The 50,630-nt window shown below is 36.7% G+C and carries 49 protein-coding genes and 2 other annotated features (1 of these 51 cut by a window edge); of the genes, 35 read left to right on the top strand and 14 right to left on the bottom strand.

Annotated elements, in window-relative coordinates; translation table 11 throughout:
- From spoIIID to NSQ89_RS24930, 7 genes are all read left to right on the top strand, one after another.
- Positions 1 to 68 carry the final stretch of a sporulation transcriptional regulator SpoIIID gene (gene spoIIID, locus NSQ89_RS24900; protein ID WP_016204804.1) on the top strand. It extends 205 nt beyond the left edge of the window, so 68 of the gene's 273 nt are visible here — the last part of the coding sequence; the start codon falls outside the window, past its left edge; it ends in the stop codon at positions 66 to 68.
- A gap of 678 nt (positions 69 to 746) precedes the next feature.
- Complete coding sequence (locus NSQ89_RS24905) at positions 747 to 1,748, top strand: rod shape-determining protein (protein WP_061800827.1); 1,002 nt, start codon at positions 747 to 749, stop codon at positions 1,746 to 1,748.
- A 355-nt stretch (positions 1,749 to 2,103) separates the two neighbouring features.
- Positions 2,104 to 2,916, top strand: coding sequence for a flagellar hook-basal body complex protein (locus NSQ89_RS24910; protein WP_144579646.1), 813 nt, complete (start codon positions 2,104 to 2,106; stop codon positions 2,914 to 2,916).
- 35 nt (positions 2,917 to 2,951) lie between these two features.
- Entirely contained in the window at positions 2,952 to 3,779 is an 828-nt protein-coding gene (locus tag NSQ89_RS24915; protein WP_047942700.1) for a flagellar hook-basal body protein, read from the top strand.
- A gap of 15 nt (positions 3,780 to 3,794) precedes the next feature.
- The gene (locus NSQ89_RS24920) at positions 3,795 to 4,079 is read left to right on the top strand and encodes a DNA-directed RNA polymerase subunit beta (protein ID WP_061800824.1); all 285 of its coding nucleotides are present in this window, start codon (positions 3,795 to 3,797) and stop codon (positions 4,077 to 4,079) included.
- Positions 4,080 to 4,284: 205 nt separating this feature from the next.
- Positions 4,285 to 4,722: a 3-hydroxyacyl-ACP dehydratase FabZ gene (fabZ, locus tag NSQ89_RS24925; protein WP_047942697.1), complete on the top strand. Its 438-nt coding sequence runs from the start codon at positions 4,285 to 4,287 to the stop codon at positions 4,720 to 4,722.
- A 177-nt stretch (positions 4,723 to 4,899) separates the two neighbouring features.
- Positions 4,900 to 5,205, top strand: a complete 306-nt coding sequence (locus tag NSQ89_RS24930; RefSeq protein ID WP_047942696.1) for a hypothetical protein — start codon at positions 4,900 to 4,902, stop codon at positions 5,203 to 5,205.
- Between the two features lie 73 nt (positions 5,206 to 5,278).
- Here NSQ89_RS24930 and NSQ89_RS24935 read toward each other — a convergent pair whose 3' ends face one another.
- Positions 5,279 to 5,713, bottom strand: a complete 435-nt coding sequence (locus NSQ89_RS24935) for a YwpF family protein (RefSeq protein ID WP_047942694.1) — start codon at positions 5,711 to 5,713, stop codon at positions 5,279 to 5,281.
- Between the two features lie 517 nt (positions 5,714 to 6,230).
- Here NSQ89_RS24935 and NSQ89_RS24940 point away from each other — a divergent pair.
- Positions 6,231 to 10,025, top strand: a complete 3,795-nt coding sequence (locus NSQ89_RS24940; RefSeq protein WP_341133416.1) for a S8 family serine peptidase — start codon at positions 6,231 to 6,233, stop codon at positions 10,023 to 10,025.
- 158 nt (positions 10,026 to 10,183) lie between these two features.
- Here NSQ89_RS24940 and NSQ89_RS24945 read toward each other — a convergent pair whose 3' ends face one another.
- Both NSQ89_RS24945 and NSQ89_RS24950 read right to left on the bottom strand, forming a co-directional pair.
- Entirely contained in the window at positions 10,184 to 13,030 is a 2,847-nt protein-coding gene (locus NSQ89_RS24945) for a DEAD/DEAH box helicase (protein ID WP_341133417.1), read from the bottom strand.
- Positions 13,017 to 14,630, bottom strand: coding sequence for an SWIM zinc finger family protein (locus NSQ89_RS24950; RefSeq protein ID WP_047942690.1), 1,614 nt, complete (start codon positions 14,628 to 14,630; stop codon positions 13,017 to 13,019). The genes NSQ89_RS24945 and NSQ89_RS24950 overlap by 14 nt, the downstream gene beginning before the upstream one ends.
- A 290-nt stretch (positions 14,631 to 14,920) precedes the next feature.
- Between NSQ89_RS24950 and NSQ89_RS24955 the strand changes: the two genes are divergently transcribed.
- Positions 14,921 to 15,127: a hypothetical protein gene (locus NSQ89_RS24955; RefSeq protein ID WP_095322034.1), complete on the top strand. Its 207-nt coding sequence runs from the start codon at positions 14,921 to 14,923 to the stop codon at positions 15,125 to 15,127.
- 27 nt (positions 15,128 to 15,154) lie between these two features.
- On the opposite strand, the gene NSQ89_RS24960 is transcribed toward NSQ89_RS24955, so the two are convergent.
- From NSQ89_RS24960 to NSQ89_RS24970, 3 genes are all read right to left on the bottom strand, one after another.
- A complete protein-coding gene (locus NSQ89_RS24960) occupies positions 15,155 to 16,234 on the bottom strand; it encodes a C40 family peptidase (RefSeq protein ID WP_341133418.1) in 1,080 nt (359 codons plus the stop codon).
- A 321-nt stretch (positions 16,235 to 16,555) separates the two neighbouring features.
- The gene (locus NSQ89_RS24965) at positions 16,556 to 17,437 is read right to left on the bottom strand and encodes a helix-turn-helix domain-containing protein (RefSeq protein WP_235850438.1); all 882 of its coding nucleotides are present in this window, start codon (positions 17,435 to 17,437) and stop codon (positions 16,556 to 16,558) included.
- 378 nt (positions 17,438 to 17,815) lie between these two features.
- Complete coding sequence (locus tag NSQ89_RS24970; RefSeq protein ID WP_061800821.1) at positions 17,816 to 18,196, bottom strand: thiol-disulfide oxidoreductase DCC family protein; 381 nt, start codon at positions 18,194 to 18,196, stop codon at positions 17,816 to 17,818.
- Between the two features lie 235 nt (positions 18,197 to 18,431).
- Between NSQ89_RS24970 and NSQ89_RS24975 the strand changes: the two genes are divergently transcribed.
- Positions 18,432 to 20,432: a penicillin-binding transpeptidase domain-containing protein gene (locus NSQ89_RS24975; RefSeq protein WP_341133419.1), complete on the top strand. Its 2,001-nt coding sequence runs from the start codon at positions 18,432 to 18,434 to the stop codon at positions 20,430 to 20,432.
- 314 nt (positions 20,433 to 20,746) lie between these two features.
- Positions 20,747 to 22,162, top strand: coding sequence for a SpoVR family protein (locus NSQ89_RS24980; RefSeq protein WP_047942681.1), 1,416 nt, complete (start codon positions 20,747 to 20,749; stop codon positions 22,160 to 22,162).
- A gap of 46 nt (positions 22,163 to 22,208) precedes the next feature.
- On the opposite strand, the gene NSQ89_RS24985 is transcribed toward NSQ89_RS24980, so the two are convergent.
- Positions 22,209 to 23,351: an anti-sigma factor gene (locus tag NSQ89_RS24985; RefSeq protein ID WP_341133420.1), complete on the bottom strand. Its 1,143-nt coding sequence runs from the start codon at positions 23,349 to 23,351 to the stop codon at positions 22,209 to 22,211.
- Positions 23,344 to 23,841 carry a sigma-70 family RNA polymerase sigma factor gene (locus NSQ89_RS24990; RefSeq protein ID WP_341133421.1) on the bottom strand — a complete coding sequence of 166 codons (498 nt, stop codon included), beginning with the start codon at positions 23,839 to 23,841 and terminating at the stop codon, positions 23,344 to 23,346. Before NSQ89_RS24990 ends, NSQ89_RS24985 begins: the two co-directional genes overlap by 8 nt.
- Before the next feature lie 136 nt (positions 23,842 to 23,977).
- Between NSQ89_RS24990 and NSQ89_RS24995 the strand changes: the two genes are divergently transcribed.
- On the top strand, positions 23,978 to 25,000 hold the full coding sequence (locus NSQ89_RS24995) for a homoserine dehydrogenase (RefSeq protein ID WP_047942677.1): 1,023 nt from the start codon (positions 23,978 to 23,980) through the stop codon (positions 24,998 to 25,000).
- A 39-nt stretch (positions 25,001 to 25,039) separates the two neighbouring features.
- On the opposite strand, the gene NSQ89_RS25000 is transcribed toward NSQ89_RS24995, so the two are convergent.
- Positions 25,040 to 25,228 carry an aspartyl-phosphate phosphatase Spo0E family protein gene (locus NSQ89_RS25000; protein ID WP_047942675.1) on the bottom strand — a complete coding sequence of 63 codons (189 nt, stop codon included), beginning with the start codon at positions 25,226 to 25,228 and terminating at the stop codon, positions 25,040 to 25,042.
- 686 nt (positions 25,229 to 25,914) lie between these two features.
- On the opposite strand from NSQ89_RS25000, the gene NSQ89_RS25005 reads away from it, so the two are divergent.
- Positions 25,915 to 26,199, top strand: coding sequence for a TMEM164-related integral membrane acyltransferase (locus NSQ89_RS25005; RefSeq protein ID WP_235844543.1), 285 nt, complete (start codon positions 25,915 to 25,917; stop codon positions 26,197 to 26,199).
- 204 nt (positions 26,200 to 26,403) lie between these two features.
- Here NSQ89_RS25005 and NSQ89_RS25010 read toward each other — a convergent pair whose 3' ends face one another.
- Positions 26,404 to 27,375, bottom strand: coding sequence for an exonuclease domain-containing protein (locus NSQ89_RS25010; RefSeq protein WP_095258202.1), 972 nt, complete (start codon positions 27,373 to 27,375; stop codon positions 26,404 to 26,406).
- 238 nt (positions 27,376 to 27,613) lie between these two features.
- Between NSQ89_RS25010 and NSQ89_RS25015 the strand changes: the two genes are divergently transcribed.
- Complete coding sequence (locus tag NSQ89_RS25015) at positions 27,614 to 28,057, top strand: C40 family peptidase (RefSeq protein WP_341133422.1); 444 nt, start codon at positions 27,614 to 27,616, stop codon at positions 28,055 to 28,057.
- Between the two features lie 198 nt (positions 28,058 to 28,255).
- Positions 28,256 to 29,122, top strand: a complete 867-nt coding sequence (locus NSQ89_RS25020) for a DMT family transporter (RefSeq protein WP_047942669.1) — start codon at positions 28,256 to 28,258, stop codon at positions 29,120 to 29,122.
- 42 nt (positions 29,123 to 29,164) lie between these two features.
- Here the strand turns inward: NSQ89_RS25020 and NSQ89_RS25025 are convergent, their stop codons facing one another.
- Positions 29,165 to 29,329: a hypothetical protein gene (locus NSQ89_RS25025; protein ID WP_162837582.1), complete on the bottom strand. Its 165-nt coding sequence runs from the start codon at positions 29,327 to 29,329 to the stop codon at positions 29,165 to 29,167.
- Positions 29,330 to 29,559: 230 nt separating this feature from the next.
- On the opposite strand from NSQ89_RS25025, the gene NSQ89_RS25030 reads away from it, so the two are divergent.
- Positions 29,560 to 30,510, top strand: a complete 951-nt coding sequence (locus tag NSQ89_RS25030) for an SDR family oxidoreductase (protein ID WP_341133444.1) — start codon at positions 29,560 to 29,562, stop codon at positions 30,508 to 30,510.
- Positions 30,511 to 30,555: 45 nt separating this feature from the next.
- Here the strand turns inward: NSQ89_RS25030 and tyrS are convergent, their stop codons facing one another.
- Positions 30,556 to 31,803: a tyrosine--tRNA ligase gene (gene tyrS, locus NSQ89_RS25035; RefSeq protein WP_095322827.1), complete on the bottom strand. Its 1,248-nt coding sequence runs from the start codon at positions 31,801 to 31,803 to the stop codon at positions 30,556 to 30,558.
- Positions 31,804 to 31,859: 56 nt separating this feature from the next.
- Positions 31,860 to 32,097, bottom strand: a binding site (T-box leader).
- A gap of 167 nt (positions 32,098 to 32,264) precedes the next feature.
- Positions 32,265 to 32,512: a binding site (T-box leader), on the top strand.
- A 136-nt stretch (positions 32,513 to 32,648) separates the two neighbouring features.
- Here tyrS and NSQ89_RS25040 point away from each other — a divergent pair.
- The 10 genes from NSQ89_RS25040 (at position 32,649) to NSQ89_RS25085 (ending at position 40,956) form a co-directional block, all read left to right on the top strand.
- Complete coding sequence (locus NSQ89_RS25040) at positions 32,649 to 33,647, top strand: tryptophan--tRNA ligase (RefSeq protein ID WP_341133423.1); 999 nt, start codon at positions 32,649 to 32,651, stop codon at positions 33,645 to 33,647.
- Positions 33,648 to 33,863: 216 nt separating this feature from the next.
- On the top strand, positions 33,864 to 34,412 hold the full coding sequence (locus NSQ89_RS25045; RefSeq protein WP_047942665.1) for a DUF3231 family protein: 549 nt from the start codon (positions 33,864 to 33,866) through the stop codon (positions 34,410 to 34,412).
- Between the two features lie 202 nt (positions 34,413 to 34,614).
- Complete coding sequence (locus tag NSQ89_RS25050; protein ID WP_047942663.1) at positions 34,615 to 34,989, top strand: DUF2500 domain-containing protein; 375 nt, start codon at positions 34,615 to 34,617, stop codon at positions 34,987 to 34,989.
- Positions 34,986 to 35,471: a GNAT family N-acetyltransferase gene (locus NSQ89_RS25055; protein ID WP_047942662.1), complete on the top strand. Its 486-nt coding sequence runs from the start codon at positions 34,986 to 34,988 to the stop codon at positions 35,469 to 35,471. Before NSQ89_RS25050 ends, NSQ89_RS25055 begins: the two co-directional genes overlap by 4 nt.
- A 119-nt stretch (positions 35,472 to 35,590) precedes the next feature.
- Positions 35,591 to 36,520: an ABC transporter ATP-binding protein gene (locus tag NSQ89_RS25060; protein ID WP_341133424.1), complete on the top strand. Its 930-nt coding sequence runs from the start codon at positions 35,591 to 35,593 to the stop codon at positions 36,518 to 36,520.
- Positions 36,495 to 37,232: an ABC transporter permease gene (locus NSQ89_RS25065; protein ID WP_047942659.1), complete on the top strand. Its 738-nt coding sequence runs from the start codon at positions 36,495 to 36,497 to the stop codon at positions 37,230 to 37,232. The genes NSQ89_RS25060 and NSQ89_RS25065 overlap by 26 nt, the downstream gene beginning before the upstream one ends.
- An 8-nt stretch (positions 37,233 to 37,240) precedes the next feature.
- Complete coding sequence (locus NSQ89_RS25070; protein WP_095322821.1) at positions 37,241 to 38,374, top strand: sensor histidine kinase; 1,134 nt, start codon at positions 37,241 to 37,243, stop codon at positions 38,372 to 38,374.
- Positions 38,371 to 38,973 (top strand): response regulator transcription factor, encoded by a 603-nt coding sequence (locus tag NSQ89_RS25075; RefSeq protein WP_047942657.1) that lies wholly within the window; start codon positions 38,371 to 38,373, stop codon positions 38,971 to 38,973. The genes NSQ89_RS25070 and NSQ89_RS25075 overlap by 4 nt, the downstream gene beginning before the upstream one ends.
- Before the next feature lie 430 nt (positions 38,974 to 39,403).
- The gene (locus NSQ89_RS25080; protein WP_047942655.1) at positions 39,404 to 40,147 is read left to right on the top strand and encodes a Yip1 family protein; all 744 of its coding nucleotides are present in this window, start codon (positions 39,404 to 39,406) and stop codon (positions 40,145 to 40,147) included.
- A 17-nt stretch (positions 40,148 to 40,164) separates the two neighbouring features.
- Positions 40,165 to 40,956, top strand: coding sequence for a metallophosphoesterase (locus NSQ89_RS25085; RefSeq protein WP_341133445.1), 792 nt, complete (start codon positions 40,165 to 40,167; stop codon positions 40,954 to 40,956).
- A gap of 45 nt (positions 40,957 to 41,001) precedes the next feature.
- On the opposite strand, the gene NSQ89_RS25090 is transcribed toward NSQ89_RS25085, so the two are convergent.
- Positions 41,002 to 41,571, bottom strand: coding sequence for an HAD hydrolase-like protein (locus tag NSQ89_RS25090; protein ID WP_341133425.1), 570 nt, complete (start codon positions 41,569 to 41,571; stop codon positions 41,002 to 41,004).
- 89 nt (positions 41,572 to 41,660) lie between these two features.
- On the opposite strand from NSQ89_RS25090, the gene NSQ89_RS25095 reads away from it, so the two are divergent.
- On the top strand, positions 41,661 to 41,801 hold the full coding sequence (locus tag NSQ89_RS25095; RefSeq protein WP_186325636.1) for a hypothetical protein: 141 nt from the start codon (positions 41,661 to 41,663) through the stop codon (positions 41,799 to 41,801).
- A 150-nt stretch (positions 41,802 to 41,951) separates the two neighbouring features.
- Here NSQ89_RS25095 and NSQ89_RS25100 read toward each other — a convergent pair whose 3' ends face one another.
- A complete protein-coding gene (locus NSQ89_RS25100; protein WP_144544803.1) occupies positions 41,952 to 42,176 on the bottom strand; it encodes a hypothetical protein in 225 nt (74 codons plus the stop codon).
- A 112-nt stretch (positions 42,177 to 42,288) separates the two neighbouring features.
- Between NSQ89_RS25100 and NSQ89_RS25105 the strand changes: the two genes are divergently transcribed.
- From NSQ89_RS25105 to galU, 8 genes are all read left to right on the top strand, one after another.
- Positions 42,289 to 43,035: a DUF2087 domain-containing protein gene (locus tag NSQ89_RS25105; RefSeq protein ID WP_061800811.1), complete on the top strand. Its 747-nt coding sequence runs from the start codon at positions 42,289 to 42,291 to the stop codon at positions 43,033 to 43,035.
- A gap of 17 nt (positions 43,036 to 43,052) precedes the next feature.
- The gene (locus NSQ89_RS25110; RefSeq protein ID WP_047942650.1) at positions 43,053 to 43,409 is read left to right on the top strand and encodes a GIY-YIG nuclease family protein; all 357 of its coding nucleotides are present in this window, start codon (positions 43,053 to 43,055) and stop codon (positions 43,407 to 43,409) included.
- Positions 43,410 to 43,550: 141 nt separating this feature from the next.
- A complete protein-coding gene (locus tag NSQ89_RS25115; RefSeq protein WP_047942647.1) occupies positions 43,551 to 44,063 on the top strand; it encodes a GNAT family N-acetyltransferase in 513 nt (170 codons plus the stop codon).
- A gap of 12 nt (positions 44,064 to 44,075) precedes the next feature.
- Positions 44,076 to 44,585: a DinB family protein gene (locus NSQ89_RS25120; protein WP_341133426.1), complete on the top strand. Its 510-nt coding sequence runs from the start codon at positions 44,076 to 44,078 to the stop codon at positions 44,583 to 44,585.
- 105 nt (positions 44,586 to 44,690) lie between these two features.
- Positions 44,691 to 46,721, top strand: a complete 2,031-nt coding sequence (locus NSQ89_RS25125; protein ID WP_341133427.1) for a Na+/H+ antiporter — start codon at positions 44,691 to 44,693, stop codon at positions 46,719 to 46,721.
- Between the two features lie 140 nt (positions 46,722 to 46,861).
- A complete protein-coding gene (locus NSQ89_RS25130) occupies positions 46,862 to 48,553 on the top strand; it encodes an ATP-binding protein (RefSeq protein ID WP_341133428.1) in 1,692 nt (563 codons plus the stop codon).
- 60 nt (positions 48,554 to 48,613) lie between these two features.
- Positions 48,614 to 49,168, top strand: coding sequence for a YdhK family protein (locus NSQ89_RS25135; RefSeq protein ID WP_047942644.1), 555 nt, complete (start codon positions 48,614 to 48,616; stop codon positions 49,166 to 49,168).
- 342 nt (positions 49,169 to 49,510) lie between these two features.
- Complete coding sequence (gene galU / locus NSQ89_RS25140) at positions 49,511 to 50,407, top strand: UTP--glucose-1-phosphate uridylyltransferase GalU (RefSeq protein ID WP_144544805.1); 897 nt, start codon at positions 49,511 to 49,513, stop codon at positions 50,405 to 50,407.
- Positions 50,408 to 50,630: the final 223 nt, after the last annotated feature.

The following is a 50,630-nucleotide window of genomic DNA, read 5'->3' on the forward strand; positions in this document are numbered from 1 at the left end:
TACGCGGTGGGGAAGCAACAAAAATGAAATATAAAAAGGAAGAGCTTGAAGGGGAAACTGTACAGTAAGAAATTCCAGGGTAATGCTTTATCATGAATGCATTAATCAAATAGAAAAAGTATGCAATATTAAGTTACCCTGGAAATATTTAAAACAGAAAGGGAAGTTTAGAAAAATGGAGTTACAACAGTCTATCGGTGGAGGTGTCTCCATCGATAGAGAAAAAGAATGAGTATAAAAAGCAACTCATTTTGGAATGCTAATAAAGGGTACATAATAGCTAAAAGGACCTTGGAAGCAATGTCCTTTTTCTTGTTTGAGAAAAAAGAAAATTATTTTGTGAAAAAAAACTCATTTTTTTTACAAAAAGTTACTTATTTCGTGATCTTATGATAAAATAAAAAATTAGAGTGGTTTAAATAGATAGAGAAAAAAACATACAAATTTTAACCTGAAAAATACATAATTCACTTTACAAAAGAATGAAAATGGTTGATTTAATATAGAGCGATAAGAAAGACATATTTAAGCGAGGTAAATATTTAGTGGCATTTAAAAAGGCGCTATAACTGTGTGAATGGAAGGAATTCTTAGGAATGTTTTTTCGTTTAACTACATTTAATGAAACTTAAATATGAGGATGTCGTTACATATAGTGTGGAAGCCAGCTCTTTGTCTCTATAAGGAAAATGAAATTATAAAATGAAAAAAATGGAAAAGCTAAAGGCGAAGGAGGAGCATATATAATGTTTGCTAGAGATATTGGTATCGATTTAGGAACAGCAAATGTACTCATTCATGTAAAAGGAAAAGGGATTGTATTAAATGAGCCTTCTGTTGTGGCATTAGATCGCAATACAGGCAGAGTGTTAGCGGTAGGAGAAGAAGCTCGTAGTATGGTCGGACGTACGCCTGGAAATATTGTTGCTATTCGCCCACTAAAGGATGGCGTTATCGCTGATTTTGATGTAACAGAAGCAATGCTAAAGCATTTCATTAATAAATTGAACGTAAAAGGATTTCTTTCAAAGCCAAGAATTCTTATTTGTTGTCCAACAAATATTACTAGTGTGGAACAAAAAGCAATTAAAGAAGCAGCCGAAAAAAGTGGTGGAAAGAAAATCTATTTAGAAGAAGAACCAAAGGTTGCAGCGATTGGTGCAGGAATGGATATTTTCCAACCAAGTGGAAATATGGTTGTTGATATTGGCGGCGGTACTACAGATGTAGCAGTGCTATCAATGGGGGATATCGTTACTTCTTCTAGTATTAAAATGGCTGGAGATAAATTTGATAATGAAATTCTCCAATATATTAAACGAAAATATAAGCTCTTAATTGGAGAACGTACGGCAGAGAATATAAAAATTAATATTGGAACTGTTTTTCCAGGTTCTAGAAAAGAAGAAATGGATATTCGCGGTCGTGACATGGTTTCTGGTCTTCCAAGAACTATTACGGTACATTCAGAGGAAATTGAGCAAGCATTAAGAGAGTCCGTATCTGTTATTGTACAAGCTGCTAAAAGTGTCTTAGAAAGAACACCACCTGAGCTTTCTGCTGATATCATTGATCGTGGAGTTATCTTAACTGGTGGTGGAGCATTGCTGCACGGGATTGACTTACTATTAGCGGATGAATTGAAGGTTCCTGTATTAGTAGCTGAAAATCCAATGGATTCTGTAGCAATCGGTACAGGAATAATGTTAGATAATATTGATCGTCTTCCAAAAAGAAAATTAAGCTAAAAAATGGGGGGTGCATAAACAAGTGAAAAAACTTGTTTATGCATAGGAAAATGAAATCTATTTATTTCATACCCGTTTGTATAAGTCTTAAACCTAAAAAATCGGAATGGAAAAATTTCTTTTTCTTATTCCGATTTTTTATTTAGCTGTTTCTGTTTTTTTAGTAACCATAAGGTTCTTCTTCCTCCTTTATCTTCCAGTAGATTGTTCCTATGAATAGCCGATATAATAAATGATTAATATAACGAACATTTTTAGACTTTTTTCAACAAAATTTAATGTAATCTTTTGATATTTTTTTTATAATAGAATATATATGCTTGAATCGAAATTTTTGTATAGATAGGAGACAGTTATGTTTAAAGGGTTCTATACAGCAGCTTCTGGTATGCTTGCTCAGCAGCGCAAAACCGAAATGCTTTCTAATAATATGGCCAACAGTACGACACCGGGTTTTAAAGCAGATCAATCATCCATGAGAGCTTTTCCTGAATTATTACAGCAAAGCGTTAGGAAAAATGCAGCTGGTACTATAGAAAAGCAGCAAGTAGGCTATTTAGCAACAGGAGTCTATATGCAAGAAATAATCCCGAAGTTTACTCAAGGTGATCTTAATCAAACAGGATTAAAGACAGATTTAGCAATCTTAAACGCGAATATTCCAGGGAATGGAACGAATGCTGGCGGCGGATTATTTTTTACAGTGCAAAATGATAATGGAGTTGCTTATTCGAGAAACGGAAATTTCACCTTAGATGGCCAAGGGTATTTAACTACTTCTAGTGGTGCTTACGTTTTAGATGAAAATAATGAACGAATTCAACTTACAAGTGCGGATTTCTCTGTTACATCTGATGGAGTGCTTACAAGCAGTAATGGAGAAGTGTATCGTCTTGGAATAAGTTATACAGATTCACCGGAACAGCTCGTAAAAGAGGGGGATGGTTTGTATCGAGCACAAGATGGAGCCGCTCTACAAAGTGCTTATGCAAATAACCAAGTTACCTTTCAAATTAATCAAGGTTTTTTAGAGAATTCTAATGTTGATACAGCGCAGACAATGACAGATATGATGACTGCTTATCGAGCATTTGAAGCTAATCAGAAAATATTGCAGGCTTATGATAAGAGCATGGATCAAGCCGCAAATGAAATTGGTAAGATATAAGAATCATTTAGATAGTAGTAAAGGGGGGAATCGCTATGAATAGAACGATGATAACGGCTAGTAATACTTTAACACAGCTGCAAAAGCAAATGGATCTTATTAGTAATAATATGGCTAATGTTGATACTACAGGCTATAAAAGGCAAAATGGGACGTTTACAGATATGCTTTATCAGCAATTTAATAATCAAAAGGATGAAACGCAGGAAGTCAATCGTCAGACGCCAAACGGCATCAGGCAAGGAGTGGGCGCTAAAATGGCTCAAACGCAATTAGTGATGACACAAGGAATGATTAAATCATCTGATCGCGTTTTGGATACTGCATTGACGAAAGAAGGACAATTATACAGAGTATTGGTGCAAGACGGAGGAACTTCCGAAATGCGTTATACGAGAGATGGAGCGATGTATTTATCACCTGTATCTAATAATGAGAATATGCTGGTTACGAAAGAAGGCCATGCTATCCTTGACGAGAATAATAACCCAATTTTATTAAATAATAATGTTAAAGAATATGCTTTTTCATCAACAGGAACTTTAACAGTTCAATTGAATAATGGCGGGCAGGAAACCTTTAATCTCGGCATATCGTATGCTAATAATCCGCAAAGCCTTGAAAAAACAGGGGAGAACTTATATCGACTCTCTGACACTGCTGATGAAAATCAAGTAATGGTCGATTTGAATGGCGGCAGAAGAAATGAAATTGCAATGAAACAAAATGCATTAGAACAATCTAATGTGGATATAAGCAAAGAAATGGTCAATCTGATTGCTACACAGCGCTCCTACCAATTTCAGTCCAGATCCATCTCTTTAGCAGATCAGATGATGGGATTAGTGAATGGAATACGTTAAAAAAGGAGAAAAGTGATGGCATTAAATAGCAGTAGTCAAGAAATGGTTAAGACAAGAGAACAGGTTAAAAAAGATCAAAAAGAGAAGAATAATCCAGAAGAGAAAGCTTCTCCTAAACAGAAGATTAGAGTTCGTCTGTTTCCTATATGGCTACGTATTGTTGTCATTATTTTAGTAATGGCTGTAAGTGTTCTAGCTGGAGCCGTTGTCGGTTATAGTGTAATGGGAAACGGAAAAGCAACGGATACCTTTAAAAAAGATACCTGGATGCATATTGTTAATTTGATAAATGAAGAGTAAAGAAGATGGGAATTTGTAAAAATAATTACAGATTCCTTTTTTGCTGGTGTGCTGGAATGATCAAATTAACGAAATAGCTGTTCAGGATGATAGCTAGAACAACTATTTTAAAAAACATCTTAAAAAAGGAGGGGATATCCCTTCCTTTTTCATAGCTTTTTTTAGTACAATATAATATAACCACATATTAGTAGGAGGTCACAAAATGTTAGATATTAATCAAATTAAAGAAATAATTCCTCATCGATATCCATTTTTATTAGTAGATAGAATTTTAGAAGTGGAAGAAGGTAAAAAAGCTGTAGGTATTAAAAATGTATCGGCAAATGAAGAATATTTTAATGGGCATTTCCCTGAATACCCAGTTATGCCAGGTGTATTAATTGTAGAAGCATTGGCGCAAGTAGGAGCGGTTGCCATGTTGATTAAGGAAGAGAATAAAGGAAGATTAGCTTTCTTTGCTGGAGTAGATAACTGCCGCTTTAAAAAGCAAGTGTTTCCAGGAGATCAGCTGCGACTAGAAGTAGAAATGACAAGACTACGTGGCAACTTTGGAAAGGGAAAATGTGTAGCTACTGTTGATGGTGAAATTGCCTGTGAAGCAGAAATTATGTTTGCCCTTGGAGATAAGAAAGAAGCATAAAAAGGCAGAAAGAAGAGGTGTCTGTTTAAACGAGCAGCTTCTTCTTTTTTTCTTTACAACATTGTTTATTATTGGAATTGAATAATAAGGCGTAATAATTTTCTTTTCTTGGATAACCTAATAACTGACCAAATGAATGGTCATGAATGATACTTATCAAGAAAAGGGGTATAACGAATGACTAAATGGATGAAGTTATTAGGAGTTTCAGCGTTATCTGCTATGCTGTTAACTGCTTGTGGTAATGATGATGATAATCAAAGTCCTCCACCGGATGATGATACCACAATCGAAGATAAAGACTTAGATACGAATGACGTTGTTCCAGACAGAGGTACTGATCTGGATAATGACAACGAACCAGATGTACCAGATGAAAATAAAGATGATGATCTAGATCCAACAAAGGATGATAATGATCCTGGTGAAGATATGATCGAAGATAAAGATGATATGAAAGACAAAGACGATATAGATCGATAAAGAGCCTATATGTTCAGAATCTCAAGGTTATTCCAGGCCTTGAGATTCGTCTATTCAATAGTTCTCCTGCAACCTACAGCTTCTTCTCCAAAAATGTCTGTGGCTTGCTTTGCATCAGCTCAGTAAATTTATTCGATAATTTTTTCCCTTCATAGCCTTCTTCGATTAGATATTGGAGCAATAGCTCTGCATAGTCTTTTCTGTCTCTTTTTAATGTTCCTTCTAAAAGAATGCTTGCTTTATCACCAAAATTTTGGATAGACAGAATCGTTACTTCAAAAGGAGCGGGATCATTTTCTTTTTTTGAGATAACAGCTTGAACAAGCAACTCCTCCTTCTTCTGAAATGCTTCATCAAGAAAAGCGATAGCAGCTAATTCTGTATAAACCTCAATTAGCCAATGATTAAAATCATCTTCTTTATTTATAATCAATCCATCAATCAATTTAATCGGCACTAGCTTTTCCTTCGTGAGAATCTGTAAAGAAATTAATTTAAAAGTTTTCACGATAATCCCTCCCCAGGCAAATTCTCCTTTTCTTTTATTATACCTTACCTTGATGAATTATCTAAGCTCTCGAATGATCCGATTGGAAAATAAGTGAATATAATTCTATTTCGTATAGTACAAAAATATTCTCCCTGCCTCCATCTGAAAACAATCTCTTTAAAAATTATATTAATAAAAGTTTGTTTTATATTGTTCACTATTTTTTTTATCTATTCTTTCTAAAAGGAGAATGTTTTATAATTTTTGCTAACATTTGCTTCTAAAAACTAGCTTTCATCACAGCCATTCATCAATAATTCCCCAAGGTGATTATATCCTGATATTGGCAGAAAAGCAGAATAACGTCAGCTCTTGGCGAAAAAGGAATAAAAATGCGATATTTACTGACTAAATTACTAGTATATACAAGAGAGAGACAGTACTTTCGTCCCTTAATAAATATAAGAATATTGTGATATTTTTATATAGTTCGATATATTCCGAAAATAAAAAAGGGGTAGAGGGGAGTTTTAACATGAAACTTAGAAAAGTATTTTTTCTAGTTATTATGCTCTGTATGCTATTTTCCAATAGTGTATTGGCAGCAACTGTACCAGATAAGGAAATTCGTAAAAAAGGAGAAGAAAACAAGCAAAATATCCAAACCATAAAGGTGGACGAGCTAGAGACCACTTATAATAAAAACGATACGGTTCGGGTAGTGGTAGAGATGAACACGGAGCCGACGGTGCAATATGCTCAAGCACAAGCAAAGCAAGTAAAAGAATTGCCTAAATCAACAAAAGAAAAATTAAAGAGCGAAAAGTTAGCAGAGCAGAAAAAAGTAAAAGAAAAAGTAAAAGCAAGAAAAGTAAAATTTAAGGAATTAGAGAATTTCACCACCATTTTTAATGGTTTTAGTGGAGAAATGAAGTACGGAGATATTGAAAAAATCGAGGAACTTCCAGAGGTAGCAAAAGTACATATTGCCACAGCTTATGAAAGACCAGAAGAAGAAGCAGACATGATATATAGTAAAGAACTTGTACAAGCTCAAGATGCTTGGCGGGATTATGGTTTTAAAGGCGAAGGAATGATTGTTGGTGTAATTGATACCGGCATTGACCCAAATCATAAGGACATGGTACTTTCTGATGAAACAGAAGAGGAATTGAGCAAGGAAGAAATTGCCCAATTTAAAAAGGAAAATGGGCTTAAAGGTAAATTTTATAGCGAAAAGGTACCATACGGATATAACTATATGGATGAAAATGACATTATTCAAGATATCGCTGAAGGGGCAAGCATGCATGGGATGCACGTCGCAGGTACTGTTGGAGCAAATGGCGATGAAGACAATAATGGGATTAAAGGAGTTGCGCCAGAGGCACAGCTTTTAGCGTTAAAGGTTTTCGGAAATGATCCAACTGTTTCGACTACTTGGGGCGATATATATATTAAAGCTATTGATGATGCGATCGTATTAGGTGCAGATGTCCTTAACATGAGTTTAGGATCTCCAGCAGGTTTTGTTGCGGCCGATGCACCAGAGCAGCAAGCTGTAGAGCGTGCTGTGGAAAATGGAATTATGATGTCTATTTCAGCTGGAAACTCTGCCCATTTTGGAAATGGCTTTGCCAATCCATCTAGCTCTAACCCTGATATTGGAGTATCTGGTTCACCAGGTGTTGCCTATGATAGTTTACAAGTTGCATCTATTGAAAATAGTTTTATAGATATTGATGCACTTTCCTATCAATATGATGGTCAGATGGAACAAGCTGGATTCCTGTCAGCAGGCAGTGTTCACCCAAATTCAGTTGCGGAAAAAACATTTAAAATTGTTTATGCTGGATTAGGGAAACCAGAAGAATTAGCCGCAGTTGATGTGAAGGATAACTATGCGCTCATCCAAAGAGGCGAAATCGGCTTCGTGGATAAAGCAATCAATGCACAGCAGGCAGGGGCAGCTGGTGTTATTATTTATAATAATACAGATGGCTTTGTTAGCATGGCAACAGATGCAAGCATTAAGATTCCTCAACTATTCTTATTAAAAACAGATGGGGATAAATTAGCAGCAGCTCTTCAAAGTGGTGAAACTATCTCGATTACATTTGATGGCAAAAAAATAACTTCCGCTAATCCAGAAGCCGGAAAAATGAGTAGCTTTTCCTCATGGGGCCTAACGAATAACTTAGACTTTAAACCAGAAATCACAGCACCAGGTGGACAAATCTATTCTACTTTAGAAAATAATCAATATGGGATGAAGAGTGGAACGTCGATGGCAGCTCCGCATGTTTCAGGGGGATCTGCCCTTGTATTAGAACGTGTAGATAATGAATTCGATGTGTCAGGCTTTGATCGAGTAAACATTACGAAAAATCTCTTAATGAACACCGCTAAACCGGTGACAGATATTGGAACAGTAAACAGTGCATTTGACTGGGAGGTACCATATTCTCCACGTCGTCAAGGTGCTGGATTAATGCAGCTGCATGCAGCATTACAATCACCTGTTATAGTAACGGAGAAGAAGACGAAAGAAGGGAAAGTAGCCTTAAAAGAAGTAGGAAACACCTTTACTTTTACTCTAGAAGCGAAAAACTATAGTGATAAGAAGGTTAAGTATGATGTGGCTGCAAATATACAAACAGACTTTGCGGCTTACGGAGAGTTAGGTTATACTGCTAATCTATTAGAAGCACAGAAGATTTTGGATGCAAAGATAAAAGTAAATGATAAGAATGAAACAACGATAAGCATTCCTGCCAACAAAAGCAAAAAAATTAAAGTATCTGTTGATTTAACAAATGCAAAAGTAATTGATCCTTCTCAAACAGGCAGTTGGGAAACACCTGTAGCGATTGATCGCGTATTTGAAAATGGCTATTTTGTGGAAGGGTATGTAACATTAACAGATCCTCAGGAAACAAATGCAACATTAACCGTGCCGTATGTTGGATTTAAAGGTGACTGGAACAAAGCACCCATTTTAGATGGGATGAAATATGATGAGACATCTTTCTATGGCATGGCTGGAGCGGTGACAAAAGAAGGAGAAGACTTCCTATACCTTGGATATGATCCGATTACAAGTAAGTTTACAAAAGAAGGAATTGCCATTTCTCCAAATAATGATGGAGTCCAAGAAGAAATAATTCCGGTTCTATCGTTTTTAAGAAATGCAAAGAAAGTTCAATTCTCTATTGTTGATAGTAAGGGGAAAACCGTAAGGACATTACGTACACAAGAAGAAATTAGAAAGAATTACTATGATGGCGGCAAAGGAACAAAATATGTTCTTGATTCCAATTGGGCATGGGATGGAAAAGTGAATGGAAAGCTAGTGGAAGGGCAATATTTCTACCGCGTTAGTGCAACCCTTGACTATAAAGGTGCAAAACCACAGATAGTAGATATTCCGGTTATTGTTGATACAGTAAGTCCAACTGTTGAAGTGGACTTAGCAGAAGATAATAAAGTATTGGAAATTGCTGCGTCTGATGATGAAAATGGCTCTGGGATTTCTTATTTAGATATTTTAGTAGATGGGAAATCAGTTGTAACTACTCCAGTCAGCGGTGAAACAACTGAATTTACTTTGCCGAATGAAGTAAAACCAGGTACATCTGTAACAGTTGTTGCGTATGATTATGCTGGCAATAAAGAGGAAGCAAGTGTGGTTGCCGAAGAAGAGAAGAAGGATACAACTATTCCCGTAATCTCTTTAGCGACCCCAGAAGCTTTAGAGGTGTATGGAGAAAAAGAAGTGGTATTTAGTGGAACAATCAAGGATGAATCGGACCTTAAAGAATTTACGATTGGCGGTCAAAAAGTAGACACTGTTTATAATGAGGAGAAAGAAGAATATACCTTTAATACAGTCATTCCTTATGAAAATGGCGTTCATTCTGTTGAAATCAAAGCAATAGACAGTGCTGATAATACAGCAGTCTTTAAACGAAGCTTTATCGTTGATGCTGAAGCACCCGTCATCTCCTTCAAAGGGCTTTCTGGCAATCGAATCGTAAATAGCAATGGCAAAAATCCAACTGTACATGTAACAGTAAAGGATAATTTTGATGATATTCAATTAGCTCTAAATGGAAGTGAGCTTTATTATCAGACATTTAAAGAGCCATATGCTATGAGAAGTTTAGAAAAAACAATCAAGAAAGTGGAATTAGACTTAGAAAATGGCTTAAATGAATTTGAATTCACAGCAACCGATTTAGCTGGCCATAAAACAACGAAAACTGTTTATTTCTATAAGATGACTAAACAAGAAAATCGAAAAGATATTAAAGTCCCAGAGGATAAATAAACAAACCGATCTAAAAAAGAAGACGAGAAACAGGTTGAGACATAAGTATTTCAATCAAAGATAAACCCCAGCAAGGATACCGAGTAATTCATATCCTTGCTGGGGTTTTTATTCATGTCTTCTGTATTATCCATTTGGTTCTGTTCTCTGCTAGCACCCTATAAGGCTGCTGGGTTTTCATTCAATGACACCAAATCCCTTAATTCATCTGTTGTTAACTCGGTCATCCAATTTTCGTTTTGGATAATTTGGTCATTTAGTGATTGTTTCTTTTCCAGCATCGCATCAATTTTTTCCTCTAATGTTCCTGTACAAATCAGCTTATGAACATGAACAAAACGAGTCTGGCCAATGCGGTATGCACGGTCTGTCGCCTGATTTTCTACAGCAGGATTCCACCAGCGATCATAATGAATAACATGGTTGGCAGCTGTTAAATTTAATCCTGTTCCTCCAGCCTTTAAGGAAAGGAGGAAAATCGGAAATTCTCCAGCTTGGAATTGCTCAATTAAGCGATCACGTTGTTGCTTGGACATACTGCCATTTAAGAATGGAACGTCGATGCTGAACTTTTTCTTCATCATTTCCTGAATCATATGTCCCATTTCAATATATTGTGTGAAAATAAGGCAGCTTTCACCTCTCTCTAAAATCGTATCGGTCAGTTCTGCCAACTTCTCCATTTTTACTGATCGATCAATTAAGCTAGTAGGTGCTTGCTCTTTTAAGTAAAGGGCAGGATGATTGCATAACTGCTTTAATTTACTTAACATCTGTAGGACAAGACCTTTCCGCTCGAATCCAGAGAGCTGCTCAATTTGGGCAAATGTATCGGTAACTAATTGTTCATATAAGGCAGCCTGCTCCGTTGTTAAAGGACAATATTCCTTTTGCTCCAGTTTATCAGGGAGATTCAAGGCAACCTCTTCATCCTTTTTCGTTCTTCTTAATAAGAATGGACGAATCAGTGTCTGCAATTGCTGGATTTGTTCCGGTTTATTTTCCCTTTCAATCGGAATAACAAAGCGCTTTTGAAATTGTCCGAGGCTACCTAAATAACCGTGATTAGTAAAATCAAAAATAGACCAAAGCTCATTGAGACGATTTTCCATCGGTGTTCCAGAGAGCGCAATATAATGTGCTCCCTTTAATTTTCTCACAGCTCTTGATTGCTTTGTCTGCGCATTTTTGATATTTTGGGCTTCATCGATTGCAATGGTACTCCATGTGAGTTCTTCGAAGCTTTGCTTATCGATATGTGTTAATCCATAAGAGGTTAAGACTACATCTGCTTCGTGTACTCTATTTAAAAAGGCCTCATCTTTTAAGCGATTAGCTCCATAATGGAGATATACATTTAAATCAGGTGCGAATCGCTCTAACTCCTTTTGCCAGTTGCCGAGGACAGAAGTAGGACAAATGATAAGAGCTGGTGTTGTTAGTTCTGCTTCTGTTTCTTTCACTTTTAATAAATAAGAAATAAGCTGAACTGTTTTTCCTAGTCCCATATCGTCTGCTAAAATGGCTCCAAATCCAAACTTTCTTAAGAAGAGAAGCCAGCTCATCCCAAGCACTTGATAAGCACGTAAATCGCCTAAAAAGCTGTGTGGAACTTCTTCTAATGGCAGATTTTTTACTTCTTTTAATTGATGAATCATCGTTCTCCATTGTCTATTTAGGTCGATTTGGATTCTTGCAAATGTTTTCGGATTCTCTAGCTCATCATTTTGTTGTTCTTCCGCTTGCATTAACTCTTGCTCAATAATATCGCGGACATGCAAACCTTCTTTTTCAGCTTTTTTCATTAAATCCTGTATTTGCCGAATAAAAGCGGGATCTAATTTAATCCAACGACCTTTAATAAAGACAAGACGGCGTTTTTCCTCCACTAATTTATTGAATTCATCTTCAGAGAGGGTGACGCCATTCATAGAAAAGCGCCAATTATAATCCAGCATTGCCTGTAGCCCTACAAAGGATGGACGATGACTTGTACTCGAAACCTTTGCTTTCACTTTCAAGTTGGCTGACTTCATTGCTTGCCACCAAGAAGGAAGAAGAATATCCACTCCAAGGGCAAGGAATGTTTCACTAGCTTCTGATAAAAAAAGCCAAGCTTCTTCTTCTGTTAATTGATTGGTTATCCCGCTTTTTCCTTTTAGCCATGGGAAAAGCAGGAGCCAGCGCTGTTGTTCTTCCTCAATATAGGAGGTAAAGTTTAACCACTTCTTCGGCATATTACTTTCATCATGTATATCCACAACGAGATCAGGATTTTCCTTTGATCGTAAAAATATATCCAAATCCCAAGTTGTATCGATTTCAGTTGGTTCTTCCAGACGGATTCCTAGCGTGAATGGATAGTCTGTTTCTTTTAACCCCATCCATTCCTGCCATTTATCTTCAGTGAAATAAGCAGCCAGCTGCTCGGAAGGAATATTTGCATTCTTTAATGTTTGGATTCTTGCATGGAAATTTTGTTTTGTCTCTTGATGATCTTCCAAATAATGATTGAGCGAATGCTGGAACCATTGCTGGATAAAATCGTTATTTGTTTGACCTGCCAACTCATCGTGAAGTTCCATTTCCCAAAAGCTCGGATCAAATTCATCCATGATACGATTGGGCAGGGACCATTGGAAATTGCCAACCTCCCATTGGCTGAAATCCGGTATCCATTCTTTATGTTTAATAGCTTCCAAAATACTTGGGGCAGCAGCAAGACAAACCTGTGCAGTATCATTCCAATCCCAATCTACATAACGATTAAACCCTTCAGTAGCAAGCAAAGTCACCAACTGCCAGCCACTTAATAATACGCCTTCTATTTCATCAATTGTTACAGTATCTAGGATAGTTCCATAATAGCTCTCTTGATGCTGCTGAAAAAGAAGTTTTTTCCAATAATTAGGATATAGATAGCGATTCTCTATTTCTCCTGTTAAAAAAAATCCTCTATTCTCATAGTAATGAACATTTATTTTTAGATAGTTAGTTTTCAGCATGGATTAACTTTCCCTTTCTACATTCTTCATGAAAGGCTCTTAATCGTTTCGTACGTTCTAAGATAACCAATAAGAATTGCTCGAATTCGGTTTGTTTTTTCAGCTTTTTATAAAGGGTACGCAGTTTTTTTAACTGACGGACAGCGATTCGATAATGCTCTCTATTTTTCCCTTCGATATGTTCTTGAATCGAACGATGATATAAGGAAAGCAATAATGATTGATCATATTCCTGCAGCGTTTTTATTTGTTCTTTGTGAAGATGATCTAGTCCATATCCCATCATGGTAAACAGATCCATCCATTTATCAAATTGTTTCTTCTCATACAGAAAATCCTCATATTTGCGGTAGCTATATGGAAGTGTATGAATATATGCTTTTTCAAGTAAGTCTTCTTTATTCATAGCTAGGCAATAAGGGAGAATCGCTCGGATTGCCATCTGTGTAAATTCGTAGCAATAATCGTCATCATCATCTGTACATATATAATTTTTCAGCTCTTGAATAAATGCTGGTATATATAAATCCATTCTTTTCCAAGCTTTGCGACTCGATAAATAATCAATCCAATAAAGCATATACGAAGTAACTTGTGTATCAAGTGATTGAATGATTTTAAGGGCATTCTCATCTTTTTGAAGAAGGATTTCTAGATGAATCATGGCAATTTTTTCGGAAAAGCTTGGGTCGCTGTTCGCTGACAATTGTGTCAATTCATCCTGTCTCCATTTTTTCGTGGCGAAAAGATCCGTCCACATTAAGCGATAAAGCTGAATACACTCAAATGCTAATATTGGCTGGATGGTAAGAATTGCTCGTATATCATCCTTTAGACTAATTAAAAAATCGTCAAACGCAAATGGAAAGGTAAAGTTTGATAATTTATAGAGGTTATCCTCGATGCTATTCATTAAATCATGAAAAAGATGTCGATAATAGCGATTGATTGTTTGTGTATTATGATCTAGTTTTTTACTAACTATTAATAATTGTTTAAAAGTAAATACATGGGCGATAACTAAATAAAGGAGCTTCCACTCTGTTTGGAGAGGAGTAGCTGCTTTTATTTTTCGTATATAAATATAATACGTTTCCGCAATCAGATATGGTTTGTTATGATTTGTCTCCATAAGGGATTGAAAACTCTTTTCCAATGTTTCAATCCAATCTGTATAATTTGGCTCTTTGTCTTCTTTTTCCTTCAGTAAGTCACTTGCTCGCATAATACCGAGATTTTTTAACATTTCCGCATTCTCAATTGGTTTACGCCAATTTTCCAACCAAGTGGACACTTTCCCAACTTGTGCAAGTAAATAGAAAAATAGAGCGAGCTGATGGCGACAAAATCCTTCTGCGTGACAAGTACAAGAGCTCTGTTGAACATAATCCAAATCTAAAGTGGCCCTTACAGGCGTTACATCTTGGATCATTCCCGTCACCAATTCATTGGAGAACTTGACCTGATAGACAAAGCTTTGTCTGTATAGAAGCAGTCCCTTTTCCACAACCTTTTTCATTTGGGGATCATTTGCATCCAATAAATTCATTAAGTTTTCTGCGCAAAAATTCACTGGCTCCAAATACTTTTCTAGAAGCATAATGTATCCCTCCCATATTGGTAAATCGATTAATTTTGCTTAAAGATGTGCTCTAAGAAGTAGAGGCACCAAAAAAGTCCATTCTTTAATTATAACGCTTTTTGAATAGAGATGGTAGAGGACAGAAGAAGTGAAGTAAAAGAGCGTAATTGGATACTAGTTTTGAAGTAACGAATATAGGGAATGAAGAGAATAGACAATGAAAGTAGGAAAAAATATACGCAGTTTGGTAAAAGCTCGGCGCTGAATGGTGCGAGATTGGAAGATATATTAGCAAAATGGAGGAATATTTGTGCCATGGTAAGGGTATATCAGCCAAAGTAGTGGAGATATCAGCCAAAACGAGGAGTAAATCAGCCAAAGTAGTGGGTATATCAGCCAAAACAAGGAGTAAATCAGCCAAAGTAGTGGGTATATCAGCCAAAACGGGGAGTAAATCAGCCAAAGTAGGGATATATCAGCCAACCCCAAAGCATACAAAAAAGACTGCCCGCTAAATAGACAGCCCTTTCTATTATTATCTGTTAATATAAACGTTTAAAACTATCAAAATGCTCTTTATAGTATGAGTTATCTAAACTTGTAACACGAACGCCGCTTGAGTCAGCGTGAATAAATTCATTGTTGCCAATATAAATACCTAAATGAGAGATACCTTGTTTGTAGGTATTTTTAAAATAGACAATATCTCCAACAGCTGGAACATCTATATAATAGCTGCGGTCATAGTAGCCTTCAGCAGAATAACGTCCAATTGATTTACCGCTTTGATTTAACACATAGTAAACAAATCCGCTGCAATCAAACCCTGCAGTAGTTGAGCCTGCCCAAACATGTGGAATGCCAACTAGACTTTTAGAGACCGAAACGACTTTGGAAGCATAGGATTGTCCATTGTTTCCATTAGAAATAAGAGTCGGTTTATTAGAAGAGGGATTAGTATTTCCAGTGTTAGTTATCTTTTCAGAAGCAGTAACCTTCAATTTTTGTCCTGGGAAAATCAAATCAGAATTTAGATTATTTAATTGCTTTAGTTGGCTTACAGACATTTTATACGTAGAAGCAATTTTACTTAAAGTATCTCCGCTTTTAATCGTATAAGTTCCTGTAGAAGCAGTTGTAGTTTCCTTTACAGCTGTATTGCTGTTACTTCCAGAGTTACTAGACGGGTTGGAATTAGCATTTCCAGGTTTGGAAACATATAAAATATCACCAGGATAGATAAGCGAAGAGGATAGATTGTTCCATTGCTGTAACTCTCCTAAAGAAATAGAATGCTGATTTGCTATTTTAATAAGGGAATCTCCTGAAACAACTTTATATGTCTTGGCACTTGAGCTTGTCTTCGTAGAAGTTTTACTAGCGTTAGTTGTATTGCTGCTAGATTTTGAATCATCGCCAATAGATAATTCTTGATTGATTAAAATAAGGTCTGAGGAAAGATTATTTTGCGACTTTATGTCATTAACAGTCGTATTGAATTTCTTCGCAATCTGTCCTAAAGTATCCCCTTTTTTCACTACATAAGTACTAGCAGAGGCATTCGCTGCGAAAGTGGTTGACAGAATAGCCGTAGTTGCCAATACTGTGACTTTCTTCTTCATTTTTTATCACTCACTCCTAATGATTAAACTATAGTATATCTATCTTACCATAACCTATCAGACTATTGACCTTTTATTTTAATAAAATTGATAACGTTTTACGAAAATAGGTAATTATTCATAGAATCTTATCATTAGGACATTAGTTGCTGGAGATGAAACTGATTGTATAAACAGGGAATAACTAACTAGGTATATATGCGGATAGCATAGAGGTGATGGAAAGTGATCGTTATCCCCGCTTAAGAAAAAAGATGCCCCCAACTATTTCACGATTCGTAGGGGAGAATAGTTGGAGGACATCTTTATATAATACATATATTATGTTTGCCAGCTACGGATTTTTCCTTCGATATAATCCGTATATCGATGATCTTTTACTAATTGGAAAATCATTAGTGCATCTTGCATATAAGGAATAGCTAGGTCAAAATTCTTTTGTAATTCATAGTTATATCCGATATGATAGTGAAAGTGAGCCAGCAAATAAAGGTTATCCTGTTGTATCGCCCAATCAATCCCTTCCTTACAATAAGTAATGGATGCATCAAACATGGATTGATCTGTTAAGGATTTCGCGATATTAAAATATAATCTGCTTTTAATCGTATCATCCTTTAAATAGGGAAGCTGGTTGATCGCTTTAAATGCTTGTTCATAAATGGTCAAGGAATCATCAATAAATCCTTCTTCATAGTGAAAGATTCCTTTACTAATAAAGATTTCTATTTCTCTTTCTGTGAAGACAGTGTCAAAGGTAAGTTCAATTGCTTCATTAATAAGCTTTACTGCTCGATTAAAATCACGGTCGATTTCAAATACATAAATTGCCTTATGCCAAAGCAGCAATTGATAGTTTTTTTTATGGTGCGTAAATAAAGGATTTTTTTCTTCTGCTTTTACAATTTGTTTTATTGTATGATAATCAGTATTCCTTCTAGCTGCTTTTAATTGCCGAAAAGTTTCTTCCACATAATCTAGTCTGGGGGTCGTACCAATATCGAAGAAGTAATTTACGTCTACTCCCAATCGCCTAGAAATAAGATAAAGAGTAGAAGACAATGGAAGTACTTCTCCTTTTTCAATCTTGCTTATTTGCGCTTGTGTACAAATATTGTGAGAAAGTTCCTTTTGTGATAGTCCCATTTGCTTTCGTAATTCCTTGATTTTTTCCCCAACCGCTGAAAAATTCAATCGCTTCACTCCTACATAGAAAAGCTCACCTTTTTTTAATGATATTCCTAAAGTTATATTTTTGAAGATTTTTGCAAAAAAACAGTGCTAAATGCCTTAAAATGCCGAAATTTACTTTGAAATCAAGAATTCATCTATCTTAATAATATGATTTAATTGTTTTTACTGCAATATATTAAGAATATTTTTGCTATTTTTAGAAGTGCCCACCTACGCCTTCTAATTATTCGCATAATAAAACTTAATTGAGCATTTTTAATAGAAATTTTGAGATTTCTATTAAACCCCAATATCTGTTTTACGAGTAGTCCTTTTATCTCCAATTTTCTGCCGTTTTCTGATGAGAAAGCGGTCTTTTTTATTCGAAAAGGCAAGAATGTGAGGGAACTATAAAAAGCGCTTCTTCATTTCTTCTGTTGGAAGCATACAGGAATCCTGTTTGCCAAACCATTTATAACGATTTCTAGCAATAATTCGATAAAGAGGGTCTCTGATGAAAGGCGGGATTACTTTTAAAATAGCTAGAAGCTTCCATCCACCTGTAAGATGGCTGCAAATTTCTAAAGCGGCATCCGATTCTAAATAGTATCTATCTTCTTTTAAAAGGATAACACTATCAACCTCAGATAAATGATATTTATTCAATAGATTTCTTCCAGTTTCGCTCTGTAAGGAAGCAAAGAAAAATTGGTTATGTGGATCTCTTTTAATAATAAATTGCACACTTTTGTTGCATAAATTACAAACCCCATCAAATAACACAATCATCTATATCCCCCCTTAGTCTGTATTTTAGCAAATGGTGAAGCAAAAGTATGTTAAAAACGATCTGTAATTTTTTCAATTGGTCTTCGTAATAAAGTTATTATTTTGTCAGAAAGGTAATAATATACAGGATGCAGGAAAGAAAAAATAAAAAAATGACTATTTTGTATGTAATTCTTTTTCCGTTTTTATGAAAAAATGGTACGCTAGTAGTAGTAGATTAGAAGGGGAGATAGGAATGAAAAAGAGATGGATGCTTTTACTGATATTTGTATTGATAGCAGTGGTAACAGGGTGCAATAAGAATGATCCTACCCCAGATGAACGGCTATCACAATATATAAAACTGTGGAATGACGAAAAATTCAAAGAAATGTATGCTTTCTTATCAACAGAAGCAAAGAAAAATGTTTCGAAAGAAGAATTTGTTTCTAGATATGAAAAAATTTACAAAGACTTAAGTATTAAAGATTTAGAGATAACATATAAGAAACCTTCAGACGACGAAAAATTTGATAAAGTAGAGAAAGCAGAAATTCCATTTTCGGTTAAAATGAACAGTATGGCAGGAGAAATCAGTTTTGATAATCAGGCCACGCTTGTAAAAGAAGAGCGAGACAAAGACGAGAATTGGTATATAAATTGGGATACTACTTATATATTTTCTGAGTTAGGTCCTGATGATAAAATTTCGGTCAACACGATTCCAGCAGAACGCGGTAGTATTGTGGATAAAAATGAGAATCCGATGGCCATGAATGGAGTTATTTATGAAGTTGGGCTGGTTCCAGAACAAATGGGAGACAATCCAGATGCTGTCATAAGTAATCTAGCAAAGCTTTTAGATATTAAAAAAGAAACAATAGAGAAAGCGATCCAAGCAGATTGGGTTCAACCGAGCTTTTTTGTTCCAATAAAGAAAGTTGCCACAGGAGATCGTGCTTATTTAGATAAACTCTTTGCATTACCTGGTGTGCAGAAGCAAGATACCAAAGGAAGAATTTATCCATTTGGCGAAAGTGCTGCCCATTTAATTGGCTACATTGGCAGCATCACAGCAGAAGAGCTAGAGGAGAATAAAGGGAAGGGTTATTCAAGCACAGATGTAATTGGAAAAAGAGGCTTAGAGCAAGTGCTGGAGGAACGATTGAAAGGCGCGAATGGCGAAGAAATTTCTATTAAAAAAGCCGACGGCAGTACAGTTACTTTAGCGAAAAAAGATGTGAAGAATGGTGAAAATGTAAAGTTAACAATCGATGCAGACTTGCAAAAGGAAATATATGAAAAAATGGATGGCGAAGCAGGTGCAGCTACAGCTATTAATCCGCAAACAGGGGAAACACTTGCGTTAGTCAGCAGTCCCGCATTTGATCCAAACAAGATGATTGTTGGCCTGACAACGTCTGAGAAGGAAGCATATGATAATAATAAGCTAGATCCTTTTACCAATCGCTTTAAAAATAAATATGCTCCTGGTTCTGTTATGAAGCCGCTTGTAGCAGCTGCTGCATTAACAGAGGGCGTCATTACTCCTGAACAGGAAAGAAAGATTACCACTAAGAAGTGGCAGAAGGATAAATCTTGGGGCGGTTATTATGTCACAAGAGTGCATACAAGCTCAGAGCCTGTAAATCTGGCGGATGCTTTGATATATAGTGATAATATTTACTTTGCGCAGACAGCACTTGATTTAGGTAAAGATAAGTTTGCAGCAGAACTAAAAAAATTCGGGTTTGAAGAACCGTTTACTTATGCTTACCCAATTGAAACATCCACCTATGGCAAATTAGATACAGAGCAGCTTTTAGCAGACTCAGGATATGGCCAAGGGCATGTGGAAATGAGTGTGATTCATCTTGCGACAGCATACACACCATTTGTTAACGGTGGAAATCTAATAACACCTGTATTATTAGATAGTGAAGAGAAGAGTAAGGTTTGGAAAGAAAAAATCATGGACGAATCAGTAGCCAACACCATTTCTGATGACTTACAACAGGTTATTGAAAGTCCTCACGGTACAGCACGTGCCGGAAAAATAAGCGGGAAAACATTCGCAGGAAAAACAGGTACAGCTGAATTAAAAGAAAAGCAAGGCGAAAAGGGAACAGAAAACGGCTGGTATGTTACCTATGATAAAGGCAATAAGAACCTCTTGATTGCAATGATGATGGAAAGCGTACAAGATAAAGGCAGCTCTGGATACGTTGTGAAAAAGGTAAAAGAGATAATAGAATAAAGAGAAAAGGAGTGTTCTGTGGGAATGCTCCTTTTTTTTCATAAAAGTAGACAGGAAGGATTAGGGAGGGGCAACAGGTGGGATGAAAGCTAAAAAGTAGAAGGAGTGACAGAAAAAATGCGTTCATACCCGTGATGAAAGCCAATATCCAGCTAGTCCAACAAAAACAGCATCATACTTACTCCAAAATCATTTCGCCAACACCTACACAAGCAATAAATAAAAGATCTATCCAATTCAATTTCTATTCAATTTACTCATGATTCCGTTTTTTTTTTCATACATTAGTTTAAACGGTGAAAGGAGAGAGCGGAATGAATGAGGTAGAACAAAAGGAATTGGAATATGCCATTGCAGAAATCACCGAGATTGCTACTGGATTTGGACTAGACTTTTATCCAATGAGATATGAAATTTGTCCTGCGGATATCATTTATACATTCGGTGCTTACGGAATGCCTACTCGATTTTCCCATTGGAGCTTCGGAAAGCAATTTCATAAAATGAAATTACATTATGATTTAGGCCTATCCAAAATATATGAATTAGTCATTAACTCAAATCCTTGTTATGCTTTTTTGCTTGATAGTAACTCCTTAATAAATAATAAGCTTATCGTTGCCCATGTTTTGGCACACTGTGATTTCTTTAAAAATAATGTTCGATTTCAAAATACCAAACGAGAAATGGTGGAAAGTATGGCCGCAACTGCTGATCGAATTCGTCAATATGAAATCAAATACGGGAAGCAGGAAGTGGAAACGTTTTTGGATGCGGTATTAGCCATTGATGAACATATTGACCCAAGCTTGATGAGACCTAAATTAGCTTGGTCCATGGACGATGTAGAATTTGTGGAGGAAGAGGAACCAACAAGTACACCTTATGATGAATTATGGGGATTGGACGACCGAAATAAACCAAAGAAGCCGAAGAAAAAAGTAGCCAAGAAATTCCCGCCCCAGCCAGAGAAGGATTTACTACTTTTTATTGAAAACTTCAGTCGAGAGCTTAGCGACTGGCAAAGGGATATTTTAACCATGATGCGCGAAGAAATGCTTTATTTCTGGCCACAGTTAGAAACAAAGATCATGAATGAGGGCTGGGCATCCTATTGGCATCAGCGGATTGTTCGAGAATTAGATTTAACAAGTGCGGAAGCCATTGAATTTGCAAAGCTGAATGCTGGTGTAGTACAGCCGTCTAAAACGGGCATTAACCCCTATTATCTAGGTTTAAAGATATTTGAAGATATCGAGGAACGCTATAATAATCCAACAGAAGAAATGAAGCAAAGAGGTGTTAAACCAGGATCAGGGCGAGAAAAAATGTTTGAAGTTCGGGAAATAGAATCAGATATTTCTTTTCTGAGAAACTATTTAACCAAAGATCTTGTCATGAGAGAAGATATGTATTTGTTCCAAAAGCAAGGAAGAGATTATAAAATTGTCGACAAGGCATGGGAACAAGTCCGGGATCAATTAGTGAGCATGCGCGTTAATGGGGGTTTCCCATATATTACAGTCAATGATGGTGATTATAATAAAAATGGAGAGCTGTACTTAAAGCATGGCTTCGAGGGAATTGAATTAGACTTGAAATATTTAGAAAAGGTTCTTCCGTATATTCATCAATTATGGGGAAGAGGCGTGCATATGGAGACGGTAGTAGAAGATAAACCGCTTCTTTATAGCTATGATGGAAAAGCGCTGCATCGGAAGTATTTATAGGAGAAATAGACCCACAGAGCTTTATTGAGTCCTGTGGGTTCGTCTTTTATTCATCCCAATTCCAAAAAGCTATATCATCTATACTAATTTCCTTTATCCAGCTTTCTTTTTTTAACTTGAGTATTTCTTCTGTAGGACCAGTAATAACAACCCCATAATGATTAATACCATTTTTTTTCATATAAGCAATTCGTTTATTTAATTCTAAATGACCAAAATAAAAATTCTCCGCCTTTTTTTCATACGGTTCTAGAAATGTAAGTGTTTTTAGAAACTGTTTATGCAGAATCTCCGCATCTCCTACTGTATACTCTGGCGAACTAGAGGAGCTAGATTCAATGGAAAACCAAAAGTTTCCTTCTTTTTTGGTTGAATCTGTGATCATATCATCATCATGCCAAATAGGGTTATTAGGAAAGCCAATTGGATCTATACCAAATTCGTCTCTATTCTCTACCCCTGTATCAACAGCAAACCAGATAATTTCTATATTTCTATCTTTTAAATAATCAAACACTTTATTTGTTGATAATAATTCAGAGAAGGACAAATAAACAGACGCTACAGTGCCATTCTTTACTTTTTCTAGTCGCTTCCATTCCGATGGGGATGACTCTTTTGGTAAAAAGGAAAAGGAGGCTTGTTGTTGGGAGATGACTCCCTGTGTTTTCTTTTCAGGCATTCCCATGAGTGAAAAGAAAAATTTTGTTTTATACTCCCCCGTTTTATAGATTTCATCCCCGACTTTTTTTTCAATATCTGTTGTTGTTTCCAGTCCAAAGTAAGGCTTTGTAGCTGCACTTGTTCCACTGTACTGCCCATAGGGATCTGTTACAGTAAGGGTTAAATCAATAATGTTTCGGTATACATCTGTTCTATCAGGGGTGCCCCAAGCGTAATAAACAGCAGTGAAAATGGAAGAAAGAATGGTGAAAAGAATGATTAGTCCTAATGCAGTGAGTGCTGTTTGAAATCGGGCCATCCACTTTCCTCTTCTTACTATTCTTCTTTGTTTTTTTGAATCAATCAGGAGTGGTGCGGCTTGATGATGATTGCTCATTTCTGCTTCCTCAAAAACTTGAAAATATTGCTCCATCTTTTCTAAATCTTTCTCTATTTCTGCTGCTTCCTCTTTTGAAAGTTCCCCATTTTTATATGCTTCTAACCTTTTTTTGTACTCTTCACTCACGAATTTGTTTCCCCCTCTGTCTTATTGTTTGTCTCCCTCGGAAGAGTAAAACTTTAAAGTAGGTTGGACTAACGTTCATTACCATGGCACCTTCCTCTGTTGTAAGTTCTTGGAAGTCTGCTAGTAATACGGCCATCCTTTGTTTTTCAGGCAATACTTTTAGCATGTTTATCACTCTTTGAATTTCTTCTTTTAATAAGACTGTCTCCTCTGTTCTTTGCGCGTTATCCATCTTTTCTTGAAAGAAATCATTCTCTTTGACTACTAGTCGCTTATTTTTTCGAAACTGATCGATAAAAACGTGATACGCCACCGTGAAAAGCCAGGCCTTCACATTTTTTCCTTGGAAAGTTTCCAGATAGAGATGTGCTCTGAAAAATGTCTCTTGAACTAAGTCTTCTGCAGAATGATGATTATGGCAGAGTGAAAGGAGAAAATAATAAATATCATTAAAATAAGTTTGATAAATAGAATCAATTGAATCCTTCATCTTCGCCCCCTATCACTTATAACACGTTTAATGAGATGAAAAGTTACAGTGAAAAATATTTAATCCAAAATAAAGGGAATATAACAGAAAAAAAAGAAGTCTATAGCAAGAATAAAAGAAAGGAATAGTTGAAACAATGAAACAAAAAAGGATAATCGTTACGGGATATGGCACAGTCGGGAAGGAATTTATCGAATTATTGTATCGGAAAAAAGAACTGTTCCTAAAACAATATCATACAGAATTGATGGTAACTGGAGTAGTTGGATCTGTAGGGATGGTCTATGAATCGGAAGGATTGGATTTATCTATACTGCATCAGCTCCCAACAGGTTCGATTGGGATTTCGCAATATGCTAGTATGAAAGATTTAGTGCTTGAATCTCCAGCCATTAAAGGAGATATTCTTGTAGAGTGTACTCCTACGAATATAGAAACAGGCGAACCAGCCCTTTCTTACATAAAAAAAGCGCTCGAGGCAAATATGGATATTGTATCTGTCAGTAAGGGGGCGCTTGTTCATTGCTTGCCAGAATTACTGGCCATTGCCAAAGGGAAAGGATGTCATATTAAGTATAGTGGAGCTACGGCAGCAGCGCTGCCTACATTAGATATCGGTGAATTTAGTTTGGCAGGCAGTACCATTCAATCGATAAAAGGGATTCTAAATGGAACATCCAATTTCATCCTGACAAGTATGTCAGAGGGGAACCTGACTTTTGAAAAAGCATTACAGTTAGCACAGGAAAATGGAATTGCGGAAAAAAATCCTGAGTTAGATATTAAAGGGTTGGATAGTGCATGCAAAATATTGCTGTTAGCAAATGGTTTACTTCATACGAATCTAACTTTAGAAGATGTGGATATCGATGGCATCGACAAGATTACCAAAGCAGATATACAGCGTGCCAAAATAAATAGCTGTGAGTGGAAGTTAATTGCAACAGCGAAAAAGCAACGAGATAAGTTTATCTTACAAGTAAAACCTGAAATGATTCCTCCTGAAAATCCGTTAATCCATGTAAAGGGAACAAATAAAGGAATCTTGTTTGAAACGGAAGAAATGGGAGCCATTTGCTGTGTTGGCGGTGCGTCACATCCGAGAGGCGCAGCAGCAGCAGCGATGAAAGATATGATTAATCTTATTCGGCAGGAATAAATGTAGAAGAGGATTTGCAGGAGGACTATGTATATTTGTCTATTTTTGAGCCAGTTTTTTCTGATACATGACAATATATGTATCTAGCAGTTCACTTATTTGAATGGTATTGGGATCATCTAATCCTTTTTCAATCCCATATTTAAGCAATTGTATTTTTAAAGAATCGATTGTGTCCATAAGTTCACAAACGTTTTCTATATTCATTCGAGAAAGTACCATTATCATTTAAAGCTCCTATATTTTATAGATTGCTTTATTATTTTACCAAATTAAATTGGAAAAAATAAGTACTTTTTCTATTAAATTTACAAAAATGTAGGAGAATGACTTGTTGAATAATTTTCCTTTTTTGCGAGAAGAAAAGCGATATCTAATCATTTCACCTAAAAGGGAGTCTGGAGGATACGATGATTTTTTAATGATGAAAAATCATCGTATCCTTCAGATTATTTTTCCGAAGCAAGATTAAATAAATATTCAAGGTAGGATTCTAATTCGAATTTATCTTTGTCAATAAAATCGGTCATTGCAGTATTTGTTTGTAGTTTCATCATAATCCTCTCCTTCAAAAATGGTTTTTTCTTTTCAGTAGTATTTGTCTATAATATTCCCAAACTATTAAACTTTTATACATAGTTTTTAAAAATAATTTGGAAAAAGTTTTTTTTCGGAAAATATCAGAAAGGAGAATGGTGGTAAGGAAGGGATGGTACGGCCATCTTTATGATGATTTCCCCTTTGAATTATTTTCTGTTTCTCTTCTCATCATGATAGGTATTCTTATAATAGGGGGAATTTTACTTGCTTTTTTTCGGAATAACATCCAAATGATCATTTTTTTAGTCTACTTTCTTTGTATTGTTACTTGGTTTAGAGGTGATGTATGATTATTGGATGTATAAGGATGGATGATGGGATGCTTCTTTATACTGCCGTTCCATCTGTGTTCTATTAGCTTAGTGCTTTGTTTGCTGCTTCTAATTACAAAATGGGAGTTTGTTTTTCAAGTTGTCTATTTTTTCGGCATGATTGGCGCATTGATGGCTATTTTCACACCAGAGTTATTTATAGGTTATCCCCATTTCCGCTATTTTCACTTTTTTGTTACGCACATTCTTATTATATGGACTTGTCTTTATTTTGTGCTTGTCCACCAATATAAACCGACTAAAAAGGGTTCGTTTTGTCCTAAATAGCAGTGCAGTGCTTGCGTGGATTATTAATACTTATACAGACGGTAATTATATGATTGATTATTTAGTTCATATAACATACTTGATCTTGGGACAGTCGCCTTTTTTTATTTTCTGTTTTGTTTATTTCCTTTCGATGGAAAAGGGAAAGCAAGGATAATAAAAAAGACTGCTTCTTAGTGGGGAAGAAACAGACTTTCTATTTGATTAATGATTGACTCGTTCTTTTTTTAATAGTGCTAGAAATTGCTGTTCATTAATAATTTCTATGGGTTTTCCTTTTGCTTGTAAATCATACGCTTTTTTTTCTTTAGAACTAATGCCTTCAGATCCCACAAGCTTTTGGTCTTGGTCACCGACCACCAAATAATCGGTTTTGCTGCTGACACCACTTTTAATAATGCCTCCAACATTAACCACTTGCTGCATCGCATCTTTCCGTTCTAGTGTACGCAGATCTCCAGTAAATACAAGATTTTTTTCATATAGCGGGTGATCCACATCAAAGGAATCCGTTGTTGGTGTTATTTCCGATATGGAAACGGAAGCAAATTTCTTGAATGGTTTTCTGTTGGAAAAATTAGTTGCTCTTCCAAAAGTATTTTGTGGTTTTAATTCAGAAAATTGTTTTATAGGAAGAGTTGGATAGGAAGCACAGTAATGACTTAACGAATTCTTCTTTCTCGAGTGAATACAAGCGATTACTAGCTCTGCACATGCTCGCGCATCGGAACCTGCATGATGATGTTCTTGCATAGAAATACCAAAATAAGATGTCCGATCCTTCAATGATTGCCCAATTTTTGCGCCTCTTGTTGCCCGATTGCTAATAGGAATACTGCAAATATAGGAAAAGTCTGGTTTTGCCAATTGATATTTTTCTAGACAGGCATAAAGAACACTCATATCAAACTGGGCATTATGAGCGATGATGGTATGGGAAGAAATATCTTCTTTTATTAGTTCCCATACTTCTGGAAAACTCTTTGCATTCTCAACATCTTTTTCTGTTATTCCATGAACCGCTACAAACTTTGGATCAAATGATAGACTTGGCGGCTTTATTAAAAAATATTGTTCTTTTATTATCGCGTTATTTTCTACATATGCTAATCCAATGGAACAGGCGCTTGCCATATCAGCATTCGCAATTTCAAAATCGATAGCAATAAAATCCACTGTTTATACGCTCCTTCTTTTTTCTAATAGTATATCATGTTCGCTCCTTTCTTTAGAGAAATTAGCTAACAAGAAGATATTGGAACCACAGGGAAGTTATTCTTAAATAATATTGTAATAGATTTGTAATCGAATTTCTATCAAGCTGTAACCTAATTATCTGAATAATATGAGAAGATAGATTTTGTTGATAGAAGGAAGCCTTGGGAATAATATTTTAGGTAAATGAGGTCACTACATGAAAAAAGTTCTTGTTATGTCATTCCTGTCATTTGGTTTGTTATATTCCGGCATATTTACTGCACCTGAGGCAAGTGCTGCTTCAAAGAAATCAGTTGTTACTGTTGCGAAAAATTACATTGGAACACCATATAAATACGGAGGAACGTCTCCAAAAGGTTTTGACTGCTCCGGTTTTGTCGGTTATAGCTACAAAAAGGTCGGCAAATCACTGCCACGAACAACCGCAAGCATATACAAAAAAGGGAAAAAAGTTAAGAAAGCAAACTTGCAAAAAGGGGATTTAATCTTCTTTGAAACATATAAAAAAGGTGCCTCTCATGTCGGCATATACATAGGAAGTAATCAGTTTATCCATAGTTCCTCCTCCAAAGGAGTAAAAGTGGACAAGCTATCTAACTCTTATTGGAAAACAAAATATTATGGTGCAAAAAGAATTTAACCCTTTCTTAGAAAGGGTTTTTCTGTTTGCTGAATGGATTTACATTCATTTTAATAGAGTTTGCTTTTCAGCTTTGCTAGTATTTAAAGAATTTACGAAATAAACTGAAAAAAATACCCCCAACATATTCCAAAAAGACCAATTTTTCTATATCATTAAGAGTAAAATGAGCAACTGGAAAGAATTTGGGGGAGTATTATGAGTGCAGCAATGAAATTTGCATTATCGATGGCCATATTTGGTTCGGTTGGCTATTTTTCTGCCAAAACAAATTTGCCATCAATCGAACTTGTATTTATTCGATGCATTTGTGCATGTGTCGTATTAAGTTTGGTGTATTTATTTTCAAATAAGAAAAAAGAAGCGGTGGAGAAAAAGGAGATTGGCTTTAGTGTCCTGTGTGGTGTGTTTCTCGTTGTTAACTGGGTCTTCTTCTTTCGTTCCTTTGAGCATATGTCCGTAACGGTTGCCGTTTCGATCTATCATTTGGCACCGGTTCTAGTTGTGTTACTGGGAAGTTTTCTTTATCGGGAAAAGATCACTTTAAAAGTAATGCTGACGGTTATTACATGTTTTATCGGAACATTATTAGTTGGGGGAATGCAAGATTATCTGTCTTTAGAAAGTCTTATGTCAGCTGGATTGCCGTGGGCATTTGGAGCAGCCTTATTTTATGCATTAACCACTTTGATGGGCAAGAAAATTTCAAAATTAAATCCTATATTAACAACCATTATCCAAACAGGAGTCGGGGTTCTCATGCTATTGCCGCTTGTCCAATGGGATTATTTTAGCCAGTTAACGGGCGAAAATTGGTTTTATATTTTATTAACTGGGATCGTCCATACAGGGTTTGTGTATTATTTGTTTTTTAGCAGCTTGCCAAAGCTGTCTTCTGGGACAATTGCAATCCTAGTATTTATCGATCCAGCAGTTGCGATTTTTATGGATATTGTCTTAACAGCATATCGTCCTGATTTTCTGCAGATTATTGGTATCTTACTTATCTTCTGGGGACAAGCTCATGCTGCTTTGAAGCGAAAGGTAAGTGAATCAGGGAATTAGCCCATAAAAGAGGAATGGAAAAGATCCATTCCTTTGATTTTCTTATACTTTTGGAAAATGTAATTCATAAACTGGCTTTTTAAAATATGGCGGTCTTATCGTTATTTTTGGCATTGTCCATTTATGGTTGATATAGGTCATATACACAGTTTCATTAGAATGCTTTTGCAGTAATAATTTTACCTTCGGGTTAAATTCATATCTCATCTTTACCCCTCCTTCATTTCTTCTTTTAATGTATTCACTTCCAACAAAAGAGAGTTAGTCCCAAAAAGATAATTAGGCACCAAATACTGAATGCCACATAGGATATGTTACGACTATGAGGAGGGATCAGTATGTCTATTTATGTAAATGATCCGAGAGATCCGATGTATCAAGTGCCAGAAACATTTTATGAATTAGTAGAAACAAGAAATCATCAATCAGATAAGCTTATGGAATTAAAGGAAGTCCAAGACCTTTTTATTGCCAATAAACAGACAGAACCATATCCGCTTTATCCGAACTACGGAAGAATCACGAAGTATGAGGAAATACCGATTAATTTTCCAGAAAATAGACAGCTTCGTCAGCCAGGACTTGAAAGTTATATGGTGCCAAAGCCAATTATTGAAAATGACCACTACATAGGAAGTGGAAAGCTGAAAGGGAAAGTGGCTCTCATAACAGGAGGAGATAGTGGTATTGGTGCGGCCGTTGCGATTGCCTTTGCAAAGGAAGGGGCAGATGTAGCAATAGCCTATTTAGATGAGCATGAGGATGCGAATCGTACGAAAAAAAGAATTGAGGAGTTAGGGCAGCAATGTCTGTTATTACCAGGAGACTTGCGCAAGAAAAAACAGTGTATAGATATTGTGGAGAAAACAGTTAAGGTATTCGGAGAATTAGATATCCTTTGTAACCATGTCGGCATTCAATTTCAACAGACAAGATTAACAGATATTACGGATGAACAATTTGATAATACTTTTAAGGTTAATATTTATTCGCATTTTTATACGACAAGAGCAGCTCTTCCACATTTAAAGCCAGGCAGCAGCATTATTAACACTGCTTCCGTTGTTGCATATGCTGGGGAACCTCTGTTAATTGACTATGTTGCCACAAAAGCAGCAAATGTAGGTTTCACTCGTGCTCTTGCCAGAAGTGTTGTCAAAGACGGCATTCGAGTAAATGCAGTAGCGCCAGGGCGAATTTGGACACCATTAATTCCGGCGAGCTTCTCCTCTGATCAAGTAGCTATCTTTGGTTCAGAGAATCCAATGCAAAGAGCGGCCCAACCATTTGAATTAGCACCGACCTTTGTATATTTAGCTTCTGATGATTCTCGATTTGTAACAGGGCAAGTTCTGCACGTAAATGGAGGCGAAGTAGTAAGCTCCTAAAGTGAGAGAATAGAAAAATGGGCTAGCAGCTAGCCCATTTTTATTTTATTCGCTAAACAGTTTTACAAACTTTCTTTTCCCTACTTGAATAATCAATTCCTTATTGATTGAAACTTCAAGGTCCATTTCTTCGACTTTTTCTCCATTGATGCGTATACCACCGTTTTGTATCATCCGTCTTGCTTCACTTTTCGAGGTTAATAGATGTAAGTCTACTAATAGCTGAACAAGCGATTCAGGATTTTTTCCAGTCCACTTAACGGTTGGAATATCCTCTGGTAAGGAGCCTTTTTGAAAAATTGTAATAAATTGCTGTTCTGCCTTTTCGGCTGCTTCTTTGCCATGGTACATCCGGACGATTGTTCTTGCAAGCAGCATTTTAGCATCCCGAGGATGAAGAAATCCTGTATGCAATTCTTTTTTTATTTGCGTGATTTCAGCAGGCTCAAGATCAGTAATAAGCTCAAAGTATTTGCTCATTAGTGGATCAGGGATGGACATCGCTTTGCCATACATTTCATTGGGATTCTCATCAATGCCAATGTAGTTATGCTTTGACTTAGACATTTTTTCAACCCCGTCTAACCCCTCTAAAAGAGGCATTAATATAGCAATCTGCTTTTCTTTTCCAAACTTCTCTTGGTAGTGGCGGCCCATGAGAATGTTAAAATGCTGATCTGTTCCACCAAGCTCAATATCTGCCTCTAACATAACAGAATCATACCCTTGCATTAATGGATAAAAAAACTCATGCAAGGAAATTGATTTTCCGTATGCTAATCGCTCTTCAAAATCATCTCGTTCTAGTAAGCGGGCAACAGTTATTTTTCCAGCAAGTCCTATAACATCTTCGAAAGAAAGGGAAGAGAGCCATTTAGAGTTGTAATGAAGCTCAACCTTTTCCATGTCTAATACTTTTCCGAATTGCTCAAAATAAGTTTTTGCATTCTCCTTCACTTCTTCATCTGTCAGTTGTTTTCTAGCAGAAGATTTTCCAGTTGGATCACCGATTTTCCCAGTGAAATCTCCGATAATCAATTGAATGGTATGCCCATTTTCTTGAAATTGGCGCAATTTATTCAGTACAACAGTATGGCCAAGGTGAACATCTGGCGCAGATGGGTCAAGACCAAGCTTTACTTTTAGCGGCGTATTGGTCACAAGGGATTTTGCAATTTTTTCTGCGAGTTCTTCTGTTGGAATGATGTCTTGTACGCCTTGGCGATAGATATCTAGCTGCCTCTTCATTTCTTTTTCTTGGTCGCTCGTTAACTGTTCAATAAATGGACTCATCTTTTTTCTCCTTTCGTTAAATGAATGATTAATAAACAAAAAACCACGCCCCTAAAAAAAGGGACGTGGTTGCTTGTAAGCACGTGGTACCACCCTAATTGAAGAATATAATTAATTATACTCTTCCACTCATTATGGGTAACGGCTCATCCGTTCTTTGCTAATCGAATCAAATTCTTTCACAAAGAATGCTCCTGGAGGTAATTCGCGTCTATTTTTGTGTCAATTTGCACCGGCCATTGACTCTCTAAGAACAGGGAAATAGGCACTACTCATTCCAATCAAAGCATGTATATTTAAGAGATATATTTAGTAAAATTTGAAGTTAGCGCTAACTTGATAAAGATACTAACAGATAAAATTTGCAAATACAAGAGGTTATGTTGATTTTGTGTTTAAAAAATTTTTCATTTTAGATCCCTTGACCTTTTGAAAAGTATATTTTACTATATATGTAATATTAATGAGCGATGAGGAAGAAGAGTAGGCAGTTGAAAGGTTTAAGAGAGCTGATGGTTGGTGCGAATCAGTACGGATTGATTGTTGAATGGGCTTCGGAGCTTCAAGGCTGAACCAATAGTAGGCTGCGCGGAAACGTCTTACCGTTAAAAAAGACAAAGTATAAGAAACGGCTATGTTTCTGTACGGATAAGTGCGTTTATCGGATATAAACGAATGAAGGTGGCACCACGGGTTACTCGTCCTTTTTTAGGATGAGTAGCCCTTTTTGTGTTTTGTCCGATGCTTACCGTCCGTAAAGTTTCGAATGGTTCAACTACCTCATCAGCAGGAGGAAGAAGTCCCGCTGACGGAGGTTTCGCTTATAGAAAAGGGAGGATTATCAAATGGAGCAAATTGTCTTAACGGGTATTAAGCCAACTGGGCAGATTCATTTAGGGAACTATATAGGAGCAATTAAACCGGCTTTGAAGCTAGCAGAAAATAGCGATTATCAAGCTGCTTATTTTATTGCAGATTATCATGGTTTAACAAAAATTCACGATCGGGAAGAATTTCGAACATTAACATATGGAGTAGCAGCAACATGGTTAGCACTTGGATTGGATCCAGAAAAAACAATCTTTTATCGTCAATCGAATGTGCCCGAAATTTTTGAACTGAATTGGATATTAGCTTGCTTTTCGCCAAAGGGATTGATGAACCGAGCACATGCTTATAAAGGAATAGTTGATAGCAATAAACAAGCAGGGAAAGAGGTAGATAATGGGGTAAATATGGGATTATTTACGTACCCAATCTTGATGGCAGCTGATATTCTTGCATTTCAAGCAAATATGGTACCAGTCGGAAAAGATCAAATACAACATGTGGAAATTGCCCGCGATATTGCGGAAAGCTTTAATCACCAATATGGAGAGACATTTGTACTACCAGAATATATCGTAGATGAAAAAACAAGCATCTTGCCTGGCCTAGACGGTCGAAAAATGAGCAAAAGCTACCATAACACAATTCCGCTTTTTGAAGAACCGGCAAAGCTACAAAAGCTGATTAATAAAATCAAAACAGACTCGCTTCCGCCAGAAGCGCCGAAAGATACAGAATCGTCTATTCTATTCACGCTGTATAAGGAATTTGCTAGTGTCGAAGAAATAGCACAGATGCACAAAAAGTACGAAAGCGGAATCGGATGGGGTGAAGTGAAAAAAGAATTATTTGCTGTGATGAATCGATTCTTAGAAGAACCAAGAAAGAAATATCAGGAGTTAATGGCAAATCCGGAAAAAATAGATCTCATTCTCCAAAATGGAGCAGAAAAAGCGAGAGCACGAACATTGCCATTTTTACAGGAAGTAAGAAAGCAGATCGGCGTGCTGCGCTGAGTGGAGAGCCGCAAGCAAAGTGAGGAGAGGAGCAAGTATAAGAGCCAGAGTCGCAAACAAAAGTATCAATAAGTTTTACTGTGAACTTAAATGGTCGCTCATTTGTGAAAAAAGGAGATTCTTTTCACTTTTCATCTCCCTTTTCTTTATTTTGAATAAACTGCCATCTAATTGTAAACATTATAGGTAAAATAAAAAACACTAAGAGGTGTAGTAATGGCACATAAGATGGAAGCGCTTCTTGACTATATTAAGACAAGATTTGATTCAGAACCGAAACCTTTGCTTCATATTGGAGAGGCGATGGGCTGCTGGACATATCATGCTGCAATTGCGGATGAAATTCCTGTACTTGAGATGGCACTTAATACAACGACAGATAATGTTTTAATCAAATTGCTTCATGAAGCAAAAGAATTAGCAACAGAACAGCGCAAAACATTAGAGAAGTTTATGATTAAGGAAGGCGTTCCCCTCTCAAGTTCTGCTGAGTCAAAGCCTAAGTCCGATCCGAATGCCGTGCCTTTAGGAGCGAAATCTACCGATATGGAGATAGCCAATTTACTGGCGGCAAAAGTAACAAGCAATATTGTTATGTGCTCCACTAATATTACGCAAAGTGTGCGCAGTGATGTCGGATTAATGTGGATTCGTTTCCATACGGAGAAAAGCATTTATGGGATGGAGTTAAAAACGAGAATGAGGGAACATGGATGGATTAAGATGCCGCCGAGCTTCTATCCTCCAGGTGCACCACAGCAGTAATTCAAAAATAAATATAAAAAATAAACTGTTCGAGTATATTAATAAAAAAGTCTAGTGCGGCGTAGCGCTAGATTTTTTTGTTGAAGAAAGCACAACCTTTTAGGAAAATGATGACTACCTTTTGAAACCTTTTCCCATATACATGCGTAATAGTGCTATTGGAACAAAAGAAAATAATCTTTTCATAAAAGGAGATTGGTCTATGGAAGAATTTTTGCTTGGTGGGGATATTATGTTTACAGTTGCACGTCTCTTTATTTTTCTTGTATTTGCTATTATTTTATTTAATGTTTTAAAGGGTATCTTTCAGTGGGGGGAAAATAATCGGCAGCCACATCTTACTTCTGCTGCGAAGGTAGTAGGCAAACGAACAAGTATTCACGGCGGAGGAAATACTCGTGCATATAATCACTATTTTGCCACATTTGAATTTACGAATGGAAATCGTACCGAATTTCAATTGAAAGACGAAGAATATGGCATGCTGGCTGAAGGGGACAGCGGGGAACTGCAATTTCAAGGCACAAGATATTTAGGATTCACGCGAAATAAAAGGACAGGGGAAAATAGCGGATGAATTACACTATCCAAAAGATGACAGAAGAGGCGGCCAGGGAAATCCTTAGCTGGACCTATCCCGTCCCCTATGATTTATATAATGGAGAAGTAACAGAAGAATCGTTACAAGAGTTTGCAGAAAACCTTTATTATGCGATTGAACAGGAGGGGAATCTAGTCGGATTCTATTGTACAGGCTTTGTTGCTCAGGTTCCAATTGGATATCTGTTTCAAGCATATCCAGAAGGATACCTCGATATCGGTCTTGGTATGCGTCCTGACTTAACAGGACAGGGACGGGGCATGGGCTTTATGCAATTTATTATCGATTCCATAGAAACTAATCAGCCGCTGCGCTTAACGGTTGCAGCCTTTAATAAACGAGCTAACGCCTTATATGAAAAATTTGGCTTTCGTAAAGTTTCTGCTTTTAAGAATGCAAATGATGTAGAGTTTTTCGTAATGACAAGAGAAGAAGGAAACAAACCGTGTTCTGGTTAGTAACCAGAGCATTTTTTTATAAAAAAATGACTTTTGTCATCTTAAATTCCTGACATCTGCGACTAAACCGCCTCTTATTTGCTCGCTATACTAAGGATAATAGCTTGGAGGTGGAGTAGTTGGAAACAATTGTAGAGTTAAGGCACGTAACGAAAGAGTTTCAGGGAAAGAAGGCAGTTCATGATATTTCCTTTTCAATAAAACGTGGAGAAATGGTGGCAATCTTAGGAGCGAATGGCGCAGGGAAAACGACAGCGATGCGGATGATGCTTGGATTAATTAAACCTACCCGAGGGACTATCTCTCTTTTTCACAAGAATCCTAGACAAAAGGAAGTATTAGAAAAGGTAGGTGGGATGCTGCAGGAAGTTAGTGTGATGGACAGCTTGAAGGTAAAGGAGCTAATCCAATTAGTTCAAAGCTATTATCAAAGTCCGCTAGCGTTATCAACTCTGTTGGAACTAACAGGGCTTCAAGAAGAAGCTTGGAGTCAACGGACGGAAAAGCTTTCTGGCGGGCAGAAACGACGCTTGAATTTTGCGTTGGCACTGGCAGGAAATCCTGATTTGTTGTTTTTAGATGAACCAACCGTGGGCATGGACGTAACGTCAAGAGAACAGTTTTGGCAAAAAATCAAAGAATTGAATAGACAAGGAAAGACAATCCTTTTTACAACCCATTACTTACAAGAAGCAGATGAAGTAGCGGAAAGAATTATTATGATTAATAAGGGGGAGGTAGTAGGCGACGGTACACCAGCACAATTGAAGGAAAAACTTACAAAACCAAGGGTAATGTTTCAGGAGAAATCTCCTTATAGTTTAAAATTCTACCGAGAATTGCCATATGTTGTGGATGTGCAGAAAGAGAAGGAGAAAGTAATGCTGACTGCTACAAATTCGGATCAGCTTTTAGAAGAACTTTTCGATAGACAGTTGGATATTCAGCATATAGAAGTAAAGCTTGGTCGGTTAGAAGAGGTTTTCTCGCAGTTAATGGAAGATACGAAGGGGGTTAATGAGAATGAAATCTTTTTGGATGCAAAGTAAAGCGGAAATCGTCCGAACGCTTCGGAATAAATATTATATCTTTTGGTCCTTACTTATTCCCGTCCTTTTTTATTTTTTATTTACCAACATTTTCACAGCACCACGAGATGATGAGGCATTATGGAATGTACATTATTTAATGTCGATGACAACATTTAGCATTATGGGCTCTAGTATTATGACATTAGGAATCAAAATTGTGGAGGAAAAAGCAGAAGGGTGGACCATTTTCCTGCATATTACGCCCCTTTCCCAATTTGCTTACTTTGGAGCTAAGATGGTGGCACAAACTGTTATCCATTTATTTTCCATCATGGTGATATTTACGGCTGGAGTCCTTATTAATGCGGTTCATCTTTCTTTTTCTCAGTGGGTGCTTTGCGGAATCTGGATTCTCTTCGGATCCCTCCCGTTTCTAGCGCTTGGAACGATCGTCGGTAATATCAAAAAAGTAGAAACAGCTTCAGGAATTAGCAATCTATTATATATGTCTATGGCAATAACAGGAGGAATGTGGATGCCGATTGATGTGTTTCCATCCTTTATGCAGCAAGTGGCGAAATGGGTTCCTTCCTATCATTTTGCTAATGGAGCGTGGGAGATTATTAGAGATCAATATCCATCCTTTCTCAATTATCTGATGATTACCGGGTATCTTCTCCTATTTATGGTATTATCAATTTATATTGGAAAAAAACGAGAGGCGGTGTAAAGTCCAAAATGGATACCAAGAAGAAATTTGAGCTTTTTCCGAAAAGATATGGTTTTTTTCCTTATATCTTTTTAGTATACGTATTACTTCCGATTATTCAGGTAATGCAGGAGAATGGGATAAAGCAATTGATTGGTATCCTGCTTGTACTTGTTTTCCTCCTGGCTTATCGACAATTATACTGTCATATGGAAGAGAGTATATTTAATTATTGGCTGGTTGTGCAAATCTTGATAGTCATGTTTTTTAGTATCTTCTATGATCCTAATCTATTATTTATGGGGTATTTTCCTGCTAACTTTATCGGATATTACTCAGGCAAAAAGTACTTCTATTACTTTTACAGCCTTTTCGCCATTTCCTTGGTTATTCCAATTATCTTTAGTTGGAATGGTGTCAATCCTCAGTCTCTCTTTTTCTTAGTGCCGTTCTTTATCATTATGCTGATTTCTCCTTTTGGAATCCGCTCGATGAACCGACGGATGGATTTAGAAAGACAATTAGATATAGCGAATGAGCAAATTAGCCATCTTGTTAAAAGAGAAGAACGAATGAGAATTGCTCGAGATTTGCATGATACGCTCGGCCACACTTTATCCCTGCTGACATTAAAAAGCCAGCTTATCGCAAAAATGGTGCCAGCTCAACCAGATAGTGCCATACAAGAGGCAAAGGAAATGGAAAGCATATCACGCTCAGCGTTAAAGCAAGTTCGTGAGCTTGTGTCTGATATGCGCGCCATAACCATTCGTGAAGCAATAGTAGAGATACAGACAGCTTTACAGACAGCAGAGATAGAAAGTGAACTAGCAATCGAACTAGAAGATGGAGAGGTCCCGCTTTTAACCCAGAATATTATTAGTCTCTGCTTAAAAGAAGCAGTAACAAATATAATCAGGCACAGTGCGGCAACCATCAGTAAAGTATCGATTCAACAACGTATAGGCGAGATAGAGCTTATCGTGCAGGATAATGGGAAAGGCGTGAAGGGAGATGAAACGCAAGGGAATGGATTAAAGGGAATGCGTGAAAGACTGGAATTGGTTGACGGAAAATGGAGTATGACGGCTAATTCGGGAACCACTCTGCACATCATTGTTCCCATTATTCGAAAGGAAAGAAGAGAGGAGGAGATATTGTGATACGAATTATCATCTCTGAAGACCAGCGCATGCTAAGAGGAGCATTAGGAACGTTGCTTAATTTTGAAGAGGATATGGAGGTCGTGGGACAAGCGGAAAATGGCGAACAGGCCTTAGAGCTAATAAAAAAATATAATCCAGACGTCTGTTTATTAGATATTGAAATGCCTATTAAAAGCGGTCTAGACGTGGCAGAGGAATTACAGAGGCAGAAATCTTCTTGTAAAGTGATTATTTTAACGACATTTGCGCGACCAGGATATTTTGAAAGAGCACTAAATGCCAATGTTCATGGCTATTTACTAAAGGATGGTCCCAGCGAGGAATTAGCAGAAGCTATTCGCAAAATCATGGACGGAAAAAGAGAGTTCGCCTCTGAACTGATTTTTGGCAGCATTGGAAAAGAAAATCCATTGTCAAAGCGCGAAAGAGAAATATTAGTACTGATTGAAGAAGGAAAATCAGTAAAGGAGCTTGCGGCAATGCTTTATTTATCTTCTGGAACGATTCGCAATTATATCTCAGAAGCAATCAGCAAATTAGGGGCAAAAAATCGAATGGAGGCCATTGCCGAGGCGAAGCGGAATGGTTGGTTATAATATAGCCCTCCTCCTCACGAATTCTCATTCCTCGCATCTTATAAAAGCTAAATGCCCCCACAGTGAGACAACAGCATGATCAATTTTCGAATACCATAAGCTCCATCCCAATAGGATAGTTAAAGAGAACGGGCTGGTTTGTCAAAATAGAAAATAAGTAAACAGCAATATGTTGCTGCCTGAAAAATATATAAGATAAGGATATCCACTCGTAATTATTTGAGACGGAAAAGAATAAGAATCTTCTTTTTGATAAAAGCATATAAAATCAATAATTGATTTTATCGTATGCTTAACAGCTAGGATAACCCACCTCAAGCAAACCGACTGATGGAAATTTTCCTTAACTTATGCCTATTTTCCAAAAATTTAACAATTTATTTTCTTATTTTGATAGAATATTAGTAACTATCCTTTAGGAGGAACAAATATGGTAGATAGTCAGAACTTTAGAAGGGGAATGGAATATGCCTTTATAAAACTAGCAGGAGCTGGTTTTGCGGCAACACTCTTTTTTTCTTATATTTTTCTATCAAGTTTCGATTTATATTTATTTTCACATGAAATTGAAAATCCATACTTTTGGATAGGCTTTTTTGGTTTCGGAATTCTTATTTCGATCGTAATAGATTGGATATCTAACTATTTTCCAAAGCTAGAATTACTATTATATATTGTGGTGGGAGTATGTCTTTTTTTGCCGATTATGTGGAATGTTCTACCTGTCCTTGCTATCGTTTCTGGTTTTAGCGCGATTTTATTCTATATAGGGATTAAAATAGCTGCTAAAGTAAGTTGGTTTAAGTGGATATTTGCCTGTACACCTATTCTCTTTCTTTTGTTAACAATCCCAGACTTCACGGTGAAAAAAGAATGGAATACAGTAAGAGGCGAACAGTCCTACGAAGCTTATTTTGCTTATTTTAACGGGGAGGATGAAGTCCCGATTAAAGCGAAAAAAGGGGAAAGGGTTACCATTCACATTGATTTTACCAATCGCAATGGCGGTGGCTTCGGGTATTATTTAATAGATGAAAAAAATCGAAGAATTGGCTTAAGTAATGAAGAGAAAAAAGTTTTAACCTTTGATGCAAAAAAAACAGAAACCTATAAGCTTATTGTGACCGGAGATGGATTACAAGGCGGTTTTGAGGTGAACTGGGAGAAAGAGTGAATATAGTGAAAAAAAGAATGTTGCTTCTTGCTATTTTAATAGGCATCTGTATATTTTTTTCATACTACCAGAATAATCATTTATCGACCTCGAGCTTTACTCTCTCGTCTCCCAAAATAACAAAGCCGATAAAAATAGTGCAGTTATCGGACCTACATAGCAAGCAATTTGGAAAAGAGCAACAGCGTTTAATACAGCAAGTAAAAAAGCTAAACCCAGACCTGATTGTTTTTACTGGAGACCTTGTGGATTCAAAAAAATACGATGAACAAAAAAGTATGACATTAATGGAAAGACTTGTCCAGCTTGCGCCAACGTATTATGTAACAGGCAATCATGAATACTGGTCAGGGGAATTTCCGTCATTAGAAGCGAAATTAAAACATGCAGGCGTGTTTGTGTTAAGAAATGAACAGACACTTGTAAAGGTTGGAGGAGAAACGATTAATATTATCGGTGTAGATGATCCAACCTTTTTATCTAGAGAGGATGAACTAGCTGAAATACTAGGTGGCCTGAAGGAGGAAGAACATTTCAACTTGCTGTTGTCCCATCGGCCAGAGCTTTTTTCTCTCTATGAAAAAATAGATTTAGCTTTAACAGGACATGCACATGGTGGTCAAGTAAGATTGCCCTTTATCGGTGGAATTGTCGCTCCAGACCAAGGCTTCACGCCAGAATATACAGCTGGTATGTATAAAAAAGCAGACACAGCAATGATTGTGAATAGAGGCTTAGGAAATAGCATCATTCCCCAGCGAATTTTTAATCGTCCTGAAATTATCGAAGTAGTGTTGGAAAAAGAGTAAAGAGCATTCCGAGATTTAAGGGGATGCTCTTTATTATCTTAATAGTTACGCTTTCATCGGGTATACTTTGAAAAAATCAGCAAAGTCTGATAGATGAAAGTCAGCAAATTCACATTGATTTTGAAATATACAAGTTTGTATCCCTAATTCCTTAGCTGGAATTAAATCCAGTTCTCTATCACCAATAGCTAAGTCAATGGAATACTTCGTGTGCAAATATTGATAGGCATTAACCGCAGGCTTCCGCGGAAAACCATTCTCCAATGTTACTATTTCAGCAAAATAACGCTCCCACCCATAGTGCTGAAGAAAATTTACCACACCGTCATAGCTTTTATGCGTCATAATCACATTTATTTCCGCAGTTTTCAAAATCTCCTCTACCCCTGTAAAAGGTTTCACCTCATCCGCAGCAATTCCTTTATTCATAAGCTTAATCTCATTTCGCTGCTGCTCTGTTATGTTGAAATATTCCATCGCATGAGAAAAAGATACTTTTAGCTCTTTATAAATACCGGCCTTGTCCACCTTTTCACCCAATACCTTATAAATAATATTTGTATAAGCAGGATACGTATCAAATAACGTACCATCAAAATCCCAAAGAATATTCATCCATATATCCTCCAATAAAAGCAGTTTCTTTCATGGTAGTACACTTGTTTGGGAATGTCCATTCAGAGATTGTTAGATAGAGAGCTAAGATGAAAGAGGGCAGGGAAGAGAAAGGTGGTGTTCATAACGTTGATGAAAACCAAAAAGGAGAGCAGGGAAGAGAAAAAGGTGTTCATAACGGTGATGAAAACCAAAAAGGAGAGCAGGGAAGGGACAAGTGGTGTTCATAGCGTTGATGAAAGCCAAAAAGGAGGGCTGGGAAGAGAAAAAAGGTGTTCATAGCGTTGATGAAAGCCAAAAAGGAGAGCAGGGAAGAGAAAGATGGTGTTCATAGCGTTGATGAAAACCAAAAAGGAGAGCAGGAAAGGGACAAGTGGTGTTCATAGCGTTGATGAAAGCCAAAAAGGAGAGCAGGAAAGGGACAAGTGGTGTTCATAGCGTTGATGAAAACCAAAAAATAGAGTTGGGAAGAAAAAAGAGGCGTTCAGAGCACAGATGAAAGCCAAAAAATAGAATAGAGAAGAAAAATAGCTTGCATAACCTAACTCCAATAGAAGCTGAAAAAGAAAGAAACCCCAAAGCCCCAAAGCACGCCAAAGATCCATCCACAAAAAACTCCTAAGACTATTGACGATTACCCAAAGAAAGTTTAATATTTAACTAACGTAAATAATAATTGTTTGTAAAATAACAAACGAATTAATGGAGTGTTTATAAATGAATGTTTCATCTTATTTTCAAAATGCAACGATTGATGAATTAAAAAAGGGTTATATTGAGAATTCAGATTCGTATCTTTGTCTTTTATGTGGGGAGGAGATCGAGAAAGGGATTATCTACCCGGAAGACGGCAGATTATATGAAGCGGAAAAGTACATGAAGCGTCATATCGAGGATGTCCATCAATCAGTTTTTCATTTTTTACTAAGCTTAGATAAAAAGATGACAGGGTTAACGGAGCATCAGACAAAATTGCTGGAGCTGTTTTATCAGGGAAAAAGGGATGAAGAAGTGAAAGCAGAGTTGGAAATCGGCAGTGCTTCAACCATTCGGCATCATCGTTTTGCTCTTAAGGAAAAAGAAAGGCAGGCGAAAAATTTTCTGGCAATAATGGAGCTGCTGAAGGAAAAGGACCATCATGCGCCAAGCTTTGTCCCTGTTCATCCTACTGCTGCAATGGTAGACGACAGATATAATATCACGGAAGAAGAGCAGGGAAAAATAGCAGCAAAATATTTCAACAATGGTATATTAAGTAAATTTCCGATCAAACAAAAGCAGAAATTAGGGGTTCTTCGGGAAATAGCGAAGTATTTAGAAGGGCAAGAAAACTACACGGAGAAGCAATTGAATCAGCATTTAAAAACAATTTACCCTGACTATGTTCTTATCAGAAGATATTTAATCGAATACGGATTTCTTGACCGTAAAGCAGATGGAAGTCTTTACTGGTTAAAAAAGTAAAAGAAAGGTGAATCACAATGGACCGAAAAAAAGAACTGAAAATGCAATATAAAGAAATTCCGGTCGAAGCCGGTATTTATACAATTACTAATAAGAAGAATGGGAAAGTCTGTGTCGTTAGTACAAGAAATTTCAAAACCATTAATGGTGTGAAATTCTCCTTGGAAAATGGCGGATATGCAAATAAAAAATTGGTGGATGAATGGAAGCAATACGGCAAAGAAGCATTTTCCTTTGAGATAGTTGAAGTATTAAAGCCGAAGAAAGATGATCCTTATTACAATGAAAAGGAAGAGCTGGCTAAGTTGGAAGAAAAGTGGCTGGAGAAATTACAGCCGTTTGGAGATAGTGGCTATAATAGCAGGAAAGAGTAAGGGATGTCTTTAATAGGACATCTTTTTTCATTAGATAAAGTAAAAAATACTTTCATTTTTCGTCCCTAATTGGTATCTTACTTAATAAGATTATAAAATTTGATGGAATTTTTCAAATTATAGAAAAAAGGGGATATGGCAATGATCCGTGAGATGAAGGAAACAGATTTAGAAGAGGTTTTGGAAATATATAATGATGCCATTTTACATACAACGGCCGTATATGGTTATCGTGCCCATTCCTTAGAAGACAGAAAAGCATGGTATAACCAGAAGCTGGAGGGCGGATATCCTCTTTTTGTTTTCGAGGAGGCTGGGAAGGTGCTTGGTTTTGCAACATATGGACCATTTCGAGCATGGCCAGCTTATAAATATTCGATTGAGCATTCGGTGTATGTTCATAAAGAAGCAAGAAAAAGAGGAATTGGTACACACTTATTAAAAGCACTGATTGAGCGGGCGGAAGAAGAGGAGTATGCAACCCTTATTGCCGGAATTGACAGTACGAATAAAGGAAGTATCTTTATTCATGAGAAATTAGGATTTACGTATTCAGGCACGATAAAAAAGGCAGGCTATAAATTTGAGAAATGGTTAGATTTAGCCTTTTATCAGCTAGAATTAACAGGACCTAAATCTCCAGTAGAAGAATAAGGGGGAGTCAGCATGATAAGACCAGCCATTAGTGATTATCCAGAACATTATCGGGAGTATATAGGCTTAGTTCCAGAGGGAGATATAATTGCTTTAATTAATGCTCAAATAGAAGAAACAGTTGCTTATATAAAGGAAAACGAAGACCGACGTGATTTTCGCTATGCAGATGGAAAGTGGTCATTCATCGAAGTGGTTGGTCATATGAGCGATACGGAGAGAATTCAGGCATATCGCTTAATGCGGATTGCTCGAGGAGATAAAACGCCATTAGCCGGTTATGATGATGAGGACTATGTGGAGAATGCCCATTTTTCGACAAGAACAATAGATGATCTATTAGAAGAATTAGTGGCAGTCCGCAAATCTACGGTAAGCTTGTTGAAAGGCCTTCCAGAAGATGCTTGGGAAAACAGGGGTTTTGCTAATAACGGAGAATTTACTGTCATGGCCCTTGCTTATATTATTGCCGGGCATGAGCTTCATCATTTGAAACTGATTAAAGAAAGATACATGGTTTAATTATGAAGGGAGGTTCCTGTTGGGAATCTCTTTTTAATCTCTTTCCAACATAATCTACATAAAAAGGAGAAAAACTAGCATAAGAATCTGCAAGGAGACAACAAGATGGAGTTATTAATAACAATCATTTTATTATTATTTTGTTTACTGATTTCGAATATTGTCAGTCATTATCTTCCCTCTATCCCAACTGCCTTAACGCAAATTGCATTTGGAGTAGTGATGGCACTTCTCTTTTCCGATTTTGAGCTTGAATTAGAGGCAGAGTGGTTTTTGCTCTTGTTTGTTGCCCCTTTGCTCTATAACGATGGCAGGCATTTTCCAAGAGAAGAGCTATGGAAGATGCGTACTTCTATTTTAGGGAATGCCATTATCTTAGTATTGCTTACGACTATCGTTGGCGGTTATTTTGTTCATTGGCTTATTCCCAGTATCCCGCTTGCGGCGGCCTTTGCTTTAGCGGCAATTTTATCCCCGACAGATCCAGTAGCTGTCAATGGGATTGCGAAACGTATTCATATTCCAGCAAGCGTGCTCAACCTTGTAAGAGGAGAATCGCTGATTAATGATGCTTCAGGACTAGTGGCATTTAATTATGCGGTTGCTGCTGTTGTCACAGGATACTTCTCGATTACAGAGGCATTGACTGATTTCACGTATACCTTTTTCATTGGAGCTGTAGCAGGACTTGTTTTAAGTCTTCTTATTATCATAATCCGTTTTATTTTACGAAAACAGGGAATCCAGGATGTTACATTCCACTCTTTGTTACAGGTGCTGACACCGTTTCTAATTTTTATTATAGCTGAGGAAATGCTCCATGCTTCTGGGGTGATTGCTGTTGTAGTAGGTGGAATTATTCACTCCTTAGTGAGTGAAAGAACAGAAACGATGCTTGCGGAGGAACAGGTATTAACGGAAAATATTTGGTCTATCGTTATCTTTATTCTTAATGGAATAGTCTTCTTATTACTCGGGTTAAATATCCCATCTTCTATTGTGGATACAGTGGAAGATCCTTCTTTAAGTAATTGGTTAATTATCGGATATGTCATGTTAATTGGGATTGTTATTCTTGGCATTCGCTTTTTCTGGTCCTATTTATTTTCCATTTATGAATATAAAGCGAACAAGACAAGAGAAAGCGAAAAGCCGAGTATGAAGCATACTTTACTGGTCAGTCTGACAGGAGTCCGCGGGGCGGTAACAATGGCAGGGGTACTGTCGATCCCCTTTGTCATCCATACTGGCCAAGGATTTCCGGAGCGTTCCTTAATTCTCTTTCTAGCTGCAGGTGTTATCATGTTCACTTTACTTGCAGCTACGATATTTTTGCAATTCCTTAGTAAAAATAGTGGAGAGACAGAAATAAATGATGAAGAACTAGTAATCAGAGCAAAGAAAAAGCTTATGCTTTCCACTATTGATAAGCTCTATTTAGAAATGAATGAAGAAAATACAGCAGCTGCTTATGAACTAATTGATGAATATAAACGACGCATTCAGCAGTTAAATTATCAAGTGGCAAGAACAGAAGAGGAAGAGAATAAATATTCAGCCTTGGTTGAAATTAGGTTGCGCGCCTTAAAAGAAGAACGTAACTATGTACACCATTTAGTAAAAGAGGAAAAAATTTCAGAAGAAGTGTTTGCGATTTTTGAAAAATCATTGGATTATCGCGAAGAAATACTATGCACCAATGTGCAAACTGGGACGAGATTTCTGTTTGGAAAGGCCATGAGAGGCTGGAAACGCTTTGTGCGGAAACACCGCGGTAATAAACGTGATCGAAGAGAACAATTTCGTATCAGCAAAGAGGTGCTATTAAATTCGATGAAATCTGCTCTTTCCTATTTAGAACAATGGAAAGAGACAGCGGAACATAAACAGCAAGTAGAATCCGTTATTTTAGAATACCGACGGATGGTCGATCGCTGGAAAAAACAACCATCAGCATCATTTAATGAAAAGCTGCAGGAACAAATAGAAGAATTACGTCTAGGCATCGTGGATCAGCAACGCGCAGCCATACAGCAAATGTATGAAAAAGGAGAAATAAATCGAGAACAGACGAAAGAACTTCGTAGATTTGTTCATTATATTGAGAGTGTAACCTTGTATGAATATGAAGAATAGACGGAGAGAGAGTTCCTTCCTGCATAGTGAGGAACTCTCTCTCTATTTTTGAAAAAATAATAAATTCATCCAAATAGTCGGAAATTTACATGCTATAATAAAAGGATATTAAACTTTATAAAGAAAGTTGGGGGTTTTTAATGGCTGTATATACTCCTCAGACAAGGTTTCATCCAGAGGTTGCTCTTACAAATCTCTCTGATATGACAAGTGGTGCCCATGTCTTATACTTAACGAACGACGAAGATAAATACATAACTAATGCGGCGTCCTTCTTAAAAACCGGTCTGCTTTTGGAGCAAATAGTAATTTTTGTCGATCAGCAGAAAATATGGCCACTAATAATAAAAAAGTTGGAAGCGAACGGATTACATACTAAGCTAATTGATAAAATAAACTTTATTGATAGTGAAGATGTTTATTTTAAAAACGGAGAACTATGTTTGGAGAATATATTGGAGGCAAGCAAAGACTTGGTTGATCCTACCCTATTTTTCAATAAAGAAATTACCATCCGTTATTGGGGGAAAATAATACCAAGACTCTTAAGTGAAAAAAGTAACATAGATAAATTACTTCAATACGAGGATAAAGTAGATGAGTACATAAGGGATTATCATAATTATACGGTATGTGTCTATGACGGGATGGAATTATCTGCAAGCAATTATATAAGCTTAAAAAAGTACCATCCATATGTGATGACAGATACGGAATTTACCTTATCCAGTGTTTATGAAAAAGAAATCTTACCTCCATCCCCCGTGCGAAATGGTAAATATGAAGAGACGATTGCCAACCTACAATTAGCACAAACCTACTATTCCCGGCTAGTAGAGGACATGCTAGACGCGGTATTTATTACTTCCAACAATATTATTATGTATGTAAATAAAGCAGCTGCAAAGTTATTAGATGCAGAAGATCTTGTCGGAAAGTCAGCTTACGAGATTATGGAGCCAGATTTCCTAGAAAACTATTTAGATAAATCTAGAAATATATGGAAAGAGGAAATTTCTACTCCATATGAAATGCAGTTGATTACCTCAAAAGGAAAAAAGGTAGAGGTAGAAGTTTTAGCTTATCCGTTTCTTTTTGAAGATTTAAGTTCCACCGTTATTATCATTGCACGAGATATAAGTGTTAGAAAAGAGAACCAGCAGCTGCAGATAAAAAATGAAAAACTAGGAATAGCAGGACAACTAGCAGCAAGTATTGCCCATGAAATTAGAAATCCTCTTACGGCCATTAAAGGTTTTTTAAAGCTGGCATACCAAGGGGCGATGAAATTAGATGATATTTATCCAATCCTTGATCTTGAAATCAATCGAATCGAAACAATTGCAAGCGAGCTAATGTTTTTAGGAAAACCAGCCAGATCAGAAATTAAAGAAACAAACATTGGAAAAATTCTTCTCGATGTCTACACCTTAATGCAATCACAAGCCAATTTAGATAATGTTGTCATTAATTTAGATACATATGGAGATCATTTAAATACATTATGCAATGTAGATCAGATTAAACAAGTTTTTATCAATTTGGTCAAAAATGCGATTGAAGCAATGGATAATGGCGGCATCATAAATATGGAAGCAAAGCTTGATGGAAAATGGGTAGTTGTTACTATTACTGATAATGGGAAGGGAATACCAGATGAAATAAAGAATAAGCTGGGGGAACCTTTTTACACAACAAAGGAAAAAGGAACCGGGCTAGGGCTAGTAATCTGCTATAACATTATCGCAGAACATAAGGGCAAAATAGATTATGTCTCAGAAGATGGAATGGGTACCACATTCACGATTCAATTACCTCTCGCTAATAAATAGACGTATGTTTAAAATAACCTCTAAAGTGAAAGAATTCATAATAATAGAGGAGGTAATGAAATGAAAAGTAGGCATTTTTACATGGCGGCGGTTTTTGCCGTACTGTTACTATTTTACGGTTGTTCATCTGGTGAAAAAAATAGCGATAGTGAAAATCTATCTACGCAAACCCAGCATGAACACAAAGAAACGGGATCTTCAGATATTCCCGATGGCCTAGAGCCAGCATCAGATCCAACTTATAAAGAAGGCAGTCAAGTCATCTTAAAGGCAGATCACATGGAAGGAATGGACGGAGCAGAAGCGACGATATTAAATGCATTTAACACGATTGCGTATGAAGTGACTTACACTCCGACAACAGGTGGAAAACCAGTCAAGCATCATAAATGGGTTATTCAAGAGGAAATAAAAGATGCTGGGAATGAAATGCTTGAAAAAGGGACAGAGGTTACCTTAGAAGCAGATCATATGAAAGGGATGAAAGGTGCAAAAGCGACGATAGATTCCGCTGAGAACACAACCGTATATATGGTAGATTATCAACCGGCAACAGGCGGCAATATGGTAACAAATCACAAGTGGGTCACCGAAGAAGAAGTATATCCGGAATAATATTAGAAGAAAAGGGTTGTTATTACAACTCTTTTTTTGTATGGTAGAATAATAAGTTTTCTGAATATTAAAGGTGTAATAAATGCATTTAAGGGATAATTTGACAAAATATTGTAAAAAGTGATAAGTTATTAAAAAATACATAACAACTATTCTCAAAGAGAAGCTAAAGTGATATAATGGTTGTGCGTTATGAAGAACGAATTAAAATGAAATATAATTTTATAAAGAACAACCTTGTGTTTTTTACTAATAATTTACAAAGAAGAAATTCGTATTTGAATTCCCTTTTAACAAAAAAATGGTATAATCAAAAGTGAATTGCCTAAAGGAGGAAATAAGTTGAAAAAAGTAAGAAAAGCGATCATTCCAGCCGCTGGTCTAGGTACTAGATTTTTGCCAGCAACGAAAGCGATGCCGAAAGAAATGTTACCAATTGTCGATAAACCTACAATTCAATATATCGTAGAGGAAGCAATTGCTTCTGGTATTGAAGATATTATTATCGTTACCGGTAAAGGAAAAAGAGCGATTGAAGATCACTTCGATTACGCGCATGAATTAGAACAGAATCTTCGTGATAAAGAGAAATTTGAATTGCTTGAAAAAGTTCAATATTCTTCAAATCTTGCAGATATTCATTATATTAGACAAAAAGAGCCAAAAGGTTTAGGACATGCTGTATGGTGTGCAAAAAGCTTTATTGGTGATGAGCCATTTGCTGTTTTACTTGGTGACGATATCGTGCAGAGCGATACACCATGCTTAAAACAATTAATTGACCAATACGAAGAAACACATGCTTCTGTTATCGGCGTTCAAACAGTCCCAGAAAATGAAACACACCGTTACGGAATTGTCGATCCAGGTGAGAGCGAAGGAAGAAGATATCAGGTAAATAATTTCATTGAAAAACCAGCTCCCGGAACAGCACCTTCTAACCTAGCAATCATGGGTCGCTATGTGTTAACGCCAGAAATCTTCATGTACTTGGAAAATCAGCAAACAGGTGCAGGTGGAGAAATCCAATTAACAGATGCCATCCAACAATTAAACCAAATTCAACGTGTTTTTGCTTATGATTTCGAAGGAGATCGTTATGACGTTGGTGAAACATTAGGATTCGTAAAAACAACATTAGAATTTGCCTTACAACGCGATGAAATGCGAGAAGAAATTATTGAATATATGAAAGCAGTACTGGATAAAGCTGATCTAGATAAAATCAAAGTATTGTAATAAGAGAACGCCTTTTGGATGTAGATCAACTGCATGTGAGAGGCGTTTTTGTTTGGAATTTGTGGGAGTGAGGGGGGATTAGTTAGTGGCTGGTGGTTTGGCTGAAAAATCTGAAGTTTGGCTGAAAAATCTGAAGTTTGGCTGAAAAATCTGAAGTTTGGCTGATAAGTTATGAAGTTTGGCTGATAAGTTATGAAGTTTGGCTGATAAGTTATGAAGTTTG

The organism is Niallia sp. FSL R7-0648, assembly GCF_038007005.1.
Classification (GTDB): Bacteria; Bacillota; Bacilli; order Bacillales; family Cytobacillaceae; genus Niallia; species Niallia circulans.

Excerpts from the sequence above, each read along its gene's own strand:
- NSQ89_RS24915 (WP_047942700.1), top strand. The coding sequence starts at position 2,952 with ATGAATAGAACGATGATAACGGCTAGTAATACTTTAACACAGCTGCAA.
- NSQ89_RS24930 (WP_047942696.1), top strand. The coding sequence starts at position 4,900 with ATGACTAAATGGATGAAGTTATTAGGAGTTTCAGCGTTATCTGCTATG.
- NSQ89_RS24990 (WP_341133421.1), bottom strand. The coding sequence starts at position 23,841 with ATGAAGGATTCAATTGATTCTATTTATCAAACTTATTTTAATGATATT.
- NSQ89_RS25015 (WP_341133422.1), top strand. The coding sequence starts at position 27,614 with ATGAAAAAAGTTCTTGTTATGTCATTCCTGTCATTTGGTTTGTTATAT.
- NSQ89_RS25090 (WP_341133425.1), bottom strand. The coding sequence starts at position 41,571 with ATGAATATTCTTTGGGATTTTGATGGTACGTTATTTGATACGTATCCT.
- NSQ89_RS25105 (WP_061800811.1), top strand. The coding sequence starts at position 42,289 with ATGAATGTTTCATCTTATTTTCAAAATGCAACGATTGATGAATTAAAA.
- NSQ89_RS25095 (WP_186325636.1), top strand. The coding sequence starts at position 41,661 with ATGAAAGAGGGCAGGGAAGAGAAAGGTGGTGTTCATAACGTTGATGAA.
- NSQ89_RS25055 (WP_047942662.1), top strand. The coding sequence starts at position 34,986 with ATGAATTACACTATCCAAAAGATGACAGAAGAGGCGGCCAGGGAAATC.
- NSQ89_RS25000 (WP_047942675.1), bottom strand. The coding sequence starts at position 25,228 with ATGATAATGGTACTTTCTCGAATGAATATAGAAAACGTTTGTGAACTT.
- NSQ89_RS25115 (WP_047942647.1), top strand. The coding sequence starts at position 43,551 with ATGATCCGTGAGATGAAGGAAACAGATTTAGAAGAGGTTTTGGAAATA.
- NSQ89_RS24950 (WP_047942690.1), bottom strand. The coding sequence starts at position 14,630 with ATGCTTCTAGAAAAGTATTTGGAGCCAGTGAATTTTTGCGCAGAAAAC.
- NSQ89_RS24980 (WP_047942681.1), top strand. The coding sequence starts at position 20,747 with ATGAATGAGGTAGAACAAAAGGAATTGGAATATGCCATTGCAGAAATC.
- NSQ89_RS25050 (WP_047942663.1), top strand. The coding sequence starts at position 34,615 with ATGGAAGAATTTTTGCTTGGTGGGGATATTATGTTTACAGTTGCACGT.
- NSQ89_RS25070 (WP_095322821.1), top strand. The coding sequence starts at position 37,241 with ATGGATACCAAGAAGAAATTTGAGCTTTTTCCGAAAAGATATGGTTTT.
- NSQ89_RS25100 (WP_144544803.1), bottom strand. The coding sequence starts at position 42,176 with ATGGATCTTTGGCGTGCTTTGGGGCTTTGGGGTTTCTTTCTTTTTCAG.
- fabZ (WP_047942697.1), top strand. The coding sequence starts at position 4,285 with ATGTTAGATATTAATCAAATTAAAGAAATAATTCCTCATCGATATCCA.
- NSQ89_RS25085 (WP_341133445.1), top strand. The coding sequence starts at position 40,165 with ATGTTGCTTCTTGCTATTTTAATAGGCATCTGTATATTTTTTTCATAC.
- NSQ89_RS24970 (WP_061800821.1), bottom strand. The coding sequence starts at position 18,196 with ATGATTGTGTTATTTGATGGGGTTTGTAATTTATGCAACAAAAGTGTG.
- NSQ89_RS24960 (WP_341133418.1), bottom strand. The coding sequence starts at position 16,234 with ATGAAGAAGAAAGTCACAGTATTGGCAACTACGGCTATTCTGTCAACC.
- NSQ89_RS24940 (WP_341133416.1), top strand. The coding sequence starts at position 6,231 with ATGAAACTTAGAAAAGTATTTTTTCTAGTTATTATGCTCTGTATGCTA.
- NSQ89_RS25130 (WP_341133428.1), top strand. The coding sequence starts at position 46,862 with ATGGCTGTATATACTCCTCAGACAAGGTTTCATCCAGAGGTTGCTCTT.
- NSQ89_RS25080 (WP_047942655.1), top strand. The coding sequence starts at position 39,404 with ATGGTAGATAGTCAGAACTTTAGAAGGGGAATGGAATATGCCTTTATA.
- NSQ89_RS25045 (WP_047942665.1), top strand. The coding sequence starts at position 33,864 with ATGGCACATAAGATGGAAGCGCTTCTTGACTATATTAAGACAAGATTT.
- NSQ89_RS25110 (WP_047942650.1), top strand. The coding sequence starts at position 43,053 with ATGGACCGAAAAAAAGAACTGAAAATGCAATATAAAGAAATTCCGGTC.
- NSQ89_RS24945 (WP_341133417.1), bottom strand. The coding sequence starts at position 13,030 with ATGCTGAAAACTAACTATCTAAAAATAAATGTTCATTACTATGAGAAT.
- NSQ89_RS25125 (WP_341133427.1), top strand. The coding sequence starts at position 44,691 with ATGGAGTTATTAATAACAATCATTTTATTATTATTTTGTTTACTGATT.
- NSQ89_RS24995 (WP_047942677.1), top strand. The coding sequence starts at position 23,978 with ATGAAACAAAAAAGGATAATCGTTACGGGATATGGCACAGTCGGGAAG.
- tyrS (WP_095322827.1), bottom strand. The coding sequence starts at position 31,803 with ATGAGTCCATTTATTGAACAGTTAACGAGCGACCAAGAAAAAGAAATG.
- NSQ89_RS25005 (WP_235844543.1), top strand. The coding sequence starts at position 25,915 with ATGGGATGCTTCTTTATACTGCCGTTCCATCTGTGTTCTATTAGCTTA.
- NSQ89_RS25120 (WP_341133426.1), top strand. The coding sequence starts at position 44,076 with ATGATAAGACCAGCCATTAGTGATTATCCAGAACATTATCGGGAGTAT.
- NSQ89_RS24905 (WP_061800827.1), top strand. The coding sequence starts at position 747 with ATGTTTGCTAGAGATATTGGTATCGATTTAGGAACAGCAAATGTACTC.
- NSQ89_RS24975 (WP_341133419.1), top strand. The coding sequence starts at position 18,432 with ATGAAAAAGAGATGGATGCTTTTACTGATATTTGTATTGATAGCAGTG.
- NSQ89_RS25040 (WP_341133423.1), top strand. The coding sequence starts at position 32,649 with ATGGAGCAAATTGTCTTAACGGGTATTAAGCCAACTGGGCAGATTCAT.
- NSQ89_RS25030 (WP_341133444.1), top strand. The coding sequence starts at position 29,560 with ATGGAATTAAAGGAAGTCCAAGACCTTTTTATTGCCAATAAACAGACA.
- NSQ89_RS25020 (WP_047942669.1), top strand. The coding sequence starts at position 28,256 with ATGAGTGCAGCAATGAAATTTGCATTATCGATGGCCATATTTGGTTCG.
- NSQ89_RS25135 (WP_047942644.1), top strand. The coding sequence starts at position 48,614 with ATGAAAAGTAGGCATTTTTACATGGCGGCGGTTTTTGCCGTACTGTTA.
- NSQ89_RS25025 (WP_162837582.1), bottom strand. The coding sequence starts at position 29,329 with ATGAGATATGAATTTAACCCGAAGGTAAAATTATTACTGCAAAAGCAT.
- NSQ89_RS25065 (WP_047942659.1), top strand. The coding sequence starts at position 36,495 with ATGAAATCTTTTTGGATGCAAAGTAAAGCGGAAATCGTCCGAACGCTT.
- NSQ89_RS24910 (WP_144579646.1), top strand. The coding sequence starts at position 2,104 with ATGTTTAAAGGGTTCTATACAGCAGCTTCTGGTATGCTTGCTCAGCAG.
- NSQ89_RS24920 (WP_061800824.1), top strand. The coding sequence starts at position 3,795 with ATGGCATTAAATAGCAGTAGTCAAGAAATGGTTAAGACAAGAGAACAG.